The sequence below is a fragment of the Streptomyces sp. M2CJ-2 genome (assembly GCF_016757295.1).
Lineage (GTDB): Bacteria > Actinomycetota > Actinomycetes > Streptomycetales > Streptomycetaceae > Streptomyces.
Genome location: NZ_JAESIF010000049.1, coordinates 1 through 49,893, shown reverse-complemented (window position 1 = coordinate 49,893; position 49,893 = coordinate 1). Strand labels below are relative to the sequence as shown.

The 49,893-nt window shown below is 69.2% G+C and carries 52 protein-coding genes, 1 tRNA gene and 2 pseudogenes; 24 read left to right on the top strand and 31 right to left on the bottom strand.

The genetic code is table 11. From position 1 onward, the window contains the following. Positions 1 to 72: 72 nt before the first annotated feature. Positions 73 to 1,125 carry an AraC family transcriptional regulator gene (locus tag JL475_RS28295; RefSeq protein ID WP_202280792.1) on the bottom strand — a complete coding sequence of 351 codons (1,053 nt, stop codon included), beginning with the start codon at positions 1,123 to 1,125 and terminating at the stop codon, positions 73 to 75. 750 nt (positions 1,126 to 1,875) lie between these two features. Here JL475_RS28295 and JL475_RS28290 point away from each other — a divergent pair. From JL475_RS28290 to JL475_RS28255, 8 genes are all read left to right on the top strand, one after another. Then, the gene (locus JL475_RS28290; protein WP_202280791.1) at positions 1,876 to 3,060 is read left to right on the top strand and encodes an LLM class flavin-dependent oxidoreductase; all 1,185 of its coding nucleotides are present in this window, start codon (positions 1,876 to 1,878) and stop codon (positions 3,058 to 3,060) included. 31 nt (positions 3,061 to 3,091) lie between these two features. Next, positions 3,092 to 3,616: a cupin domain-containing protein gene (locus tag JL475_RS28285; protein WP_202280790.1), complete on the top strand. Its 525-nt coding sequence runs from the start codon at positions 3,092 to 3,094 to the stop codon at positions 3,614 to 3,616. Continuing rightward, positions 3,613 to 4,572 (top strand): oxaloacetate decarboxylase, encoded by a 960-nt coding sequence (locus JL475_RS28280; protein ID WP_202280789.1) that lies wholly within the window; start codon positions 3,613 to 3,615, stop codon positions 4,570 to 4,572. Before JL475_RS28285 ends, JL475_RS28280 begins: the two co-directional genes overlap by 4 nt. A 99-nt stretch (positions 4,573 to 4,671) precedes the next feature. Next, positions 4,672 to 5,442, top strand: a complete 771-nt coding sequence (locus tag JL475_RS28275; protein ID WP_307825181.1) for a glucose 1-dehydrogenase — start codon at positions 4,672 to 4,674, stop codon at positions 5,440 to 5,442. 70 nt (positions 5,443 to 5,512) lie between these two features. Continuing rightward, positions 5,513 to 6,445 carry an SDR family NAD(P)-dependent oxidoreductase gene (locus JL475_RS28270; RefSeq protein ID WP_202280788.1) on the top strand — a complete coding sequence of 311 codons (933 nt, stop codon included), beginning with the start codon at positions 5,513 to 5,515 and terminating at the stop codon, positions 6,443 to 6,445. 35 nt (positions 6,446 to 6,480) lie between these two features. Next, the gene (locus JL475_RS28265) at positions 6,481 to 6,999 is read left to right on the top strand and encodes a flavin reductase family protein (RefSeq protein WP_202280787.1); all 519 of its coding nucleotides are present in this window, start codon (positions 6,481 to 6,483) and stop codon (positions 6,997 to 6,999) included. Between the two features lie 101 nt (positions 7,000 to 7,100). Beyond that, positions 7,101 to 7,337: a hypothetical protein gene (locus JL475_RS41755; RefSeq protein WP_368860243.1), complete on the top strand. Its 237-nt coding sequence runs from the start codon at positions 7,101 to 7,103 to the stop codon at positions 7,335 to 7,337. A 41-nt stretch (positions 7,338 to 7,378) separates the two neighbouring features. After that, positions 7,379 to 7,858 (top strand): riboflavin kinase, encoded by a 480-nt coding sequence (locus JL475_RS28255; RefSeq protein WP_202280786.1) that lies wholly within the window; start codon positions 7,379 to 7,381, stop codon positions 7,856 to 7,858. A gap of 426 nt (positions 7,859 to 8,284) precedes the next feature. Here the strand turns inward: JL475_RS28255 and JL475_RS28250 are convergent, their stop codons facing one another. Beyond that, positions 8,285 to 8,548 (bottom strand): group II intron maturase-specific domain-containing protein, encoded by a 264-nt coding sequence (locus JL475_RS28250; protein ID WP_272932985.1) that lies wholly within the window; start codon positions 8,546 to 8,548, stop codon positions 8,285 to 8,287. 69 nt (positions 8,549 to 8,617) lie between these two features. On the opposite strand from JL475_RS28250, the gene JL475_RS40365 reads away from it, so the two are divergent. Together JL475_RS40365 and JL475_RS28240 are read left to right on the top strand one after the other, a co-directional pair. Further along, complete coding sequence (locus JL475_RS40365; RefSeq protein WP_272932984.1) at positions 8,618 to 9,124, top strand: helix-turn-helix domain-containing protein; 507 nt, start codon at positions 8,618 to 8,620, stop codon at positions 9,122 to 9,124. Continuing rightward, complete coding sequence (locus JL475_RS28240) at positions 9,121 to 9,687, top strand: Uma2 family endonuclease (RefSeq protein WP_055628263.1); 567 nt, start codon at positions 9,121 to 9,123, stop codon at positions 9,685 to 9,687. The genes JL475_RS40365 and JL475_RS28240 overlap by 4 nt, the downstream gene beginning before the upstream one ends. Before the next feature lie 513 nt (positions 9,688 to 10,200). Here the strand turns inward: JL475_RS28240 and xerC are convergent. The 5 genes from xerC to JL475_RS28215 all read right to left on the bottom strand — a co-directional run bounded on the left by xerC (position 10,201) and on the right by JL475_RS28215 (position 14,992). After that, complete coding sequence (gene xerC / locus JL475_RS28235; protein ID WP_202280784.1) at positions 10,201 to 11,406, bottom strand: tyrosine recombinase XerC; 1,206 nt, start codon at positions 11,404 to 11,406, stop codon at positions 10,201 to 10,203. A gap of 74 nt (positions 11,407 to 11,480) precedes the next feature. Continuing rightward, entirely contained in the window at positions 11,481 to 11,690 is a 210-nt protein-coding gene (locus JL475_RS28230) for a helix-turn-helix domain-containing protein (protein ID WP_108906899.1), read from the bottom strand. A gap of 226 nt (positions 11,691 to 11,916) precedes the next feature. Next, entirely contained in the window at positions 11,917 to 13,083 is a 1,167-nt protein-coding gene (locus JL475_RS28225; protein WP_202280783.1) for a DUF3631 domain-containing protein, read from the bottom strand. Between the two features lie 349 nt (positions 13,084 to 13,432). Next, complete coding sequence (locus JL475_RS28220; RefSeq protein ID WP_202280782.1) at positions 13,433 to 14,323, bottom strand: bifunctional DNA primase/polymerase; 891 nt, start codon at positions 14,321 to 14,323, stop codon at positions 13,433 to 13,435. A 159-nt stretch (positions 14,324 to 14,482) separates the two neighbouring features. Continuing rightward, positions 14,483 to 14,992 (bottom strand): hypothetical protein, encoded by a 510-nt coding sequence (locus tag JL475_RS28215; RefSeq protein WP_202280781.1) that lies wholly within the window; start codon positions 14,990 to 14,992, stop codon positions 14,483 to 14,485. Positions 14,993 to 15,025: 33 nt separating this feature from the next. Between JL475_RS28215 and JL475_RS28210 the strand changes: the two genes are divergently transcribed. Next, positions 15,026 to 15,274: a hypothetical protein gene (locus JL475_RS28210; protein ID WP_202280780.1), complete on the top strand. Its 249-nt coding sequence runs from the start codon at positions 15,026 to 15,028 to the stop codon at positions 15,272 to 15,274. A 268-nt stretch (positions 15,275 to 15,542) separates the two neighbouring features. Then, a complete protein-coding gene (locus JL475_RS28205) occupies positions 15,543 to 15,857 on the top strand; it encodes a hypothetical protein (protein WP_202280779.1) in 315 nt (104 codons plus the stop codon). Here JL475_RS28205 and JL475_RS28200 read toward each other — a convergent pair. The 7 genes from JL475_RS28200 to JL475_RS28170 form a co-directional block, all read right to left on the bottom strand. Further along, on the bottom strand, positions 15,854 to 16,315 hold the full coding sequence (locus JL475_RS28200; protein WP_202280778.1) for a hypothetical protein: 462 nt from the start codon (positions 16,313 to 16,315) through the stop codon (positions 15,854 to 15,856). The genes JL475_RS28205 and JL475_RS28200 overlap by 4 nt on opposite strands. 15 nt (positions 16,316 to 16,330) lie before the next feature. Continuing rightward, positions 16,331 to 16,522 (bottom strand): hypothetical protein, encoded by a 192-nt coding sequence (locus tag JL475_RS28195; RefSeq protein WP_202280777.1) that lies wholly within the window; start codon positions 16,520 to 16,522, stop codon positions 16,331 to 16,333. 14 nt (positions 16,523 to 16,536) lie between these two features. Further along, entirely contained in the window at positions 16,537 to 16,794 is a 258-nt protein-coding gene (locus JL475_RS28190) for a hypothetical protein (protein WP_202280776.1), read from the bottom strand. 140 nt (positions 16,795 to 16,934) lie between these two features. Next, positions 16,935 to 19,160 carry a cell division protein FtsK gene (locus JL475_RS28185; RefSeq protein ID WP_202280775.1) on the bottom strand — a complete coding sequence of 742 codons (2,226 nt, stop codon included), beginning with the start codon at positions 19,158 to 19,160 and terminating at the stop codon, positions 16,935 to 16,937. A 92-nt stretch (positions 19,161 to 19,252) separates the two neighbouring features. Then, on the bottom strand, positions 19,253 to 19,624 hold the full coding sequence (locus JL475_RS28180; RefSeq protein WP_202280774.1) for an RRQRL motif-containing zinc-binding protein: 372 nt from the start codon (positions 19,622 to 19,624) through the stop codon (positions 19,253 to 19,255). Beyond that, positions 19,624 to 20,613 carry a DUF2637 domain-containing protein gene (locus tag JL475_RS28175; protein ID WP_202280773.1) on the bottom strand — a complete coding sequence of 330 codons (990 nt, stop codon included), beginning with the start codon at positions 20,611 to 20,613 and terminating at the stop codon, positions 19,624 to 19,626. The genes JL475_RS28180 and JL475_RS28175 overlap by 1 nt, the downstream gene beginning before the upstream one ends. After that, positions 20,610 to 20,897, bottom strand: a complete 288-nt coding sequence (locus JL475_RS28170; RefSeq protein ID WP_202280772.1) for a hypothetical protein — start codon at positions 20,895 to 20,897, stop codon at positions 20,610 to 20,612. The genes JL475_RS28175 and JL475_RS28170 overlap by 4 nt, the downstream gene beginning before the upstream one ends. Positions 20,898 to 21,527: 630 nt before the next feature. Here JL475_RS28170 and JL475_RS28165 point away from each other — a divergent pair. The 3 genes from JL475_RS28165 (at position 21,528) to JL475_RS28155 (ending at position 24,437) form a co-directional block, all read left to right on the top strand. After that, complete coding sequence (locus JL475_RS28165) at positions 21,528 to 21,863, top strand: winged helix-turn-helix domain-containing protein (protein ID WP_237408517.1); 336 nt, start codon at positions 21,528 to 21,530, stop codon at positions 21,861 to 21,863. Between the two features lie 158 nt (positions 21,864 to 22,021). After that, complete coding sequence (locus JL475_RS28160; protein ID WP_202280771.1) at positions 22,022 to 23,269, top strand: XRE family transcriptional regulator; 1,248 nt, start codon at positions 22,022 to 22,024, stop codon at positions 23,267 to 23,269. Between the two features lie 19 nt (positions 23,270 to 23,288). Next, positions 23,289 to 24,437 carry a DUF4365 domain-containing protein gene (locus JL475_RS28155; RefSeq protein ID WP_202280770.1) on the top strand — a complete coding sequence of 383 codons (1,149 nt, stop codon included), beginning with the start codon at positions 23,289 to 23,291 and terminating at the stop codon, positions 24,435 to 24,437. Between the two features lie 79 nt (positions 24,438 to 24,516). Here JL475_RS28155 and JL475_RS28150 read toward each other — a convergent pair whose 3' ends face one another. The 3 genes and pseudogenes from JL475_RS28150 to JL475_RS28140 form a co-directional block, all read right to left on the bottom strand. After that, positions 24,517 to 25,683: an ImmA/IrrE family metallo-endopeptidase gene (locus JL475_RS28150; protein ID WP_202280769.1), complete on the bottom strand. Its 1,167-nt coding sequence runs from the start codon at positions 25,681 to 25,683 to the stop codon at positions 24,517 to 24,519. Beyond that, complete coding sequence (locus tag JL475_RS28145; protein WP_202280768.1) at positions 25,673 to 26,470, bottom strand: hypothetical protein; 798 nt, start codon at positions 26,468 to 26,470, stop codon at positions 25,673 to 25,675. Before JL475_RS28145 ends, JL475_RS28150 begins: the two co-directional genes overlap by 11 nt. 430 nt (positions 26,471 to 26,900) lie before the next feature. Beyond that, a pseudogene (locus JL475_RS28140) lies at positions 26,901 to 27,545 on the bottom strand (tyrosine-type recombinase/integrase); the annotation flags it as partial. Positions 27,546 to 27,832: 287 nt separating this feature from the next. On the opposite strand from JL475_RS28140, the gene JL475_RS28135 reads away from it, so the two are divergent. Both JL475_RS28135 and JL475_RS28130 read left to right on the top strand, forming a co-directional pair. Then, the gene (locus tag JL475_RS28135; RefSeq protein ID WP_202280767.1) at positions 27,833 to 29,524 is read left to right on the top strand and encodes an acetolactate synthase large subunit; all 1,692 of its coding nucleotides are present in this window, start codon (positions 27,833 to 27,835) and stop codon (positions 29,522 to 29,524) included. A gap of 175 nt (positions 29,525 to 29,699) precedes the next feature. Then, positions 29,700 to 29,780, top strand: a tRNA-Pro gene (locus JL475_RS28130). 119 nt (positions 29,781 to 29,899) lie between these two features. Here the strand turns inward: JL475_RS28130 and JL475_RS28125 are convergent. Then, positions 29,900 to 30,313, bottom strand: coding sequence for a YrdB family protein (locus JL475_RS28125; RefSeq protein WP_202280766.1), 414 nt, complete (start codon positions 30,311 to 30,313; stop codon positions 29,900 to 29,902). Between the two features lie 375 nt (positions 30,314 to 30,688). Between JL475_RS28125 and JL475_RS28120 the strand changes: the two genes are divergently transcribed. Then, positions 30,689 to 31,993 (top strand): sodium:proton antiporter, encoded by a 1,305-nt coding sequence (locus JL475_RS28120; RefSeq protein ID WP_202280765.1) that lies wholly within the window; start codon positions 30,689 to 30,691, stop codon positions 31,991 to 31,993. Between the two features lie 153 nt (positions 31,994 to 32,146). Here the strand turns inward: JL475_RS28120 and JL475_RS28115 are convergent, their stop codons facing one another. Next, positions 32,147 to 32,425, bottom strand: a complete 279-nt coding sequence (locus tag JL475_RS28115; RefSeq protein WP_202280764.1) for a hypothetical protein — start codon at positions 32,423 to 32,425, stop codon at positions 32,147 to 32,149. A gap of 189 nt (positions 32,426 to 32,614) precedes the next feature. Between JL475_RS28115 and JL475_RS28110 the strand changes: the two genes are divergently transcribed. Continuing rightward, entirely contained in the window at positions 32,615 to 33,073 is a 459-nt protein-coding gene (locus JL475_RS28110; protein ID WP_202280794.1) for a DUF4396 domain-containing protein, read from the top strand. Here JL475_RS28110 and JL475_RS28105 read toward each other — a convergent pair. Then, positions 33,067 to 33,363, bottom strand: a complete 297-nt coding sequence (locus JL475_RS28105; RefSeq protein WP_202280763.1) for a hypothetical protein — start codon at positions 33,361 to 33,363, stop codon at positions 33,067 to 33,069. The genes JL475_RS28110 and JL475_RS28105 overlap by 7 nt on opposite strands. Before the next feature lie 388 nt (positions 33,364 to 33,751). Between JL475_RS28105 and JL475_RS28100 the strand changes: the two genes are divergently transcribed. After that, entirely contained in the window at positions 33,752 to 34,054 is a 303-nt protein-coding gene (locus JL475_RS28100; protein WP_202280762.1) for a zinc-ribbon domain-containing protein, read from the top strand. A gap of 148 nt (positions 34,055 to 34,202) precedes the next feature. Here JL475_RS28100 and JL475_RS28095 read toward each other — a convergent pair whose 3' ends face one another. Together JL475_RS28095 and JL475_RS28090 are read right to left on the bottom strand one after the other, a co-directional pair. Next, positions 34,203 to 35,156 carry a M56 family metallopeptidase gene (locus JL475_RS28095; RefSeq protein ID WP_202280761.1) on the bottom strand — a complete coding sequence of 318 codons (954 nt, stop codon included), beginning with the start codon at positions 35,154 to 35,156 and terminating at the stop codon, positions 34,203 to 34,205. 6 nt (positions 35,157 to 35,162) lie between these two features. Then, positions 35,163 to 35,564: a BlaI/MecI/CopY family transcriptional regulator gene (locus JL475_RS28090; protein WP_202280760.1), complete on the bottom strand. Its 402-nt coding sequence runs from the start codon at positions 35,562 to 35,564 to the stop codon at positions 35,163 to 35,165. 135 nt (positions 35,565 to 35,699) lie between these two features. Here JL475_RS28090 and JL475_RS28085 point away from each other — a divergent pair, with 135 nt between their 5' ends. Continuing rightward, positions 35,700 to 35,960 carry a twin-arginine translocase TatA/TatE family subunit gene (locus JL475_RS28085; RefSeq protein WP_202280759.1) on the top strand — a complete coding sequence of 87 codons (261 nt, stop codon included), beginning with the start codon at positions 35,700 to 35,702 and terminating at the stop codon, positions 35,958 to 35,960. 186 nt (positions 35,961 to 36,146) lie between these two features. After that, entirely contained in the window at positions 36,147 to 38,141 is a 1,995-nt protein-coding gene (locus JL475_RS28080) for a TrkA family potassium uptake protein (protein WP_202280793.1), read from the top strand. A 91-nt stretch (positions 38,142 to 38,232) separates the two neighbouring features. Here JL475_RS28080 and JL475_RS28075 read toward each other — a convergent pair whose 3' ends face one another. Beyond that, positions 38,233 to 40,086, bottom strand: coding sequence for a prolyl oligopeptidase family serine peptidase (locus tag JL475_RS28075; protein WP_202280758.1), 1,854 nt, complete (start codon positions 40,084 to 40,086; stop codon positions 38,233 to 38,235). A gap of 208 nt (positions 40,087 to 40,294) precedes the next feature. Between JL475_RS28075 and JL475_RS28070 the strand changes: the two genes are divergently transcribed. Further along, the gene (locus JL475_RS28070; RefSeq protein ID WP_202280757.1) at positions 40,295 to 41,113 is read left to right on the top strand and encodes an SURF1 family protein; all 819 of its coding nucleotides are present in this window, start codon (positions 40,295 to 40,297) and stop codon (positions 41,111 to 41,113) included. A 32-nt stretch (positions 41,114 to 41,145) separates the two neighbouring features. Here JL475_RS28070 and JL475_RS28065 read toward each other — a convergent pair whose 3' ends face one another. From JL475_RS28065 to JL475_RS28035, 7 genes are all read right to left on the bottom strand, one after another. Next, entirely contained in the window at positions 41,146 to 42,576 is a 1,431-nt protein-coding gene (locus tag JL475_RS28065; protein ID WP_202280756.1) for a hypothetical protein, read from the bottom strand. After that, entirely contained in the window at positions 42,573 to 43,223 is a 651-nt protein-coding gene (locus JL475_RS28060; RefSeq protein ID WP_237408526.1) for a SigE family RNA polymerase sigma factor, read from the bottom strand. Before JL475_RS28060 ends, JL475_RS28065 begins: the two co-directional genes overlap by 4 nt. 416 nt (positions 43,224 to 43,639) lie before the next feature. Next, positions 43,640 to 44,695, bottom strand: a complete 1,056-nt coding sequence (locus JL475_RS28055) for an aspartate-semialdehyde dehydrogenase (RefSeq protein ID WP_202280754.1) — start codon at positions 44,693 to 44,695, stop codon at positions 43,640 to 43,642. Further along, positions 44,695 to 45,972, bottom strand: coding sequence for an aspartate kinase (locus JL475_RS28050; protein ID WP_202280753.1), 1,278 nt, complete (start codon positions 45,970 to 45,972; stop codon positions 44,695 to 44,697). The genes JL475_RS28055 and JL475_RS28050 overlap by 1 nt, the downstream gene beginning before the upstream one ends. Before the next feature lie 249 nt (positions 45,973 to 46,221). Then, a complete protein-coding gene (locus JL475_RS28045) occupies positions 46,222 to 46,881 on the bottom strand; it encodes a DUF5063 domain-containing protein (RefSeq protein ID WP_202280752.1) in 660 nt (219 codons plus the stop codon). Beyond that, on the bottom strand, positions 46,874 to 47,473 hold the full coding sequence (recR, locus tag JL475_RS28040; protein WP_109377195.1) for a recombination mediator RecR: 600 nt from the start codon (positions 47,471 to 47,473) through the stop codon (positions 46,874 to 46,876). The genes JL475_RS28045 and recR overlap by 8 nt, the downstream gene beginning before the upstream one ends. Positions 47,474 to 47,532: 59 nt before the next feature. Further along, positions 47,533 to 47,874: a YbaB/EbfC family nucleoid-associated protein gene (locus tag JL475_RS28035; RefSeq protein WP_109377194.1), complete on the bottom strand. Its 342-nt coding sequence runs from the start codon at positions 47,872 to 47,874 to the stop codon at positions 47,533 to 47,535. Positions 47,875 to 48,156: 282 nt separating this feature from the next. Here JL475_RS28035 and JL475_RS28030 point away from each other — a divergent pair, with 282 nt between their 5' ends. Next, the gene (locus JL475_RS28030; protein WP_202280751.1) at positions 48,157 to 48,903 is read left to right on the top strand and encodes an SLATT domain-containing protein; all 747 of its coding nucleotides are present in this window, start codon (positions 48,157 to 48,159) and stop codon (positions 48,901 to 48,903) included. A gap of 17 nt (positions 48,904 to 48,920) precedes the next feature. On the opposite strand, the pseudogene JL475_RS28025 reads toward JL475_RS28030, so the two are convergent. After that, positions 48,921 to 49,893, bottom strand: a pseudogene (locus tag JL475_RS28025) (hypothetical protein); the annotation flags it as partial.

Below are 49,893 nucleotides of genomic sequence, written 5' to 3'. Positions count from 1 at the left end.
TCGGACCCGCCTCCATCGCTGTCGACCAGCACCGCCGACACCGCAGGTAATCACCAGCAACCGCGGGGCCGTTCAGTGTGCTGATGTCCAGGATTCCTTGTCTTCGTAGCGAGAAGCCTCCCTGAACGCCGTCGGAGGCATCCCCCTCCACCGCTTGAAGGCCATCGTGAAGCTGGCCGGATCTGCGTAGCCCAGCTTGCGGGATATTTCCGATACAGAGTGATCTGTATGCGAGAGCAGATCGCAGGCCAGGTCACTCAAAGTCTCGTCTCGTACCCGGGCGAAGTCGTTTCCCGTGAGTTCAAGCTTGCGTTGCAGGGTGCGTGGGGAGACTCGCAGCGTCGCGGCCACATTTGCCAATGTGCGGTTGAGATTGGGTGCGGCCCTTATGGCTTTCGCGACAGTGTGGGGCCAGTCGCCAGTCGCCCGGAACGAGTCGATGATCTGGGCATCCGCCTTGACCCATGCCTCGTGCTGGAAGGCGTTGCCGAAGGGGAGCTCCTCTGTTGATATCGCAGGGTCCCACCACAGCCGCAACGCCTCGGCACAGCAGTCGATGGTGCAGGAGACGTACGTCAAGGCCTCGGGCGAGACTTCCGCGAGAGGGACTTCGATGCGGGTGAAGGGGAAAGTGCCGCCGTACAGCCACGCGAGAGATGGGGTGGTGGTACAGAGATCGCGGTAGACGCTGAACGGGATCAACTCCTCCGGGGCGTCCGGGTAGGTGAATTCGATTCCCGTCACCCTCCCATCCGGTGCCCGGAGAGGCGTGATCTCGAGGAGCCCAGGGGCGTTATCAGTCGCGCTGGCAACTTCTGCCCACGCCGCAACGGTCGGCGCGGTCGCGAGGGCCATTCCGCGAGCGCCGTAGGTGCTCGTCATGTAGGCGCGCGAGGCTCGCACCCAAAGATCGACGCGATCTCTTGTGAGAGCGACGAACTGAAGCTGGAAGGCCAGCTCCTTCCTTGCAGGAATAGTGCTTCCCGGTCGGTTCAGCGCGTTGAGGTCGATCTCCGCATTCGCGAGCGCAGTTCGCCAGTCGAGATCCGCTTCCTCGAGTATCTGGCGCAGATTGTGAACACTGAAGTTCGGCACGCGCAAGTTCTGATAAGAGCTCAGCTTCATCGCTGCGCTCTTTCGCCGCCGACGCATGGAGGCGGTCCGGCGTGTTCAGGAACCCTCTGAGGAAGCCGCGTCCACCTGCCGCGGTGGGGAGCCGGCCGGCCAAGGGGTCCCGGCGAAGCCGGCCCAGGTGTCGTTCCACCGCAAGGCATGTTCGCTCGGCTGCCGGGAGGAACGGTTGCAGAACGCATTTCTCTCCTCTTCGTCGAGGCGATGGGGTGCCGCTCCGGAAGCGCTGCGGTGGCTGGAGCACCGCCAGGCATCTGAAGTAACGCCAGCAGCTTTACATCTTGCGCCACCAATCGGCAAGGGGAGGCGCTGTGGCGCGCTTTCCCACGCTGATGGCGTCTCTTGCTATGACGGTCCGATGCTGCCCGCTCTTAGCGTCATGCGTCAACGGGGGTCGGCGGAGAAGCCGACGCACCGCCATCGAAGGAGATCCGGGGAGCACCCCCAACGTACGAGATCACCCTCAGCGGCAGGGTCATCATCGTTGCTCGTCATAGGCGACATCGCGCACGTCTGGAAAAACCACGACGACGCGGATCGCGTATACGCCGCCATCACAATTGGCTGCAACCAGCAGGCCAAGAACGCGGCTCGCCATACACCCAGTGGAGAGCGCAATCACAATCGGGCGCGTCCGGTCGGCACGCTGCCCGCGATCGCGACAACCGAACCCTTGTTCACGCGACCCGATCTGCCCCAGGTGCTCTTCGGTATCTCAGAGCCACAACGATATGGAGAAAACCAATGACGCAGAATGTCGCACCGCGTGATTTCGTCGCTGATCACACAGTCGAACGCTCTCAGCGGCCCATGATAGGTGGCCCGAACAAGTTCAAGGTCGCGATTTTCGGCGCAAATGTGACGACCGGCCAGGGCGGTCTCAACCTCGCCGAGAACACGATCAAGCTCGGCAACTGGGGCGAGATCCAAGGTCTCGCGCAGAAGGCCGACCGCTACGGTGTCGACGGGTTCATCCCCATCGCCCGCTGGCAGGGTCTCTCGGGCCCCGACCGCCCGTGGGGCCGGCAGTTCGAGACGTTCACGTGGGCCGCAGGTCTGGCAGCAGCCACGCAGAACATACAGATCTTCGCCACCTGCCTCGTCCCTTTCATCCACCCGGTGATGGCGGCGAAGATGATGGCCACCGTCGACCACATCAGCGGCGGCCGCATGGGCCTGAACGCCACAGCCGGCTACTTCAAGCCCGAATACCACATGTTCGGCGTCGAGGTGCCCGAGCACGACAAGCGCTATGCGCTCGCCGACGAGTGGATGACCATCGTCGAGCGGCTCTGGGCAGTCGAAGACGACTACCAGTTCGACTTCGACGGGGACTTCTTCCACCTCCAGGGTGCGCAGTCGTGGCCCAAGCCCGTTCAGACGCCCGGGCCGATGGTGATGAGCGCGGGCTCCAGCCCCGCCGGTCAGCAGTTCGCGTTCAAGCACGCCAACATCTTGTTCGCGGCGATCGGCAGCGTCGAGCACAGCCAGTCGGTGACGCCGAAGCTGCGCGAGAACGCCGACGCGGCCGGGCGTGAGGACCTCGGCCTGTGGGCCGGTGTGCACATCATCTGCAAGGACACGGAGAAGGAAGCGCGGGAGTACCTCGAGTACGTCGAGGAGAAGGGCGACTACGAGAGCGCCCTCCGCTACAAGCACATCATCCAGAACGGCGACTCCCGCGGGTGGAGCTGGGATCACTACAAGAAGTCCGAGGACCCGAAGCAGGACGAGAGCATCAAGACGTTCTTCCGGGCCGGTCTCGTTCCGCTCGTGGGCACGCCCGAGATGATCGTCGACGGGCTCCAGAAGCTGCAGGACTCGGGCATCACGGGCATCTGCACCGGCCTCGTCGACTACGACGAGGGCCTCGACCGGATGAACGAGCAGATCTTCCCGCTCATGCGCGACGCGGGCCTGCGCGCCTGACGTCCGACCGTTCACAAAGGAGTGAAGGCAGATGACGTTCCCTGACCCCAAGCAGTTTCGACTCGTCGTCGCGGGCCCGACCGAGTCCGGCGACGTCGACTTCCTCGACGTGGGCCCTGCCGCCGAGTTCGACTTCCCCGGCGTGTCCGCAGGTGCGTTCTACTGGGCCGTCGAAGGCGGCCACAGCAAGGAGAACTTCGGTGCCCCGCCGGCCAGGGTCGCTCTGGCAGGACCCAATGGATCCACCTTCGGCGTGAGCAGCTTCCCTGCGCACTCGTCGGGCGAGGTGGGGGCCGACGATCTCGGCGACAGCATGACCGTCACCGATGACGACGGCGACGCCGGGATGCACGCCAGCGACACCATCGACTACGAGGTCGTCATCTCCGGCAAGGTCGACCTGGTGCTCCCGGGCGGCAAGAAGCGCACCCTCGTGCCGGGCGACCTGCTCGTCATGGCCGGCGTGCCCCACGCCTGGAAGAACCCCTACGACGAGGACTGCGTCTACATCGTCGTCACCGTCGGCTTCAACACCGCCGAGGGGGCCGCAGCGTGAGCCTGACCTCTCCCGGCAAGGCGCTGCGCGCGGTCTTCGAGAGCGAGAAGACCGAGCTGCTGCCGCTCGGCTCGGTCCCGATCCACGCCCAGATGGCGCAGCACGCGGGCTTCGGCGCGTTCCAGCTCTCCGGCGGGGTGTCGGCCTGGTGGCAGGGCATCTCCGACGTCGGCTGGCTCGCCATGACCGAGGTCGTCGACCTCGCGCGCCGCACGGCGCGCGCTGCCGACATCCCGATCTACTGCGACGGCGACACCGGCTACGGTGCGCCCCTCAACGTGCAGCGCACGGTGCTCGAGTTCATCGACGCCGGTGTCGCCGGCATCCACATCGAGGACCAGCGCGAGCCGAAGAAGTCGGGCGGTGTCGCCGGCGTCGAGCTCGTCTCCGACGTCGAGGCGATCGGTCGGCTGAACGCCGCGTGCGACGCGCGTGACAAGCTCGACGAGGACTTCGTCATTGTCGCGCGCACCGACGGGTACGGGGCGGCCGGCGGCGGCCTCGAGGAGGCGATCCGCCGCGCGCAGCTCTACAAGGCCGAGACCGGCGCCGACGTCATCTTCTACGAGGGCTTCCACACGTGGGAGCAGGCCGAGATCGCCCTCAAGGAGACGCCTGGCCCCGCATACGTCGTCGGTGTCCCGTTGATCGGGACCAGGTCGGTCGCCGAGATGACGGCGATGGGGCAGGCGGTGCAGTCGCTGCCCGTCTTCCTGCCCGGGGTCCGCGAGGTCTACCACTTCATGGTCGACGCCGTCGAGAGCGGCGAGGCGACGGGTTTCCCCGAGTACCTCCAGAAGGTGAACGGCGACGCCGGGACGAAGTACGACATCGGCTGGGGCGCCATGTTCGGCCGTCCCTCCTCCGAGGAGGTGCGTCGCATCGAGGAGAAGTACCTCCCGAAGGACGCGCAGCGCGACTACGAGAGCAGCGCGCACGCAGGAGAGACGTACTGACGACCCACGGATCGCTCGGCCGGGACCCCTGACCCGGCCGAGCGGACCCTGGCGGCGCCCCCGCGTCGCCGCAGCCGATCTGACAAGGGAGTCTGATTCGTGGCGAGCTCGATGAGTGGCAAGGCCGGTCTGGTGACCGGCGCAGGGTCTGGCATCGGGCAGGCGGCCGCGGTCGCCCTGGCCCGGGCCCGGGCCTCCGTGATGGTCTCGGACATCGACGAGACGGCCGGTACCGAGACGGTCGCGAAGATCGAGGAGGAGGGCGGCACCGCGGCGTTCCTGCGCTGCGACGTCAGCGACGAGGCGCAGGTCGAGGCGCTCGTCGACGCGACGGTGTCCGCCTTCGGGAAGCTGGACTTCGCGTTCAACAACGCGGGCACCAACGGTGTCTTCGCGCCGATCGGCGACATGGACAGCGCGGTCTGGGACCGCGTGATGAAGGTCAGCCTCTACAGCGTCTTCTACTGCCTGAAGCACGAGGTGCGCGCGATGGAGGAGAACGGGGGCGGGTCGATCGTCAACACCGCCTCCGGCGCCGGGCTGATCGGCATCGCCTACAACGCGCCCTACACCGCAGCCAAGTTCGGCGTGGTCGGCATGACCCGGAACGTCGCCATGGACTACGCGCCCAAGGGCATCCGGGTCAACGCACTCGCCCCCGGCTCCACGGCCACCCCGATGATGATGAACGCCTTCGAGCAGAACCCCGGCCAGGAGTTCAGGAACAGCATCCTGGCGGGCATCCCGATGGGAGTGCTGGCCGAGCCGGAGGACCAGGCCGACGCCGTCGTGTGGCTCTGCTCCGACCAGGCGCGGATGGTCACGGGCGTGACGCTGCCGGTCGACGGCGGCTACCTCGCGGGCAAGTAGACGGCCCGCCCCGGGGCCGCAGGAGCAGCCCCGCACAGACACAGCAGAACTTCTCAGGAGAAGCACGGACATGACTGCACAGAACCTCGACTTCGGCGGCCGCGTCGCAATCGTCACCGGCGCAGGCCAGGGCATGGGTCGCGCGCACGCCAAGATGCTCGCCTCGCGCGGCGCGCGCGTCGTCGTGAACGACCTCAACGCGGACAACGCCGCCTCGGCCGTTGCCGAGATCATCGCTGACGGCGGTATCGCCGTGGTCGACATCAACAACGTCGTCACCGGCGCGGAGGCCATCGTGCAGACCGCGATCGACGCGTACGGCCGGCTCGACATCGTCGTGAACAACGCGGGCATCAACGCGTTCGGCACGTTCTGGGAGATGGACCGCGACACGTGGTGGCGCGTCTTCGACGTCACGGTCAAGGGCGTCGTCGAGGTGTCGCGCGCCGCGATGCCGCACCTCATCGCCTCGGGCACGGGTCGCCTGATCAACATCTCCTCGAACGGCCTCATGGGTGTGCCGCTCGACTCGGCCTACTCCGCCGCCAAGGCCGCGGTGTGGGGCCTGAGCATCGGTCTCGCGGCCGAGGCGCGCGAGGTCGGCGTGCAGGTCACGACGCTCATGCCCGTGGCCTGGACGCCGATGACGCAGGACGCGTTCCCGAACCCCGTCGTGCAGGAGGCCATGAAGGAGAACGTCCCGCCGGAGGCAGTGTCGGCCTTCGTGACCTACCTCGCCCACCAGGACACCACGACGTACGCCGACACGTTCGAGATCGCGGGTGTCGCGGCGGGCCGTGTGGTCATCGCGGGCATGGAGCGCGTCGATGCTGCGGCGGCCACGCCCGAGGCATGGGTCGAACAGGCCGAGGCCCTGACGAAGGACGGCGAGATGCGCGTGTTTCACAACGCGAGCGAGTCATTCCGCGACCAGATGGTGCACCTCGCTCCCGAGCTGGACTCGGTGCTGCCCGAGGACGCCGCGAACGTGGAGAGGGTGTGAGTCCAGTGACCGTCGTAGAGCAGGAGGTCGGGTCGGTGAGCAAGGTGCGCGAGATCGTCGGGGACCCTCGAGCCGTGCGCGACGCGTTCGCACAGTTCCCGTCGGGCGTGGCCGTGCTCGCGGCCGACATCGACGGCGAGAAGCACGCGCTCGTCGCATCGTCCTTCATGGTCGGCGTGTCCCTCGAACCGTGCCTCGTCGCCGTCGCGGTGCAGAAGGCGTCCGTGACGTGGGAGCAGATCTCGAAGGCGGGCCGTCTCGGCGTCTCGATCTTCGGAAAGGGGCAGGGCGGTCTCACCCGACAGCTCGCCCATAAGGATCGCGCTGCGCGATTCGAACAGGTCGCGATCGAAGTGAGCGATGACGGTGCGGTATTCATCGACAATGCGGCGTTGTGGCTCGACTGCTCCATCTCCGCCGTCTCGGAAGCCGGCGACCACTGGATGGTGCTGCTCGAAGCACACCGTCTCGGTGCCGGTGAGAACGAGCCGCTCGTCTGGCACGGTTCGACATTCCGCGAGCTCGCATCTCCTCCCGCAGTCGACGCCGCGTAACGGAGTCGAGCACACCGCCTCCGCGCCGCATCTCCGGCGCGGAGGCGACCGGGCGGCTGAATACGGCTGTTGACGCTCGCGACCGCCTGGATCCCGAATTCGTGATCGTCGCGCGCACCGGCGGATTCGGTGCTGCGGGTGGAGGTATCGACGAGGCGATTCGCCGTGCGAATCTCTACCGGGTCGAGACAGGAATCGATGTCATCTTCTACGAGGGCTTTCAGACGTGGGAGCAGGCCGAACTGGCGCTGAGAGAGAAGCCCGGGTCGAATGCTTCAGGACATCAAGAAAGCCGGCGAGGGTCCCTACAGGCGAGCCGCCGATCGGTTCATATGTGATGCCACTGATGTGGCCCCTGACCGCACCAAGGAGGATTCCATTGCTGCAGACAACTCGGCAGAGCCCGGCCGGGCGCCTGACAGCGAGCCGGCCGTTCGCGGTCGAAAGCCTTCAGTCGCACGACCAGGTCGTCACCGGCGTCGTCCAACACGGCGATGCCCGCGGACGACTGCTGGGTTTTCCCACCGCCAACCTCACCATGGCGACCAGCGCTCGCCTCGACGGTGTCTGGTCCGCCGTAGTTGTCACGGAGGATGACGGCCGACACTGGCCTGCTGCGGTCTCCATCGGACGGAGAACCACCTTCTACGGCCGCCACGGCCAACGACTCCTCGAAGCCCATCTCCTCGACGTGGAGATCGAGCTGTACGACCGGGAAATATCGGTCCATCTCGTGAACCGGCTCCGCTCGCAACGCCGGTTTCGTGACGTCGAGGACCTTGTGGGGCAGTTGGCGAGAGACATTGAGGATGTCCGCAACTGGGCGACGTCGATCTCGCTCGAAGCGGGCGCGCGATGACCCCGCGTCGACCGCCTCGGTGGGCAATTCTGCGCGTTGTGGCCGCTGTGGAGGCGCAGCGTCGCGCCGGGTGCGCACGGATCGACGTCGGCCTGCTCGCACGGCGAGTCGGACTCAGCCGAAGCATGACGTCCGCTTGCCTCTTCGCGGCAGATTCAGAGCGCTCCACGCCGGCGTCCCCGCATCGTGCGGTCGGCGTGTCGAAGCCGAGCTGACGACGCTTTTCGGGTCGGGTGCGGGGATCGGGAACGGTCGACAGACGGGTGACGGTGAAGGAGTGCGGCGGCATGATCTAGCAGGCGAGGATCGGCAATGGGTGTGTTGCCTGAGCCAGAAGATGCCGAGTAGCCGAGGGGAATCTCACCCCTCGGCTCTCATAGAAGCCGTGCGTAACAGTCTCCCGTTACACGGCTCTTGCCACTCTGATCAACAGGCCACGGACGCCACAGTGGTCCAACTCCAGTGCGCGAACATGCGGGGATACCGATCAGCGATCTCCCACATCTTCTGGAGCGCCTTGCGTAGCGCCGCGAGCTTCTTGTGTTTCTGGCGAATCCATCGCACCAAGTAGGCATTGATGCGCGTCAGGAGGGGCGTCAGCGCCAACCGGTAGAACCGGCCGAAATACTGCATCCACCCCCGCACGGTTGGATTACTGACTTCGGCGCTTTGAGGTCTGACCGGTGACAGCCCGCCTGGGTGGCGGTACGCGGCGACAGCGCTACACCGGAAGGTGTGAGGTGCACAGACAGCGGCGGGATGACCGCTCAGGAACGCGCGCGACGCGAGGCACTGCGGATGCGGGCCGCCGAGCTGTTCGCGGCCGGGGCCAGTGCGCCGGAGGTCGCCGGGCCGCTGCAGGTGACACCGAAGTCCGCCTACCAGTGGCGGCGCGCCTGGGCTGCCGGAGGGCCGGCGGCGCCGGCCTCCCGGGGCCCGGTGGGCGGCACTGCGAACTCCACCCGGCGCTGTGCGGGAAGCTGGCCGCGATGCTGGAGCAGGGGCCGGTCGCGCACAGCTGGGACGAGGACCAGTGGCGGGCTGGCGCAGGTCCACCGTGACGGCTCCCACTGCGGCGACCGCGGCGAGGCAGAGCACGCCGCCGCTGATCAGCGGCGCAGCTCCGGAGGGGCGTCGGCCACAAGGCCGGCACGCATGTCGCCGATGTCCGACAGCTCTGAGGCAGAGTGTCCGAGGGGCCGGAGACAGTACGCTGAACCGAGCGGGATCGGGCCCGCCGCACAGTGTCCGGGAGGTGCTTCATGACGGCCGAGATGGTGGCCCCGGCGTGGATGCACGAGCAGATCACGGCGGAGGAGTACGAGTCCTGGTCCGAGGAGCAGTGCGCCGGCATCGAGATCGTTGACGGGATGGTCGTCGTGAGCCCGAGTGCGTCCAAGCGGCACAACCGGCTGGCTCGGATTCTGGCGAACGCCCTGGATGCCGCCGCGGGGCCGGACTGGAACGCAGACACCGACTTCGACGTCCGGCTCCAAGACGTCCCGCTGACCAATCGCCGCCCGGACGTCGTGGTGTACCGCGCGGACACGATCGACGTCACGCCCACCCGGCCCGAGCACGTGCTGCTGGCGGCGGAGGTGGTGTCACCGGGCTCGGAGACCACCGACCGGATCGTGAAGGTCGACCAGTATGCCAAGGCAGGCATCGGCTTCTACTGGCGGATCGAGCAGGCTGCGACAGGCGTTCCTCTGGTGTACACGTACGTGCTCGACCCTGCGACGAAGACATACCGGGAGGGTGACGTGTTCACCGGCGTCGTCAAGGTCACGGCTCCGTTCCCGGTGGAGATCGACCTCGGGCAGATCTGACCCACATGCTGCTCAGCGGCCCGCTGTGCGTGAGCGGACGGTGCCGCACAGGGCATCACGGAGAAGACTGCGCGACACCTGTCACGGACTCTGACCAGGCAGATCCGGGCAGTGGAGCACCATCCGGAACCACCCGGCACACCCCACCAGCCCTCGTAATGTGTAGGTCTCATCTCTGTCGACCGCCCCAGTGCACGCACGCCAGAAGGCGGATCGCCAGTCCGTCGGCGCCGACCAGTCTGAGGTGGCGGATGGGGGTCCTCCTGGGAGCCATCGGGGAGCCGACTCGCTCTCCGAGCCCCTTCGAGACCACTCGAGACCACGACAGCCCGACGCTCTGACCAGGGAAAACGCCATCCGTCCTGGCGAGCTCAGCAACCGAACCTCATTCGGGACGAAGAGGTCGTGGGTTCAAATCCCGCCACCCCGACGCTGGACAGAGGGCCAATCGCATGATCGCGATTGGCCCTCTGTCGTGCTTGGGGGGCCAAACGGGGGGCCAAACGATTTTGATCAGGCGACCGCGTCGCCCTCTTCGTCGTCCTCCGCGGCCTCCCCTTCCTGATCTACGGCGAAGATGTCATCCATCGCTTCGGCGCCCTGCGTGATCACGGGCCGGAGCTGCTTGCGGTAGACCGCCTCTGTGGTCGCCTGACTGCTGTGACCGACCAAGAGCGCGATTCGCTCCAGGGGGATGCCGTGGTCGGAGAGCAGGGACACGAAGCTGTGCCGGAGCTCCCGCGGCGTCCACTCAGGCTTCAGTCCGGCCTTCTTCACGATGGCCTTGAAGTCTCGCCGGACGTTGGCTGCGTCCAGCGGCTCGCCGCTCCGAGTCGTGAAGACACGGCCGGTCGGGCTCCACTCCATCCCTCTCGATGCCCGCTCCTGCTTCTGCCATCGCAGGTGCTCTTCGAGGACGTCGACCACCTGTCTCGGCAGAGCTATGGTCCGGCGGCTCTTCCTGGTCTTGGTCTCACCGTGCTTGCGCACTGAACGCCACACCGCGACGTGAGGCGGGATGCCGTCCGTCGTCTCCAGGAAGACGTGATCCCAGGTGAGGGGCCGCGCCTCTTCCGTGCGCACACCGCTGAGGAGCGAGAGCACTAGGTAGGCGTACAGCCGTGACGGACGCGCGGCGGTGAGCACGGCTTTCGCCTGCTCCAAGTTCAGCGCCTTGCTCGGACGGCCCGGGCGTCCCTCCGGTGCGGTGACGAGTAGGGCGACGTTCCGCGCCGCCTTGTCCCTGCGCTGAGCGTGCGCGATGGAACGGCGCAGGATGGCCAGCAGGTCACGCAGGCTTCGCGTCGCGAGGAATTCGGCTCTGTCGTCCAACCAGTCGTCGACGTCGTCCGCGCTGAGTTCCTTCAGCTTGGCCTTGCCGATGAACGGGAGCAGGTGCTTGTTCGCCATCGAGCGGTTCTTGCCGATGGTGCCCTTCTCGTCGCGCCCCTTCAGTCCGCGCTCCAACCAGTCGTTCACCGCGTCGGCCACGGTGTAGTTGGCCGGCGCTTTGACGCCCGTCTGCACCTCCTTCTTCAAGTCCCGGATCTTCTGTCGCACTTCGGTCTTCGTTTTGCCGTACACCTTCGGCCGACGGCGTTTGCCGTTCGGGGCGTACCCCAGGGAGACGGCTCCGACGTAGCTCTTCTTGGCGGGGTCCCAATAGATCGTGTCCGCACCGTGCCCAGCCCTTTGGGCGCGTTTCGGGGTCTCGGTCATGTTCTGTTGTGCCTCCATAGGACAGGGCCGCGCCCTGTGGGGCGCGGCCCTGTGGAACTGGGGTGATGGGAAGTTCAGGCGGTGGCCTCTGCCTCGCGCTTCAGGAGTTCGACGTACTGCGCGATGTACTCCGGCGGCACGAGTCGGCGACGGCCGATGCGGACGGTCTGAAGGCGTCCGAGGCGTATCTCCTCGTAGACCATCGAGCGTCCGATCCTGAGAGCCTTGGCAGCCTCTTCCGGCCGGTAGAGGAGCTGTTCGGCGGGTTCAGCGACGGTGGTCATGCGGTGGTGCCTCCTCGGCAGGGTTCCGGGGGCGGTGGCCCCCTTCCTGTCAGGTCCGCTACTTCCGCTACCTCCGCTACCGCCCTGGTCAGGAGCATGATCGAGGTAGCGGATAAGGGTGCGGGTAGCGGATGGAGCCGCTACCGGCCCCGGGTTCGTAGCCGCGGGGCGGGTAGCGGATGGAGCGTCGCGGTAGCGGATGCGGAGTACACATCCGCTACCGATTTCAGGGCTCTGACCTGCCCGGTAGCGGAGGTAGCGGAAGTAGCGCACTTTCCGCGGGGGGTGGGCAGTACCGCTGCCACGCGTCGTGCAGATCCGTCGCGTAGTAGCCCTTCATCACGCTGCCGCCCGCCTTGATGTTGCGGGCCGCGATGGGGGTGTTGTCCGCGGTCATGTACTCCCGCAGCATCCGCGACAGCCCGCGGGCATCGAGCGGCTTGCCGCTCATGTCCGCCCACGGCGCCTCTTCGAGGCTGTGCAGCCTGTCGAGGATGGCGACGGTGGGCAGGCGGTCGATGCCGTTGAACACGTAGTCGCGCAGGTCCGTGAGCAGACGGATTCCGATGCTGCCCTTGTCGCTGGTCTTGGCCGCGTTGACCAACTCGATGCAGGCGGCGCGGGCCCGCTCTGGCCACGCGCCGCCCGCAGCGTCCGCGATGGCGAGCAGGGGCTCCCACACGTCCGCGGGTCGGTCGCTGATGCCCTCCGGGAGCTCCGGGAATACCCCGTCGACCAGATGGCGTACGGACTGTGCCCATTCTGCGAGCCGGTCGCGCAGCGCGTGCCCCTCCTTCTCGTGAATGCGCTGCCGGAACGGCTCCACACGCTCATTCGGCGCGCGGCGGCGCATGCGGACGATGATCGAGCGGGTCAGGATCGTGTCCGGCAGCGAACCGAGCCCGGCGACCGCGACCCCGCAGAACGACGGGAACTCCTGCACCTGCTGATTGGAGCCGTCCCCCACGCAGCGCCACATGACGCCGGAGCGGCGATGTCCGGCGTTCAGGAAGCCGCGGAGCTGTTCGTTCTCTCCGGCCTTGGGGCCGAAGACGGTATCGATCTCGTCGAACAGGATCGTTGGCCGTCCCTCCATCCCGGACACCGCGCGGAAGAGCGCGGAGGCGGAGGCATTGACCGCGACCATCGGTTGGGGCACGAGGGTTTCCACGATCTCCAGGGCGCGGGACTTGCCCGAACCCGGCTCCGGCGACAGGAACGCGAGCCGCGGGGTGGAGTCGAAGCAGTCGAGCAGGTGCGCGTGTGCGTCCCACAGCGTCACGGCGACGTACGCGGCATCGAGGGGGAAGATGTTGAAGCGGCGGTGGAAGGCTTCCACCTCATCGAGCAGTGCGGCGCCATCGGTGGCGGGTGCCGGCGGATTGGTGCTCATGCCGCCTGCCTCCCTTCCTGGTTGGTGCGGAGCGGGCATGCGTCGCGGTGGGCGGTGTGGTCGTCGATCAGAGCCAGCACCTTCGTGTGGCCGACGGCGCTGCGATCCCTGCCGCACAGGCACTTCGAGGTGGCGGTAGGCACGGCGCCGCGCGGCGCAGAGATGCACAACCACGCGACGGAGTACCGTCCGTCGCCCCGACGCGGGTCAGAACGAAGAGCAGAGGGGACGCCCTTACGGGCGGCGCCTTTCGGCTCGCCCACGGCCGGACCGGGCGCGGCTTGTGCGGCGGCGCGCAGGCTGGTCGGGGTGAGGGGGAGGCTCTTCAGTGGGGGGCGGGGCGAGGTGCTCATGCCGCCCTCCGCTGACCGTTGCGGGCAATCGACCAGTTCAGACCGCTGCGAATGGTCGCCTCACACGACCGCGGCGACAGACCGGCCTGCTCCCCCGCCCACTGAAGAGCCTCCTCAACCTGCTCCCTGGGAAGGTCGCCCCACGCGATGAACCGCCCCAGGGCTCGCGCCGCCCGGAGCAACGTGGCGTTGCGCTCGCCCTGTGGAGCCTGCCGCACGGACGCGGTTTCCGCGTTCAAGCCCGCTGCGGCGTAGTGAGAGGCTCGAACGGCCGACGGTGCAGCCATCAGTGCCCGCGAAGCCTGACGATGCGTCAGGCGGGTGCATAGCCACTCCGGCAGAGGCTCGGGGGGCGCGTCGTTGACGACCGCGTAGGCGCCCGCGTTGGTGAGGCTGCCGGGGGCGACGACGTAGCCGCCCCACGCGCGGGTGTCGATGCGCTTGCCGAGCCGTCCGGCCGTGTTGCCGAGCCGGACGCCGGGCGGGGCGGTGAAGTACAGGTGGACCCCGCCGCTCGCGGTCCGCACCGTGCGAGTGACAGGGACGGCCTGCCCGGCGCGCTCGCAGAGCGCCTTGAAGGTCGTCACGCCGTTAGGCGTGTCCGTACTGCTCTTGCGCTTGGGCATGTCGAGGTCGACGACGACCAGCCCGGACGGGCCGGTCGCGATGCCGACGTTGAACGGCAGGTCGCCCCACGCGCGCCGGATGCGGTCCGGGTCGATGGTGGCGCGCTCTTCCCACTTGCGGTGACCGCCCGCGCAGTCCCCGATGCCGGGGCAGACGTCCTCACCGTGCAGGGCCGGACGCTTGTCGCCAGGGCGAAGCGGGAGGACCGCCCACCCTCGCTCTGCAGCGTCCAAGGCGGCGAACAGGAGGTGACGGTTCATGCCGTCACCCCCGTCCCGCTCGATGGGGTGGCATGGGCCGGACGGCCCTCGCCGAATGACGCTCGTTGGGTCATGCTGGATGTCTCCTGCTCTCTTGGAGGGACTGGAGAACCGGGGCGGGCGCAGGCTTTGGAGAGACGGCGCCCGCCTCGGGCGTAGCTAGTGGTTCTTGGCCCAGTGGGCGTATTCCTGGCGGACGTAGCCGCGCGGGTCGGCGGCCGTCGCCGGGTGCTCCGGCCAGTACGGGGCGCCGTGGTAGTCGCCCTCACCGTCCCGGTCGTACGCGATGAACCGACGGGCCGCTTCCGTGGCCACCTCGGCCGCGTCGCCGCGGAGGCCGTCCTCTTCGTCGCGCAGCGCAATGCGGTCCAGCAACGCGGCCTTACGGAGCCAGTACTCCCGGTCCAGGTCCTCACCGAACGGCTTGTCGGCGGCCGTCTGAGCGGTCCATCCGATCTCGCGGACAATGCTCGGGGCGAGCGCGTACGCCTCTTCCGCCATGGGCCACGGCCCCGGCTCCGGTCGGTGGTCGGCGGTGACGTACAGGCGGGTGCGCTCGCCGTCGCGGGTGGCGTAGGTACGTACGGCGCCGGTGGTGAACGTGTCGTTGAGCGCGGTGGTGATGTGTTCGGTGTCGACGGGGTCGCAGATGACGCGGATCTCGAACACGAGAAGTCCCTTCGAGGGGGGTAGGTGTTGGGCATGGCGGAGCGTCAGCAGGTAGGCGATGAGTTGTCCAAGCCACGGCGTCGGCGCCGGTTGCTGCGCTGGCTGGTGGCACTGGCCGTCACGGGTGCCGTGTACGGGCTGGGCGCCGTGTTCTGGCGTGTGGTGATGGGCAGGTCGTGGGACGACTCGCTGTCGTCCGCGCTGACGCTGACGCTGACTGTGGTGGGCATCCAGTGGGTGGCTCCCGTCATCCGACGCAGGGCCGGTCGAGACGACGGCTGACCGTCAGCCGTGGAAGTGGTGGCGCGCTGCTCCCACTTGCCGTGGCCGCCGGCGCACGGCCCGGTGCCGGTGCACGTCAGTTCTGTTGAAGGTGCTGGGAGACAAGGGCGGCCCCGCGTTCTTGGCGGAAGGGGGCCGCCCTTGGCGTAGCTGGGACTGTCCGGCCCATCAGGAGGGCCGGGGGCTACGGAAGCGCGTGGACGCGGGGTACGGTGAGTGTCATGATCACGACGGCGTCCGGCGTGGGTCCGGCGCGTAGGGAGGGGCCATGGAGCTCTATATCGCCATACCTTCTGTTCTGGTGGCGTTGCTCTTCACTGCCTCGGGAGTAGCGGCGGTCACCCGGGGCTGGGTGCTCCCCATGACCCGGCGTCGGGTTCGCCGCGTTCGCCTCCACGGCTGGGGTCAGTTGGTGGTTGCCTTCGCCCTGTGCTGGCAGGTGGTCTTCGGGCTGGTGATCAGCAATCCCGGCATCCGGTCGTTGGGGACCCTGTTCGGCGGCGGGCTTCTGCTGACCGGCATCATCGTGATGATGGTGAGCAATCAAGCGGGTGGTACTCGACAGGGCAGCGGCACGCCCTAGCCGTGGAAGTGGTTGCGCTTGAAGGTGGCCTTGCGGATGTTCACCGTCGTGCCGCCCTTGCCGCTCGGACCGAGGACCTGGGCGGCGATCCAGCCGCCGAAGACGACGGCGGCCAGGATGATGAGCTGGGTGATGAACGCGGTCAGCGCGGCGATGAACGAGGTGAGCAGCAGCAGCCCGCCGCACACCGCGAGGAAGCCGACGCCCCCGAGGGCGACGTTCACCGCCGCGCGGGAGACGGCCGGCTTGGCCGTGACCGGTGCGGGCTGGGGGTGCTCGATGGCGTAGCCGGTGACGATCCGGCCGTCCGGCAGGACGACGCTCGTCACCGACGGGATCGTGTCCGGCTGCACCGGTACGACCGGCGCCGACGGTACCGGGGTGAGCAGCGTAGGCCGGTGGACTTCCACGGTCACCTCGCGACGGCTGGGTACGAGGGGCTTGGTGGGCTCGTTCATGGTTGCGGTCTCCTGTCAGCCGAGGTCGTTGAGGGCGTCGGCGCCTGCCTGCACGAGGTTGCGGATGGGCTCGTACGCGCCGGTCCCGGCGGCGAAGAACCCGAACAGGAACAGGACGATGGCCGCGCCGCCTCCGGCGGACTTGGTCTTGACGGCGAGGACGGACGCGGCGCCGAACAGCAGCACGGCGGAGATGTTCAGGATCATCGGAAGCCTTCCGGTCAGAGGGTGTCGGTGCCCGCGCGGTAGATGCGGGCCCAGCGGTTGTAGAGCCAGCGGCCGACGCGTATGCGCTTGCCGGTGGCCTTGCAGCGGCGGCAGTCCTTGCCGCGCTTCATGCGGCCCTTGCGGTCGGTCTTCATGGCGAAGCCCCAGCCGTTGCACTTGCGGCAGTTGCCGAAGGGCGAGGCGGCACACACGGCGACGTAACACAGCGTTACGCCAAGAATCAGGGTGATAGCGAGCAGGACAGGGGTCATGACGGGCCCTTCCAGGCGGTTTCAAGGGTTTCCGCAGGTGGGCCGCTATCCGCTAGCGGCCTGATCAGGCGTGGTTTGGGGCGCTAGCGGAGCCGCTAACGTTAGCGGTGTGTGCCGCTAGCGCTAGCGGCCCCGGACGGTCAGCCCGTGTCCCGCTTTCCGTCACGCTCCGCAATCGCAGCGACGATGTGGGAGCGGTCGATGCCACGCCGGTTGACGACCTTGCCCTTCACGCGGCGGCCCACCTGGATGGTGGAGACACCGTGCGGCTTCAGGGCCGCGGCCAGTCCCTCGGGGTCCCAGCCGTCGTAGACCTCCTCGCGCAGCTCGGCGAGCCGGGCGACGACGGTCTCGGACCACACCTTGGGCTCATCGGCCGGCACAACGGCGAGGATGTCGCGCAGCAGGTCATACGCGCTGGTGACCGGCTCGGGTGCCTCCCCGAGCGCGTGCCCGGACAGGGTGCCCGCCTCCTCACGCAGGCGGCGAGCGCGGGCGCCGATGGCGTCGGCGTCGCGGCCGTCGACGTAGATGGCGCGCACGATCCGCGCGTCCGAGCCTTCACCGACGAAGTAGTGAATGCCCTTGTCGCCCCAGGCGAACATGGTCGCCCGCACCCCGCGCTTGTAGGCGGACGTGCCGAGGACCATGTCGTTTTCGAGCTGGCCCATGACCTTCAGGCACCAGCGGGCCGACGCGTTCGCGGAGATGCCGGTGGGCAGCGCCTTGGCGTCCGGGCGCTGCGTGGCGAGCAGCAGCACGATGCCGGTGGCCGGACCGCGCTTGACCAGGTCGGTGGCGATCTCCTCGAACTCCTTGGCGTGCTCGGGGTGCTCGAACAGCACCTGGCACTCATCCACCCCGATCACGATCGGGTGCAGCCCAAGGGAGCGCTTGTCGGCGAGGGCGCTGGTCACCTTCGACTCCGGGCAGACATCCCGCGGCAGGGAGCGGATCACCTTGGTGCGGCGCCGCAGTTCTTCGCGCAGGGCCCGGAAGTCGTTCAGGCAGTAGGTGATGGACTCGTCGTCGTCACCCGCGGCGTGGCGGTGTGAGACGGCGTCGCCGACCGGGTCCAGGTCGCCCGTGCCCTTCATGTCGTAGGTGTGCAGCTCCGCCCGTGGGTCCAGTGCGGCGATGAGCAGCAGCAGACGGAGCAGGAAGGTCTTGCCCATCCGCGGGATGGCGCCGATGACACCCGCGATGTACATGAGCGTGGCTTCGACCCAGCGTCCGCGCTGGTCGGTGCCGTAGGCGACCGGCTTGAACAGGTCCACCGAGCCCGACTTGAGCAGCGGCCATTTGGGCTGTTTGGCGCGGGACATGTCCTGGTCACCGACCCAGAGCACGAGGTGTCCGGTGTGCTCATCCGGTACCGCCTCGGGCCACACACACCCGAGCGGGCGGCGTAGGCCGGAAGCGAGCCGGTCGCGACGCTCGATGACGTCGGTCACCGTGACGCCATACGGGAGGTTGCCCTCCGCACGCCAACCGGGGCCGTCACGGGTGATCGGGGCGGTGAACTCGAACCCGTCCCGCCCCTTGGCCTGCGCCTGATTGATGGCGGGGATGCCCAGCGCCCCGAGCGCACGCATCACAATGTCACTGGTGAGCTTGGTGGCCTTGGGCAGTTCCACCGCGCGGTGGATAACCGGGTCATCCGCGCGGCGGCCGGCGAACCCAAGCGCCATCACGACCGCGCTTACCGACACCGCCTGAAGCCAGTCGGGGGCGAGCACGTACATGGCGAGCGCGGCGCCGAGCCCGACGAACATCGCGAGCACCGCCACGAGGGTGCGCAGTCGGACCCGTCCGTCGCGCTGCCGCGACAGCTTCAGGTACTCCGCGGCATCCTCGCGGCGGACCGCGGCGAGTCGGACCGGCTCGCCCTCGCGGTCGGCCATCCACCGCATGGTGCCGCCCACGAACTTGGCGACGCCGGAAGGGGCTTGGAGGGTGAGGCGGGCGGCGTAGACCGGGGTCCGAAGCGCGTGGTAGCCGATCGAGTGGGCGTAGTGGCGGGCCACCCACGCCGTGGCAGTCCGCAGCTCCGCCATCGACCGCAGCCACTCGGGAACGACCGCACGGCGCTGGGCACCGAGCAGCCGACCGAGGTAGCCCGGACCGGTCGCGGTTGGGGTCGGTTGGTCGACCATCACGCGGACGGTCGGGTCGTCCGACTCGGCACCCGACCGCGCGGTGTCGGAGTCGGCCGACGGGTCGGAGTCGAGTCGGACAGTCGGGTCGGCCGACCCGGTACGGGCCGACCGAGCCTTATCGAGGTCGACTACCTCGCCCCCGGAGTCGGCGCTCATCTCGGCTTCGAGTCGGCTGAACAGTTCGTTGTCGTCGTCGGGGTGCTTCACTGAAGGTCCCTTCCAGTGGGAGGAAAGGCGGGGCCGGTCCGTCGCTGTAGGAGGTGAGCGGACGGGCCCCGCCGGATCGTGGTGCGAGGTGTTCAGGCGGCGCGCTGTTCCTCGGGGTAGGCGCAGGGCACACACATGCCGAGCGAGGTAGGGATGACGTATCCGGCGTCCTGTCGGCAGACGGGGCAGATGCGGCGGGCCCGGTTCGCCTTGGCGAGTGCGGCCCACTTGCCCGGTGTCATCGGCCGGACGGGCTTGGCTCGGTCGACGCGGTAGAGGTAGGCGACCAGCGGACCGCGCCGGTAGCGCGGGCGCATGATCTGCGCCGCGATGGACTGCCCACCGGGCCGTAAGCCGCGGGCCCGTAACTGCCGTTTGGTGGCGAGTCCGTCAGGGGCGCAGCGCCACGGGTAGGTGGGCAGTCCGTGCCTTGTGCCGGTCGGGTCGAAGCACCTGGCGAACATCAGGCAGCCTCAGCCGTCGTGTCGTCGCCCTCCGGGTCGTCCACGGAGTGCAGCGGACGGCCGTCGACGCGCTCTGCCTTCAACTGCTCCCGCAGCTTGCGAGCGTTGGCCTGTGAGACGTGCACGGCGGTGCGGATGCGGTCCGCGGTCAACTCCGCCTCGGTCCACTCGGCAGTGAGCACGCGCGCCTCGGTCAGCAGCTCCTCGAAGCTGCGCTGCGTCTTGGCCTTGCCCTTGGCGGGGGTCCGGCGGCGCGGGCGCGGCTTGGGGTCGACCGGGGGTGCCGGCGGATTCTCTACCGGGGGCGGTTCGGGCGCCTCCTGCTCGACAGCGGGTGCCAGGTCGCCCATGCGCAGCATCACGCGCTCGCGCCGCGGGGTCTTCGAGCGCCACTTGCGGCCGTAGCGCTCGCGCAGGTCCGCGCGGGCCAACTGCCGTTCCCTCTCTCGTGCCAGCGCCTCGGAGTAGGAGGTGACCTCCCACAGCGTCATGCGGCGCCACAGCGCGAAGGTGGAGGGGAAGGCGAGCAGCCAGCGGGAGAACCGGATCTTCTCCATGCGGCGACCGGTGGCGGCGCCGATCCGCACGGCGTAGATGTGCGCGCCGATCTCGGAGAACACCACCCACAGCAGCGGCATCGTGCCGTGCGCCACCTTGGCCGACAGGGAGTGTCCGGCCGCGATGTTCAGCCCGCACGTAATCAGCGTGAGGGCCCAGGGCACGAACCGCACCCACGCGAGCGCCATATCCATGCGGATCAGCAGCAGGTTGGCGACGGTGAACACGGGGATGGCCACGTCGATCCCGACCGGCAGCATCCACGGCTCGCCGAAGCCCCAGCGGGCCGCAGCAGCGGATACCGCGTCGAAGGAGGAGATCAGACCGAGCGCGCCGACGCCGGCAGCGGCGAGCGCTCCGAGTCCGGCGAGTCCCATTTCCGGGCGGGTCAGCGGCGGCACGGCCGGACGCTCGATGGTCTGCGTCGTCATGCTGCCACCCCCTTGCGCATCGCGCCCCGCCGAGCGGGGCGCGGCAGCGGGATGACGTCGAACAGCTCCGGGTGCGTGTCGATGACCTCGGCAGCGATCCGGGCCACATCGTCGGCAAGGCTCGGGGTGTCGGCGAGGATGTCGCGGGCCGCGTCCAGGCGGGCCGCGCGCTCCTGCTCGTTCTCGCCCTCGACCCCGAGCCACAGCTCAACCGGGGTACCAAGGGCCAGTTCGATGAAGTCGTTCGCGGAGACGGCCTGATGACCGCCGATGTACGCACGCATGACAGGGCTCCTGATGGTGGAGGGACAGGAAGACCGCCGGGACGGGCGCAGGCTTTGGAGAGACGGCGCCCGCCCTGCGGCGGAAGGGAAAGTCAGACCCGGACCCGGCGGGCCCGGTTGAACCGGCTCCGGCTCCCCTCTGCTCCGTCCGTACGCGACGCTCCGCAGAGCTCCCGCACGGACGGAGGAGGCAACCGGCCGCAGCGCTAGCCGCCGCGGTGCGGTGAGAGATGACCGGTTGCCCGCAGCGCCCTGCGGCGCCCACGGACCAGGGATAGAACGGCGCCGCCGTGCCGGTCGATCACGGCCGCGCCCATCGCTTTCGTCGACTCATTGCCACTCCTTCAGGTCGTTGAACAGGGGATTCGCACTGCAAGGGGGACCTCGTCCCCACCCTCCGGCCGTTGCTCGCGGTCACCGGGCCACCTCGCCAGTACGGGCCGAAACCCTGTTCCACCTGGCCTTTAGCGGGATTGCAGCGTCCCCGCCCTGTGCATTCGTGCAGGTCAAGCGGCCGTTTCCCGAGGATTCGGGCGGGCCACTCATTGACTAGCGTGCACTAGTCTGCTGTGGTTCACAACCCCCGTGAGGTGCTGCGCTCTAGTTCGCTGTGGTGGGTACGCTCAGAGCATGACTGCCACAGGAGGGCCGAAGCCGAAAGCCGTGCAGGTCGCGGACGCACTTCGCGACGACATCAAGAAGATGAAGCCGGGGGACAAGCTCCCGTCACAGCGCGAGTTGATCGACCGCTTCGGATTCGCGAGCCAGACCATCCAGAACGGCTTGGCCGCGCTCCGGGCCGAAGGATTGATCGTGTCGGCCGGAAACCTCGGCAACTTCGTCAGCGACGGGGCTTCCCCCAGCAGCGACGTGCGCGACGACATCAAGGAAATTCGCTCCCAGATTCAGGCGTTGGCTGAACGGGTCGCAGCGCTCGAAAAGCGTTCCGCCCCGGGTGGTGCGTGATCTGCAACCAGCATGCGGGGAACGGGAGTTGTGAGGTAGGTGACACCCAGGGGACGGCTCGACGGAGGTGGGGACATGCCCAGTGACACCCCTCTGTCCCCTTCCCTGTCCCCCTGGCTCGCGGGTGAGACTCGGAGTAGGCACTCGAAGGAGGGCACATGACCGACGACAGGCCCGCATGGGCGCGGCGCATCGCTGCCGAACGGGCGGCCCGTGACTGGTCGCAGCGTGACGCCGTAAGGGCACTGCGGGCGCACGCTCCCACGGAGCTGCCCGCGGAAGACAGCATGATTCGCCAGTGGAAGCGCTGGGAGTCAGGCCAGATGCCGAACGACTTCTACCAACCGATCATCGCGGCCCTCTTCGGCACCGTGACGCACGCGCTCTTCCCGGCACCCTCACGGCGAGACGGGGATAGGGAGATCCTGGCTGCGTCCGGCATGGAGACGCTGGAGATCGTGAGTCGTCTCAACCGGTCTGATGTCGACAACGCCACGCTCGATGCTCTGCGGATCACGACGGACCGACTTGCCTCGGAGTACCCGTTCATGCCGAGCGAGCAGCTTCTCATCGAGGGGCGGCAGTGGCTTCGCCGTGTCGTCGAGCTTCACACGAAGAGCCTCACGCTTGCGCAGCACCGTGAGGTTCTCGCACTGTCCGGCTGGCTCGCGCTCCTGGTCGGCTGTGTCGAGTACGACACGGGCGCACGCCACGCTGCAGAGTCGACGCGGCAGGCGGCGCTCTCACTCGCGACCGAGGCTGACCAGGCGGAGGTCGCCGGGTGGGCGCACGAGATGCGGGCATGGTTCGCACTCACAACCGGCGACTACCGCGGCGTCATTGCGGCGGCGCAAGCCGGAGCCGAGAAGGCGCAGCACCACAGCGTGGCCGTGCAGCTCGCAGCCCAGGAGGCCAAGGCTTGGGCTCGGATCGGGGACCGCCGGCAGGTCGAGGTGGCCTTGGACAAGGGGCGGCGGTTGCTCGAAGGGATGCCTTACCCCGAGAACCTGGACAATCACTTCGTGGTTGACCCTGCCAAGTTCGACTTCTACGCGATGGACTGCTATCGCCTGGTCGGCGAAGACAAGCTTGCGCGCACGCTCGCCGAAGAGGTGCTGAGGGCGGGGACAGACTTCGACGGCTCCGAGCGCTCGCCGATGCGCAACGCGGAAGCACGGGTCACGCTCGGAGTCACGGCAGCGCGTGAGGGCGACTTGGAGCAGGCACTCATCATGGGCGAGCGGGCTCTCGAAGGGGACCGTCAGTCGGTGCCGTCGCTCATCATGACCAGCCGTGAACTTGCCGCCGAGATGAAGCGCCGTTACGGCTCAGAACCTGCGGCACAGGACTACCTTGCTCGACTGCAAGCGCTGGGACAGGAGAAGCCAGGTTTCCTGCCTCAGTGAGCGCTATCAGGAGATATTTGTGAGCGATCCGATCGGACCAAAGATCCAGCCGCAACATCTGACTGGCAACGCAGGGGAATCTCTTGTCCGCCTAACGTTCCTCGAAGCCGGCGTGCCGATGATCAGCGTGGACCAAGGGGATGATTACGGAACTGACCTAATCGCACAGGTTCCCCACAGCGGAACGAATCAACTGTCCGGCGCCCTGGTGAGAATCCAAGTAAAATGCGGAAGGTCCAAATATCATAAAAGCGATGGAACCGGCCGATGCCAGCTTGACGTCGAACATCGAGCCTACTATGCGGACGGCCCTATTCCATCGGTTCTCATCACAGTGGACCCAGACAGCAAACGAATGCATTGGGGGAACATTACCGAACAATTGCAGCGAAACCGCGACTTGACGGCGCTAAGCGCGCCTCACCCCTTCAGCACAGAGACCGTCCCTCAGATTTTAAGAGTTGCCAGACAAGCAGGTCCCGGCGACTGGGTTTTGGCTCTCTCAAACAGCGACCCAGTAGCAAGAAGAATCGCAATCGAGGGCTGCCTGTTGATGGCACATCAAGACAGCAGAGTCCTCGACCTTCTCAGGGCCTACACCACTCGAATGGAAATCGAGGATATCTCCTTCCTGGCAGCCAGGATCAGCGAAGAGGAGAGGAAACACTTCGGACAGCAAACCCTCATTGATTTCAGGCACCACTGGGGTAATGAGCTCGAAGAACTACTCCCCGCACAGCGCTCACACTGGCAGCGCCCGCCGTACCCCAGGGACCTGATGGACCAACTTGTCAACCTATTTGAATTCAGCAAGAATGACATGCTCGAGATAATCGAGAGAAACGAGGAGAGAGTTGATATCAATCTCCTCGAAAGCTCAACGCTAAAAAGCGCTGCTTCCATCCTGGATCTACGCCCAGCAGAGCACGCCGAGAGATTGATGGAAATAGTCTTCGATGGCGACAGGGGCTGGACGGCAGCAGACGGAAGGGTGCGCTATAGCGACGCCGCCACCCCTATATTCTTTATGAAAGCTCTTGAGCTAGACGCATCTAAGGTGGAGCTTACATGTGAGCGGAGAGGAATTCGCGTGATGGACGTCATCATCGCGATCTACCACGAGAAGCCGCAGCTGGCAGCCGCAATGTGGGCACTGTGGAGTGAATAAACTAGAAGTGAGCCATGAACCGGTTCGAAAGAAAGCGAGGAGGCCGGTCTCGTCACCGGCCCCCTCGCAGTCGTCGCACTCACACCAGGCGTAGAACCGGACGGCTGTCGGGCATGCCGAGCAGTTCTCTCACGCGGGCCGGCTTCCAGGCAAGCTCACGGGCTAGATCGCGAATAGTCAATTCTTGATCACGCTCCGCGAGTTCGAACGCTTGCCGCAGCATCACCGGCTGCTCTCCCGGGAATCCGCTGACCGGTTCGGCAGAGAAACCAGGCTGGCCAGCCAGCACATTCAAGCGCTGGTACGCCCGGCTTGCCGTGGCATCCGAGGCCAACCCCAATTCTCGACACCGGTAGATCAGAGACTTGACTGACACACCCCACGTCCGCGATAGGTCGGCTAGCTGCGCTAGATCCATCCTCCGTGGCAGCAGCGGGAGAATGCTGGTCCGAGGCGTGAGGAACTCGGCGGCAAACGCGTCAGCCTCGCGCTCTTGGCGAGCATCTCCGGTAGACGCCGCGTGCAGCACCAAGTGACCAAGCTCGTGAGCTGCGCTAAATCGATGCCGATACACATCGTCTGCCCGGTTCGGCGTCAAGACGACAAGGGGCCGCGGAAGGCCCCCGCTCGCGAAGGCATCGATCTTCACCGTTGCCTGGTCTGCCTCTGGCGGAGAGACGACCACAACTCCGTGAGCTTCCATTTGTCGGACCAGATGGCGGAGGGGGCCCTTCCCCAACCGCCAGCGTCTCCGGAGCTCCCGCGCAGCCCCGACGGGGTCGGCTGGAACCTCTGTCCCGGGGTGAATCTCGCCGCCAGCAAAGCCTGGCAGATCCACCAGGGGCAACCGTACGCGCTTCTCAAGCGCGTAAGTGAGCTCCCACGTCTGCCCGGCGAAGCCGAGAGCCTTGTTGCGCTGTGCCCCACTGGTCGAGCGCAACGCCCGGAAGTGAGCCATAGACGTGTCCAGCTTGCCCATCGGGCGACCCGCCAGGAAGAACTGAATGGGCACGTCTAGAACCTCGGCCAGGCGCGGAATCAACCCGACACGGGGCTTGCTGCTGCCAGTCTCATACTGTCCGATGGCCGCAGGCGACACACCGATCCCTTGCGCCACCTCCTTCTTTGTCAGTCCTGCAAGGTGGCGTGCTTGAGTCAGCCTGGGCGGGTGGAAGCCATCCCAGACGGCTTTCAGTGTTGTGTCGTCCAGGCCCAGCCCGGGGATCGTTGGATGGTCAGTCCTCATCGCTCTCAGCAGAGTCGTCCTCAGTCTCTTCCGCCGCTTCGGTCGTCGGCGGAAGCCCGAGCTTCCGCTCTTCGTCGCTACGACCAGCCATCGGCACCTCCGGCAGGTCACCGGAGTCGAAGCGATCATCATCCGCGTTCAGGTCAGACACAGCGAACAGGGGGGTCCTCTCCGGGGCGGTGAGCAGGGATCGCTCAGTCAGCCAACCGAGGGTGCCCATCTCATCCAGCAACTCAACCATGCCCCACCAGGCACGCTTGAGGCCGGAACGATCCATCTCGTAGACCACGAGGACAAGGTGCGGGCGCGGGTCCCGCTCTGCAAGTTCCGCGAGGGAAGGGCGCAGGACCAGCTCCGACGCTTCCAGATCAGGTAACGGATCCGCGACCCAGAGCTTGGTGGTAGGGCTGGTGGCCGCAAAGATCTCCTTCACGAGCCCCGACAGCTCCCTGTTCCGCGGCCAATGACTGGGCGGCTCCGTGCCATCCACCTCAGTGCAGACAGGGAACAGCAAGGTGTTGTGAACGAGTGGAAGCTTGTACCAGGTACCGGTCTTCACGATCTCGGTGCCTTCAACCCTCAGATCGAGGATGCGCTCAACAAGCCTCTCGAACTGATTGGTCATGCGCGCGCCGCCAGGCGCGAACCCATACCTCGATCGAGCTGCGGCGCGCACGTCGAGCGTCGCCTCTTGAGTGTCTTCCAGAGACCACCAGACGGCGGCGCGTATCGCATCCGCATCATCGCCGTACTGCTCTCGAGCCCACTGCGGGACCGAACTACCCACGTACCACTCCTATCTGACCGTCCGAAACTAGCGGTTAGCCAAGAACCATACACCCGACGCTTCAGTTGATCACGCGATCCTTGCATTTATGGTTCAGGATCACCTCTGATGCTCGCTCTGTCTGCGCGCATGTCCGCCACTGACGGGCGATCAGGGCATGCGGCTCTGGGGGCCAAACAGGGGGCCAAACAGAGCAGCCGAACGACGACCGTCTCGGACTGAAGTGGACGCTGTTGGACGGCGAACGCGTAGGTCAGCGGTCCCGGATCAGGGACATGCGGGCTCGGATCGCGTTCGGGACGAAGAGGTCGTGGGTTCAAATCCCGCCACCCCGACAGAGAAACACCAGGTGAGGCACCTACTCATATGAGTAGGTGCCTCACCTGTTTCGTCTGCGTGTCTATCTGCGTGACTACCGGTTCCCGAGTGTCTACGGCTGCTGCGGATCAGCGCCGAAGATCCCGTCCATGATCACAGCGCCGGTCTGGATCACGGGCCGAATCTGCTTCCGGTAGACCTCCTCGGTCACGGCCGTCCCAGAGTGCCCGACGAGCCGGGAAATCACTTCCAGCGGAACGCCACGGTCGGACAGCAGGGACACAAAGCTGTGCCGGAGCTCTCGGGGCGTCCACTCGTCGGCGTTGATCCCGTCGACATCCTTGAGCGCCTGGCGGAAGGCACGGCGGACGTTGGCCGCGTCCAACGGCTTGCCCACGGCCGAGGAGAAGACGAGCCCGTGTTCCTCCCACTTGTCGTCGGCGGCGAGCCGATCCCAGCCCTGATCTTCGAACTGCTGCCAGAGGGCTTCGACGCAACGCGCCGGCAGGGCGAGCGTGCGCCGCGACTTGCGGGTCTTGGTGTCTCCGCTCCGCCGGACCGAGCGCCACACCGCGATGTGCGGAGGCTGCGGCGGGTCGGCGTCCGGCTTGCCCTTGAGGAAGACGTGGTCCCAGGTGAGCGCCCGCAGCTCCTCGGTACGGGCACCGGTCAGCAGGGCGACGACGATGTACGCGTGCATCGAGGTCCCCACGGCACCCTTGAGCACGGCCTCAGCCTGGGCGAAGGTGAGCGCCTTTAAAACGTGCAGTTGAACACCAGGGCCTGCAGGGCGTCGTACCGGGCCGGCGGTGCGTCGGTGGCGGGCGGCGAAGCGGTCACACAGTCCTCCCAGAGCCCTTTGCGCAGCACGGTGATCGGCGGCGCACGTCCACATCCGGCTCCAGCCTGTGGGCCGACCTCGGCAACCGCCACCACAGCGCCGCCGAATGGCCCCGGCATGCTCGAGGCGCCGGAGTCCACACGGCCGCCTCGGTCGGCGGCGGACGAGTGGCCGGGGCAGACGGGCATGCCTACGTTCGGCTCATGGGCACAGGAAGCGAGATCGAGTCGCGGAACACGGCAGCAGCGGAGGACGTCGCGCACCTGTTGGTGCGTTGTCTGCGGGCCGAGGGCGTGGAGTACGTCTTCGGGATCCCCGGTGAGGAGAACATCCGGTTCGTCGACGCGCTGGACGGCTCGGGGATCCGGTACATCCTGGTGCGGCACGAGCAGGCCGCCTCGTTCATGGCGGAGATCTACGGGCGGCTGGCCGGCCGGGCCGGAGTGTGTTCGGCGACGCTGGGGCCCGGCGCGATCAATCTGCTGTTGGGCACGGCGGACGCCATGACCAACAGCGCGCCGATGGTGGCCCTGGCGGCTCAGGGGTCGCTGCGGCGTATCCACAAGGAGTCGCACCAGGTCATCGACCTCGTGTCGATGTTCGCTCCGGTGACCCAGTGGTCAGCCCGTATCGAGTGTTCGGAAGCGGTGCCGGAGATGACCCGCAAGGCGTTCAAGACCGCGCAGAGCGAGCGGCCCGGTGCCGTGTTCCTGGCCGTGCCGGAGGACATCGAAGCGGAGCGTCCCGCCGGGCCGCTCGCGCCCTTGCAGATCGACGCGGTGCGTGCCGATGCGCCCTCTCCCTCCCAGATCGCGCGGGCGGTCGAGGTGCTCGCCGCCGCACGGCACCCCGTCGTGCTGGCGGGCCACGGCGCCGCCAGATCCGGGGCCTCGGCCGCCCTGGCGCGGTTCGCCGAGCGACTGGACATCCCGGTCGCGACCACATTCCACGGCAAGGGCGTCTTCCCCGACGACCACCCGAACGCCCTCGGCGCGGTCGGCTTCATGCGCCACGACTACGGCAACTTCGGCTTCGACACCGCCGACGTGCTGGTCTGCGTGGGCTACGAGATCCAGGAGTTCGACCCCGCCAAGATCAACCCGAACGGCGACAAACGAATCGTTCACGTGCACCATTTCCCCGCCGAGGTCGACGCCCACTATCCGGTCGCCGTGGGCGTCGAAGGAGACCCCTCTCAGGCACTGGACGCACTCACGGCAGCACTGCCCGAAGGGCTCACCTACGACTCGGGAAGCGGCGCGAAGATCCGTACGCTGCTCGACGAAGAACTCCAGTACGGACGCGACAACGACGCGTTCCCCGTAGTGCCGCAGCGCGTGGTGCACGATGTCCGCACCGCTCTGGACCGCCACGACATCGTCCTCGCCGACACCGGCGCCGGAAAGATGTGGATGTCCCGTCTCTACCCGACCTACGAACCGGACACCTGCCTGGTCTCCAACGGCCTGTCCACCATGGGTTTTGCGCTGCCGGGCGCCATCGCCGCCAAGCTCGCCCGGCCGGACCGACGAGTCCTGGCGATGATGGGCGACGGCTCCTTCCTGATGAACTCCCAGGAACTGGAGACCGCCGTCCGTGAGCGCATCCCGCTCGTCGTCCTCGTCCTGGTGGACCAGGAATACGGCCTGATCACCTGGAAGATGGAACTCGAACTCGGCCGCCACAGCCACACCCGGTTCACCAACCCCGACTTGGTCACCTACGCCGAAAGCTTCGGTGCACGCGGCTACGCCGTCGAAGCCGCCGACCAACTGCTGCCCACACTGCGCCGCGCCCTCGACGACGACACGGTCTCCGTGATCGCCTGTCCCGTCGACTACTCCGAGAACCTGCGCCTGACCGACAGACTGGGCAGCCTCCACGGCCCGTTCTGACACCCGATCAGCCACCCTGAAACGAAGCACCCATTCACATCCGCAACGTGGGTGCCTCAGATGCCACCACCTCGCCGCTTCTCCGTCTGGGGGAAATCTGGGAGAAGCTCCTCTCCCAGAGCCCGTCGAAGAACACCCCAGACCGACGGAGACCGACGCCCTGACCTGTGCAAACGTCGAGGACGGCAGCTACGGCGCGTGCATGTCTTTCGTTCGGGACAAAAAGGCCGTGGGTTCAAATCCCGCCGCCCCGACAGTGCAGTACCAGGTCATAGGCCTGATCCGTAGCGCGGTTCAGGCCTATGAGCGGTATCGGGGGACGTTACGGGCGCCGTTCGGGAGCCGGGTTCATATCCCGGCACCCGAACGGCCCCGTCACCCCGTCGCAGCCGGTTCGGCGCCACGGTCGGCGGGGAGGGCGCGGAAGGTCTCGGCCACCGTGGTGTTGGCGATCGTCACGACCGCCATGGCGCCTGCCGCGACGGGGTGTCCCACTCCGTACAGAGCGGCGGCGCCACCGCCGAGCACCAGCGCCTTCACCACCAGGACGAGCGGAAGCCGCGGCCGCCACCGCGCCCGGGGTGCGGCGAACAGCGCCCAGACCACGACGGCCAGCAGAGGTGCTCCCACACCGAGCAGGATTCGGAAGACGCCCTCGGGACCCGTGTGGGATCCCCACCAGCCCAGGCAGACCAACGCGGCAAGCTCCAACAGGAACGCCAGGGCTTCATTCGCGGCATACCAGGGCCGTGCATCAAGCCCCGCCACACCACCACTGCTCCCCGCCATCTGCCTCTCCCGCTGCTCCGGTGCACCCGGCACGACACCGCCCAGAGCGTAAACGCCGCGTTCACGGGACTGCGGACAGGGTCGGCTTCAGACAGCGCCCGCACCATCCACCGGTCCCGCCGTCCAGGTCGGTGCCGAACCGGCCGATGCCACACACGATCCGGTGGGCGAAAAAGGTTGCGGTCGGTGACTGAAGTCCCCTTCCCGGCTCTGCGTGCCAGGGCCGAGGGTTCCCGATCCGACCGGATTGACACGTAGAGTGAGCAGTCGTGTCACTGCGTGACCGCGGTGGGTGGCGTGGTCGGGCACGTGGTGCGTCACCCCGGCACAGCTGCCCGGGCGGTCACCCTGGTCCCGGGCGGGTGAGGAGTACGGATGAGCCAGTGGGGTGTGGTGGTGGCCGGTGGCGTGGTCGTCGGCTACGGGGCGCTCTCGCGGCGGCTGTCGACGACGGTGCTGTCCGGGCCCCTGGTGTTCGTCGTATGCGGGCTGGCGATCGGGCCCCTGGGCCTGGACCTGCTGAACGCGGACCGGGATCCGGAGGTCATCCGGACGCTGTTGGAGAGCGCGCTCGTCCTCGTGCTGTTCACGGACGCGGCGGCGATCAGGATCGGGGACCTGCGCAGGGAGGGGTTCCTGCCGTTACGGCTGCTCGTGGTCGGGCTGCCCGTCACGATGGCGCTGGGGTGGCTGGTGGCCTGGCCCCTCCTGCCCGGTCTGGGTGTGTGGGAGCTGGCGCTGGTCGGCGTCATCCTGGCTCCGACGGACGCCGCGCTCGGACAGCAGGCTTTCTCCAACAAGCGGGTCCCGGCGCTGGTCCGAGGCGGTTTGGGCGTCGAATCGGGTCTGAACGACGGTCTGGTGCTCCCGTTCTTCGTGCTGGCGCTGGCGGCGGCGGGCGAGGCGGAGGGGCATCCGGGCGTCGTCGTGACGTTCCTGCGTGCGCTGCTGCTGAGCGGTGCGATCGGACTCGCCGCCGGTTGGATCGGGGCGGGCGTGTTGCGTCGGTCGGTTGCCCAGGACGGGAGCACCCCTGCGTGGCGGCAGTTCCTGACGTTCGCCGTTCCCGTGATCACCTACGCGCTGTGTGACGCGGGCGAAGGCAGCGGCTTCATCGGCGCCTGGGCCGCCGGTCTGGCCTTCGGAAGCCGGCTGCGTGGCGCGCCGTCAGGACGTGTCGCTTACGCCGAAGGCCCGAGTCCCACACAGAGCGCGAAGTTCAGCGAGCGGCTCGGGCTCCTGCTCTCCTCGGTGAGCTTCCTGGTCTTCGGCGCGGTCATCCTGGGGCCGGTCCTTCAGCACCTGACGTGGCGGACGGTGGTCTACGCGCTGATCAGCCTGACCGCGGTCCGGATGCTGCCGGTCGCTCTGGCCCTGGCCGGCACCGGTCTGCGGGCCGCATCCGTCGCCTACATCGGGTGGTTCGGTCCGCGCGGGCTCGCCTCGCTGGTCTTCGGTCTGCTGGCCTTCGGGGAGCACCTGCCCGGAGCGACGCTGCTGAACGGCGTCATCGCCGTGACCGTGGGCCTGAGCGTTCTCCTCCACGGTGCCACGGCCCCGTTTCTGGGAAACCGCTACGGCGACTGGTTCACCAGGACGCTCCGTACCGAACCGGGCCTGCGGGAGAACGCGCTCAGCGCCGACAACGCCCCGGGCGCACGAGGCCCCGACGACCCTTGACGAACACGGCGACTGTGCCACCCGTGGCGTTCGAACTCGCCGATGACGAACCCCGGGTTGTGCTGGACGGCCCCGCGCCGAGTGCTTCCGCAGGCGTCGGCGGTCGCAGCAGCTCTCCTTCCGCACCTCGTCCAGCCATGGGCTGGGCCTGGGCTAGGGAGCGAGCGACCCGTGCTGGTTGCCTGAAGCGGAATGCCAGGCCTGCATGCCCGCTCGGGACGCCTCCTTGGCCTGCCGCCATTTCATGGCCGCCTGCTGGGACGGAGGCACGTCCATGGCGCGGACCATGCGCCGGCCTGCGGCGAACACGGCGATGGCCATGATGCCCATGCCGGTGCACGCCACCACGGCACCGGCCGCGGTGAGCACGGCACCGGCCGTGACGAGCCGGGTGTCGATGTCGATCGAGCGCAGGGACTGGTGATGGTTCATGACTCCACCTTCCAACAGCAGGCGACCACCTCGCATCCCGGGCAACGGCACAAGAGGCCGGAGCACCCCCGTACTGGTGGGTGCGGCCCGGCGGCAGGCGAGGTGCCGGCCGGAAGCGCTCGGGGTACCCAGTGGATCGTTGGAGCCACCAGGGCCCTCGTGGCACACGACACGAATGGGGTGAAGTTCATGGGCCACGGCGGCCACGCGAGCGCCGCGCCCTGGTCGACGGCGGTGAGGGCGACGCTGCACTGCCTGACCGGATGCGCCATCGGCGAGATCCTCGGCATGGTCGTCGGCACCGCCCTGTTGTGGGGCAACGTGCCGACCATGACCCTTGCCATCGCCCTGGCCTTCGTCTTCGGCTACTCCCTCACCCTCTTCGCGGTGATACGCGCCGGGCTGTCCCTCAAGGCCGCGGTCAAGGTGGCGCTGGCCGCCGACACCGTCTCCATCGCAATCATGGAACTGGTCGACAACGCCATCGTCGCGCTGGCGCCGGGAGCGATGGAGGCACAGCTGTCGGACGGGCTGTTCTGGTACGCGCTGCTCGGTGGCTTCGCCGTGGCGTTCGTGATCACCACACCGGTCAACAAGTGGATGATCGGCCGCGGCAAGGGCCACGCCGTCGTCCACGCCCATCACTGACCTGCGGCGGACGCGGTGACGATCCACACGTGCCCGGGTATGCGGACCCCTTCGGTGGTCTCGAACTCCACAAGGGCGTCGCGTACTTCGGAGCGGATGCGAGCGGTGGTCTCCGGCTCGACCTCGCGCAGGTTGTGGCGCACCGGGCCCATGGCGAGGATGAAGTCGGTGGCCTCGCCCGCGTCGGCGCCGAAGGTCATGGGGGCTTCGGCCGGGGCCACCTCGATGTCGGCGAATCCGGCGGCGGTGAGCACCCGGCGGATACGCGCGGGGTCGAGGAGGGATCCCATGCCCCTGGCGGCGGGGGACGCCTCACGCAGGAACGGGGAGAGTGCGGCGGTCGCACGGGCGTAGGCGCTGTCCGGGCTCTGACCGAGAAGCCCGGCGCCCGCCCCGGCCTGTCCGCGGCGGAAACGGCGGACGTCCTCTACGCCCTGCTCAGTCCGGAGCTCTTCCTCGCCCTGACCCGCGACCGCGCGTGGCCGGCGGACAAGTGGGAGCGATGGGCGTACGACACCCTCCGCTCCCACCTGCTGGTCAGCGGGGCGGAGCCCGGCAGTTTTCCGGCGTGACACATTGCCGATCGCTCACCGGGGCAGCCGGTGACATGGTGGCAGCAGAAGCTGCGGAAACAGCGGCGGCAGCGGCGGCGAACACCGTTCACGGAAGGGGCACCACATGATCATCTTCGGTACCAAGGGATATCTGTACCAGCTCGCGATACTGACCCTGGTGTGTACCCGGTGCGGGAATCCCTCCGCGCACGCGCTCAGGAAGCGGGTCACGAAGTTCACCCTGTTCTTCGTGCCGCTGTTCCCGGTCTCGACGAAGTACTCGACCCAGTGCACCTTCTGCGGCGCGGAGTCGAAGCTCTCCCAGGAGCAGGCCGAGCAGTTGCAGGCGCAGGACGCGGGCGGTCCCGGCGGCGGGCAGCCGCACGGGCAGCCGCCCCAGCAGCACCAGCAGCCGCACCAGCCGTGAGGAAGTCGGAGAGCGTCAGAGGTACGGGCCCGCCGGGACGGCCCATGGGGCGGCCACGGCGACCGGGGTCAGGGCCGGTGGTCGGGGCTGGTGGTCGGGGCTGGTGGTCGGGGGCGGGGCCCGGTCGGCCGGACCCCGGCCGCCGCGCTCACAGCGCTGTCGCCGTGTGGAGGATCCAGAACAGGGTCACGGCCGCGTTGGCCGAGGACATCGCCGACACGGCCGTACCGGCGGCCGCTCCCCAGGCGGCCAGGCCCACCGAGGTGAACACCGTCGGCCAGGGCCCCGTCGCCGGAGCCGGGGCGAGCAGCGCGGCCACCCGGCGGGGAACCGGTCCCGGCGCCGCGAACGGCGCTCCGGACGCCGCGAACGCCGGCGGGGGCGGGCCGGACCGGGAGGCGAGCGCCGCCTTGCCGATGGCGGTGGCGACGGTACGGCGGTCACCGACCGTACGGGCCGCCTCCTCGTCCGCCCAGCGTTCCGCCGCGTACGACACCGCCGTACGCAGCGGGCGCAGGAACGGGTTGGCGTGCGCGGCCAGCCGGACGGCCAGCAGGAAGCGGTGATGGCGCGCGGTCAGGTGGGCGCGCTCGTGGGCGAACAGGGCACGGCGTTCGCCGGAATCCAGCCGGTCGAGGAGAGCGGTGGTGACCACGACCCGGTCCCGGCCCGACCCGCCGCCCGGGAGCGCGTACGCGTACGGGGTGCCGTCGGGCAGGACCGCCACCTCCGTGTCCGGCAGGCCGGCCAGGGCACGGTGGGCGCGTCGGCGGGCCCGGCCGTGCCGCCGCAGCGTGCGCGCACAGACCAGCAGGACCGCGCACAGGGCCGGGATGGCCGCCTTGCCCACGACCTCGTCGTAGGGGACCGCCGCCCGCACCTCCGGGTCCGACCAGCCGTCGGGCAGCGGATTGCCGGGCAGGGTGGCGGTGCCGACCACCATCACCAGGCACAGGCACACCGTGCTGCACACCGCCATCACCGCCGCGACCCAGGTCAGCATCCGGGTCGCGGTCCGCGGGTGCAGATGCTGTTCGGCGAGCCGGGCGATCGGCCATGCGGTCAGCGGCAGAACGAGCGGAAGGAAGACGAACACCCCCATGAGGTTTCAGTCTTCCCCGTCGCCCCGGGGCTGACCCAGCAGTTCCCGCAGCAGCCGTTCGTCGTCCGGGCCGAGACCGGTGACGAAGCTGGCCAGGACCGCCTCCCGGTCGCTCTCGGCGTCCAGCACCCTGCGCATCCGGTGCGCCGCGAGGCCGGCGTGGTCGGAGGCGGGCGTCCAGGCGAAGGAGCGGCCCGCGCGTTCACGGGTGACCGCGCCCTTGGCCAGCAGCCTGGTCAGGATCGTGATGACCGTCGTGTAGGCGAGGTCCTGGCCCAGACGGTCCTGCACCCAGCCGGCCGTCGCCGGGCCGTCCGCCTCCCGGAGCGCCGACAGCACGAGTGCCTCCAACTCGCCCTGCCCCCGCCGCCGGTGGCGCTGACCGCGCCCCTGATCGCCCTCGACCACGGCCCGTCTCCCTTCCGCCGCCCTCCCGTTCCCGGGCGGTCATCGTATAGACACGTGCACGCCGTCAAATTCTCTACATTGCTGTAGATTCTACGGGCGGCATCCGGCAACGGCTCACGAGAAGGACGGACCCCCATGTTCGGGTTGAGCGAACTCGCGATCATCCTCATCGTCGTCATCGCCGTTCTCGGTGCGAAGAAGCTGCCCGAGCTGGCCCGCTCGGCCGGCAAGTCCGCCCGCATCCTCAAGGCCGAGGCCCGCGCGGCCAAGGAGGACGAGCGGGAGGAGCAGGCACGGGAGCAGGGCCGGCAGCCGGACGCCCCTCGCGTCATCCAGGGCGAGACCGTCACCCGGGACACGGCCGCCGACGGCCGCACCCGGCAGCACCGGCCCTGAGCCGGAGCCCGGAGCCGGAGCCCGGAGCCCGGAGCCGGGACCGCCTGCGAGTTCGGAGCAGCGAAGTACGGCCCTGTTCGACGCCGTTCACCGAGTGCTCCTGGAACCGTCTGCGTGTATACGGCAGTCTTTCCTCTCGTGGTGATCCTTCCGAATCAGACCCCGCCGGACGATCTCCCCGCACACATGGTGGTGTGCGGGGACGACGGGCTCGCGCATCGGCTCGCCGCCGAACTGCGGGGCGTGTACGGCGAACAGGTCACCCTCGTCGTGCCGCCGTCCGGACTCCGGGTGCGGGAACCCGTGGTCGGGCGGGCCCGCGCGGCCTCCGCCGCCCTGCTCGACCGGTTCGTGAACGCCACCGTCAACCGCGGCAACGGCGGTTTTGACGGCGTGTCCGACCAGCGGCTGGTGGAGGCCGCCGAGCCGACCGACGCCGTACTCGCCGAGGTGGGCGTGGCGCGGGCCGCCGCACTGGCCCTGGTGTACGACGACGACGAGACCAACATCCGCGCCGCCCTCACCGCCCGCCGGATCAACCCCCGGCTGCGCCTCGTGCTGCGCCTCTACAACCGCCGCCTGGGCCGGCACATAGAGGAACTGCTCGACCAGGCAGCCGGGTTGGCCGGCGGTGACCCGCACGGGCGCGGGGACCCCGTCGTCGACACGTCCACCACCGTGCTGTCCGACGCCGACACGGCCGCGCCCGCCCTGGTCGCCACCGCGCTCGTCGGCACCAGCAAGATCGTCGACACCGACGGGCTGATGCTGCGCGCGGTGGAACGGCGCCCGCCGCGCCCCGGCGAGGTGGCCGATCCCGGGCTGTGCACCCTGGCGTTGCTGTCCGCGACGAGCAACGACCCCGGCGGGGCGGAGGGTTCGGAGGACAGCGGCGACCAGGGGCCGCAGATGCTGCCCGACGCGGACGCCGTCGCGGCGGCGACCGGACGCGGCACGATGGTGCTGGAGCAGGTGTCGTACTCCGGACCGCCGTTGCCGGTGGTGCGGGCCCAGGTGCCGCCCTTCGCCTCCCTGTTCTCGCGGCGGCTGCGGTGGTCGCTGGCGGGGCTGGCGGCGGCCGTGGTGGCGCTGACGGTGACCCTGACCCTGGTCACGAAGGACAATCCGCTGCACGCCACCTACGTCACCCTGCTCGACCTCTTCTCGATCAACGATCCCGCGCACAACGCGTCCAGGAGCGAGCAGATACTGCAACTGCTGTCGGGGATAGTCGGGTTGCTGATGCTGCCGGTGATGGTGGCGGCGGTGCTGGAGGCGCTGGGGACGTTCCGCACCGCCTCGGCGCTGCGGAAACCGCCGCGCGGGCTGAGCGGGCACCTGGTGCTGCTGGGGCTCGGCAAGATCGGCACCCGGGTGCTGACGCGGCTGCACGAGTTGCACATCCCCGTGGTGTGCGTCGAGGCCGACCCGGAGGCACGGGGCATGGCCACGGCGCGGCGGCTGGGCGTGCCGGTGGTCCTCGGGGACGTCACGCAGGAGGGCGTGCTGGAGGCCGCGAAGATCCAACGGGCCGACGCGCTGCTCGCGCTGACCAGCGCCGACACCACGAACCTGGAGGCCGTGCTGTACGCGCGGTCCGTGCGGTCCGATCTGCGGGTCGTCCTGCGGCTGTACGACGACGATTTCGCGACGGCCGTGTACCGCACCCTGCGGGCCGCGCACCCCGACGCGCTGACCCGGAGCCGCAGCGTCTCCCACCTGGCCGCGCCCGCGTTCGCGGGGGCGATGATGGGTCGGCAGATCCTGGGGGCGATCCCGGTCGAGCGGCGGGTGCTGGTGTTCGCGGCGCTGACCGTGGGCGGGCATCCGCAGCTGGAGGGCAGGACGGTCGGTGAGGCGTTCCGGGCCGGGGCGTGGCGGGTGCTGGCCCTGGACACGGCGGCCACGGCGGTCCGCCCGCCGGGCACGGGCGGGGACGGAAGCCGCGACGGAACCGGGCCCGGGGGCCCCGGGAACCCCGGAACCCCCGGGCCCCCCGGAAACAGGGGCAGGGGCGCGAACGGCAACGCCGGTCCGGCGGAGGCGGGACCGTCGGGGCTGATCTGGGACCTGCCCGACACGTACGTCCTGCGCAGCGAGGACCGGGTGGTGCTGGGCGCCACCCGGCGGGGGCTGGCGGAACTGCTCCGGCGCAGGGGAAGGGAGCGGACCGGAGCGTGACGTGCCGGGTGCCGTCGCTCCCCCGGGCCGCGGCCCGGGAAGCGCCTCTCCCCCGGCCGCCCCAGCCCTCCCCGGCCCGCTCCCTACCTGCTCAGCTCTGCTTCCCCAGGTACCGCTCCGCGAAGTCCAGCTCCAGGCGTACCTGCTTGATCCGCTCGTCGACCACCAGGGAGCCGTGGCCCGCGTCGTAGCGGTAGACCTCGTGGGGGGCGTCGCGGGACTGGAGGCGGTGGACGTAGTTCTCGATCTGGCGGATCGGACAGCGCGGGTCGTTCACCCCGGCCGAGATGTAGACCGGTGCCTTCACCCGGTCGACGTAGGTGATCGGGGAGGACGCCTCGAACCGCTCGGGAACCTCCTCGGGGGTGCCGCCGAGGAGCGTACGGTCCATGGCCTTCAGCGCCTCCATCTCGTCGTGGTACGCGGTGACGTAGTCGGCGACCGGGACCACCGCGATGCCCAGGGTCCACGCGTCGGGCTGGGTGCCCAGGCCCAGGAGGGTGAGGTAGCCGCCCCAGGAACCGCCGGTGAGGACGAGACGGTCCGGGTCCGCGAGGCCCGAGTCGATCGCCCACTCACGGACCGCGGCGATGTCCTCCAGCTCGATCAGACCGACCCGGTGCTTCAGCGCGTCGGTCCAGGCGCGGCCGTACCCCGTGGAACCGCGGTAGTTGACGCGGACCACCGCGTAGCCGTGGTCGACCCAGGCGGCCGGGCCCGCGGCGAAGGAGTCGCTGTCGTGCCAGGTGGGACCGCCGTGGATGTCGAAGACCGTGGGCAGCGGGCCGCTCGCGCCCGCGGGCTTCTGGACCAGGGCGTGGATCCGGCCGCCGGGGCCCTCCACCCACACGTCCTCCACCGGCACCGAACCGGGCGACTTCATGCCCGGCGGGTCCAGGACGACCCCGCCGGTCGTGGAGCGGACCGCCGACGGCTCCGCCGACGACGACCACAGGTACTCCACGCTGCCGTCCGGGCGGGCCGTCGCGCCCGAGACCGTGCCGGGCGGGGTGTCGATCTCCAGCAGCTCGGGGCCCGCCAGGTCGTAGCGGAACAGTTCGCTGCGGGCCTCGAAACTGTGCGCGATCAGCAGGCCCGTGCCGTCCGGGAACCACTCGGCGCTCACGTCACCCGGCAGCTCCAGGGCGAGGTCCGTCTCCTCGCCCGTCGCCACGTCCCACACCAGGGGCTCCCAGCGACCGCGCCGCTGGTGACCAATGAGCAGACGCGTGTCACCGTCGAGCGGAGCGAAGCCCAGCACCTCCAGGCCCAGCTCCTCGGTGCCGCCCCTGGTGTCGTCCAGCTCGGCGACCGGCGTGCCGTCGGGGCGCAGCACACGCAGCGCGGAGTGCATCGCGTCGCCGTGCTCCGTGTGCTCGACGGCGATGAGCGAGCCGTCGTGGGAGAGGTCGCCGACGCCCGCCGACTCGCGGTGCCGGTAGATCTCCACGGGCTCCTCGCCGGTGCGCACGAGGTGGATCGTCGTACCGTCCTCGTCCGTGGAACGGCCCACGACCGCCGTGCGCCCGTCCCGGGCGAGGGCGAGACCGGCCGGGTACGAGGCGTTCAGGCCCTCGGCGGCGGGTTCGTCGGGGCCGCCCGCGAACCGCTGCCGGCGCCAGACGCCGAACTCGTCGCCGTCCTTGTCGTCGAACCACCAGATCCACTCGCCGTCCGGCGAGAGCACGCCGTCCGTGGTGCCGTTGGGCCGGTCCGTCACCTGGCGCTGCTCGCCCGTCGACCGGTCCCAGGCATACAGCTCGTACGTCCCCGTCGCGTTCGACACGAACAGGGAACGGTCGGGGGCGTCCTCCGCCCAGTCGGGCAGGGAGACCCGGGGCGCCCGGAAGCGCTTCTCCCAGTCGGGCATCCGCTCGCCCTGTTGTACTCGCTCGGTCCGGTCCGTCCGCCGCGCCGGTGCGCCGGACTCGTTGCTCTCAGTCATGGCCCCATACTGCCCGCCCCGGAGGGTGTCGCGCCGCCGAGGCCCCCAGCCTGTGGACAACCCGCACCGGATCTCCCACCGGGGCCGACACCACCGCTACCGTCACGTGTCACCCGGGCCTCCTCCGCCCCGGTGACCACGGGGCCACGGGGACCGCGAGGGCCGCCCCGCGAACCGGTCTTTCCACGCGGCCCCGTACCGTGGGAGCGTGTACCGGTTTCTGCTGACGCCCCGATGGTGGGGGATCAACGTCTTCGTGCTGCTCGCCATCCCCTTCTGCATCTTCATGGGTTCCTGGCAGCTGAGCCGCTTCGAGGACCGCGTCGACAACCACCGCGGCGCCGAGGAACAGGCCGCCTCCTCCCAGCAGGAGAAGGCCCGGCCGCTGGACGCGCTGCTGCCGGTGACCAAGGCGACCTCCGGCAAGCAGGCCACCACGAGCGGCCGCTACGAGGAACAGCTCCTCGTGCCCGACCGGGACCTCGACGGCGCACCCGGCCACTACGTCCTGACCCTGCTGCACACCGACGACGGCAGGGTACTGCCCGTCGTCCGCGGCTGGCTGCCCGGTGAGCCCGACCCGGCCGGGGCGCCCGCGCCGCCGGCCGGCGAGGTCACCGTCACCGGGGCGCTCCAGGCGTCCGAGACCCCCGGCAGCCACGGCGTCAGCACCCGCAGCGGCCTGCCGGAGGGGCAGATCGCCGCGATCAGCGCGGCGTCGCTGGTGAACCTGGTGCCCCACGACGTGTACGAAGCGTGGATCACCCTCAACGAGGGCGACTCGGGGATGCGGGCGGTGCCCGCGGTCGCGGCCGGCGGTACCGGGCTGGACCTCAAGGCGTTCCAGAACCTCGGCTACACCGCCGAGTGGTTCGCCTTCGTGGGCTTCGTCGTCTTCATGTGGTTCCGCCTGCTGCGTCGCGAGGTGGAGCTCGCCCGGGACGCGGAACTGGGCCTGGTCCCGGAGGACCTGCGGGAGCGCGAGCCGGAACCGGACGAGAAGCGGTCCAGCCCTTCAGGGGTGTGACCGGGACCTCCGTCCCGGTCGGCCCGTCGGCGTCAGCTCGTCAGCGTCGGCAGCAGTCCCGTCCAGTAGACGGTGCCCGCGCAGGCGTTGGCCACCGTGACGGTCGCCGTGCCCCCCGTCACCGCGGTGTACGTCACGGTCACACTTCCCTCGGCCGAGCCGTCCGTCCTGAGGAGTTGGGCCGCCGTTCCGGTGTCGCCGCCCGTGGACGTGCCGCTGCTGGCCGTGGGGTCCTGCTGCGAGGGGCTCGGGTCGGGTGAGGGCTCCTCGGTGCCGCCTCCCGTCTCGCCGCCGGTCCCGCCGTCCGCGGGACAGGTCTCGGAAGGCACCCAGGCGAACTTCACGTCGTACGTCTCACCCGGCTCGAGCACCAGCGGCGCGGACTCCAGCGACGGGTCGGGCAGGCCTGCCGCCGCGTCCCCCGCCACATGCCGGGCCGAGCCCACCTCGGCGGGGTCGGCCGCACCCAGCGCAGTCACGCTCACGCCTCCGGGCCCGCCGACGCTACAGCTCGCCGTGGACACGTTGCCGACCCGGAAGGTGCCGTAGACCGCTCCGGTCGAGTCGGGGGCGACGCTGCTCGCGACGGCCGGTCCGAGCTGTGCGGCCGTGCAGGCGGCCACCCCGGCCGCCGCGCTCGACGAGGGGCCCGCCTTCTCCGGCTCGCCCGTGCTCGAGCCGGGCCCCGCACCCTGCTCCTTGTCCTTCTTGCCGTTCTTGTCGGTTCCCTCGACCTGGTCCGAGGTACCGCCCGCGGTGGTCTCGCCGCCGCCGGTCTTCTTGCCCTCGCCGGTGCTGCCCTCCGTCTCCGAGGCGTGGCCGATGGCGAACGGGTTGGCGTCCGAACCGGTGACGTTCGAGACGTGCACGAGGGCCGGAACGGCCGTGCCGAGGAAGAGGGCCGCGGCCGCCGCGCCGACGAGGATCTGCCGCTTGCGCGCCCGGCGGGCGGGGACCGCGCGCTGCAGGTACTCCAGCGAGCCCTCGCGCGGCTCCATCCCGCCCACCGAGCGGTGCAGCAGGCTCCGTACGTCCAGCTCGGCCGGCTCGGCGGGCTCGACCGACCGGTCCGACTCGGCGGGCTCGGTCGACTCGGCCGACCGGCCCGACCGGCCCGACCGGTCCGAGTCCGTCAGCCGCTCCGAGCCGGCCGACTCAGCAGAGTCGAGCCGCTCCGTGCCCTGGTCGGGCCCCTGGTCGTCCAGGCCGTCGTTCACAGTTCCGTTCCCAGCGTGCGATTGCTTCGACTGCTGCCCGGTCGGGGACACCAACCCACGCAGTACGCGCAGGCCGTCACCGTCGGACGGACCCGGGCCGTCGGCCCCGGACACCCGTTCGTCGGGCTCACGTTCCTCAGCCTCGGCCGCGCTCTCCTCGGCCACCTGCTCCCCGGCCGCGCGCTTCTCGGGCCCCTCCTCCTCCGGCCCGCGCTCCTCGCCGCGCGTGTCCCTGCCGCCGCTCATACCGGCGCCTCCATGGCCACCCGCAGCGCCGCGATCCCGCGCGAACCGTACGCCTTCACCGAGCCCAGCGAGATGCCGAGCGTCGCCGCCACCTGCGCCTCGGTCATGTCCGCGAAGTACCGCAGCACCAGCACCTCGCGCTGACGGCGCTGCAGCCCTTTCATCGCCTTGATGAGGGAGTCGCGCTCCAGCTGGTCGTAGGCCCCCTCCTCCGCGCTCGCCATGTCGGGCATGGGCTTGGAGAGCAGCTTCAGGCCGAGGATGCGGCGGCGCAGCGCGGAACGGGAGAGGTTGACGACCGTCTGACGCAGATACGCCAGGGTCTTCTCCGGGTCCCGGACGCGTTTACGGGCGGAGTGGACGCGGATGAACGCCTCCTGGACGACGTCCTCGCAGGAGGCGGTGTCGTCGAGGAGCAGCGCCGCGAGGCCCAGCAGCGAGCGGTAGTGCGCGCGGTAGGTCTCGGTGAGATGGTCGACGGTCGTGCCGGCTGCCACGATGTCGTCGGCACCGCCGTCACGCTGGCTCGGTATGCGGGCGGGCCGCGCTGCTGGCATCGGCGCGATCACCGGCATGCCACCGGACGCACCGGCCTTGCGGGGTCGGAGAGCCTGGCGGGGCGGGCATAGAGCCGTGCCACGCGGCATTGCGAAGTCGAGTACCTCAGCCACGCCAGTTGGACACGCTTCCCCCCATGAGGGTTGTACGTGTCGCGCGTCACGTTTGCCGCGCCCGGCGCCGGCCGACCGCCGTCCGTGCCGGGCAGCACTCTCGACAGCACACCGAATGCCCTCATGTGTCCGCTCTTCCCCTATGCCTCATATGAACGGACGTCCCCACGTCCGGTTCCGGATGTCCCCACGTCCGGAAAGACCACCGCGTCCCCACGCGCCCAACAACAGGGGTGACCGCAAAGACGCTTCTCGCCCCACGCTCGGTTGCGTGGGGCGGGAAAGTAAATCTTCGGCTGTCGGCCGGGCAGGATCAAGAGATCCGAGCTTTCCTGGCCGGATCGCCTGGCGCACGAAGATCCTACAAACTCATCCCCGTGACCAAGGATTATTTACGCCTCGGCCACCACCAGTTCGGCTGTCTGCGCGCTGTTGAGCGCGGCGCCCTTGCGCAAGTTGTCACCGCAGACGAAGAGTTCGAGCGCCGTCGGGTCGTCCAGCGCCCGCCGTACCCGTCCCACCCACGTCGGATCGGTACCGACGACATCGGCGGGCGTGGGGAACTCGCCCGCGGCGGGGTTGTCGTACAGCACGACGCCGGGTGCCGTGGCGAGGATCTCGCGGGCCGCGTCGACGGTGACCTCGTCCTCGAAGCGGGCGTGCACGGTGAGCGAGTGCGTGGTGATCACCGGCACCCGTACGCAGGTCACGGCGACCGGGAGCCGCGCCAGGCCGAGGATCTTGCGGGACTCGTCGCGGACCTTCATCTCCTCCGAGGACCAGCCGTCCTCGCGCAGCGTCCCGGCCCACGGCACGACGTTCAGCGCGACCGGCTCCGCGAAGGGGCCCGTGTTGTCCCCCACCGCCCGCCGTACGTCACCGGGACCGGTCCCCAGCTCCGTACCCGCGACCAGGGACAACTGCTCCCGCAGGGTGCGCACGCCCTCGTGTCCGGCGCCGCTGACCGCCTGGTACGAGGAGACGACCAGCTCGCGCAGCCCGAACTCGGCGTGCAGCGCGCCCACCGCGACGATCATCGACAGGGTGGTGCAGTTCGGGTTGGCGACGATCCCGCGCGGGCGCGTCCGCACGGCGTGCGAGTTGACCTCGGGGACGACGAGCGGCACCTGAGGGTCCATCCGGAAGGCGCCGGAGTTGTCGACCACCACCGCGCCCCGTGCGACGGCGACGGGCGCCCACCGCTCGGCGACCTCGTCGGGGACGTCGAACAGCGCGACGTCGATCCCGTCGAAGGCCTCCTCGGTGAGCGCCACGACCTCGACCTGCTCACCGCGCACGGCCAGCTTGCGGCCGACCGAGCGCGGGGAGGCGATCAGTCGGATCTCGCCCCAGATGTCCGCCCGCTGGGACAGGATCTGGAGCATGACCGTGCCGACGGCCCCGGTCGCTCCCACGACCGCGAGTGCCGGCCGTCCGGACCGCCCCATCAGCGGCCGGTGCCCCCGTAGACGACGGCCTCGTCGCTGTCGGAGTCCAGTCCGAAAGCGGTGTGCACGGCGCGGACGGCACCGTCCACGTCGTCCTTGCGGGTGACGACCGAGATGCGGATCTCGGAGGTCGAGATCAGCTCGATGTTCACACCCGCGTCGGACAGGGCGGTGAAGAAGTCGGCGGTGACCCCGGGGTTGGTCTTCATACCGGCGCCGACCAGCGAGATCTTGCCGATCTGGTCGTCGTAGCGCAGGGACTCGAAGCCGATGGCGCCCTTGCTCTTCTCCAGGGCGTCGATGGCCTTGCGGCCCTCGGTCTTCGGCAGCGTGAACGAGATGTCCGTCAGGCCCGTGGAGGCCGCCGACACGTTCTGCACGACCATGTCGATGTTGATCTCGGCGTCGGCGATCGCGCGGAAGATCGAGGCCGCCTCGCCCGGCTTGTCCGGCACACCGACGACCGTGACCTTGGCCTCGGAGGTGTCGTGCGCGACACCGGAGATGAGCGCCTGCTCCACCTTCTTGTCCCCTCGCTGAATCGGCTCGCTGCTGACCCACGTGCCCGGCAGTCCACTGAAGGACGAGCGGACGTGGATCGGGATGTTGTACCGGCGGGCGTACTCCACACAGCGGTGGAGCAGCACCTTCGACCCGGAGGCCGCCAGTTCGAGCATGTCGCCGGTGGAGATCCAGTCGATCTTCCGGGCCTTCGGCACCACGCGCGGGTCGGCGGTGAACACGCCGTCGACGTCGGTGTAGATCTCGCACACCTCGGCCTCGAGGGCGGCCGCCAGGGCCACCGCGGTGGTGTCGGAGCCGCCGCGGCCGAGCGTGGTGATGTTCTTGCCCTGCTGGCTGACGCCCTGGAAACCGGCGACGATGGCGATGTTGCCCTCGTCCACCGAGGCACGGATCCGGCCGGGTGTGACGTCGATGATGCGGGCTTTGTTGTGGACCGAGTCGGTGATGACACCCGCCTGGCTGCCGGTGAAGCTCTGGGCGTTGTGGCCCAGGTTCTTGATCGCCATGGCCAGCAGGGCCATGGAGATCCGCTCTCCCGCGGTCAGCAGCATGTCGAGCTCGCGCCCGGCAGGCATCGGGGAGACCTGCTCGGCGAGATCGATCAACTCGTCCGTCGTGTCGCCCATCGCGGAAACCACGACGACCACCTGGTGGCCGTTCTGCTTGGCTTCCACGACCCTCTTGGCGACACGCTTGATGCCTTCGGCATCGGCTACGGAGGAGCCTCCGTACTTCTGCACGACAAGGCCCACGTGCGCTCCTCGCTCAATCCGTCGTTGTCCCACGTTTTGCGCACATGTGTGCACACCGTGGTCGGCTCATTCTATCGGGCACCCGAAAAACGCCTCGTCGATACCGCATCGTGAGATTCCTGGGCACCCGTGCAGAAGGGCTCATGCCCAGCCCGAGGCCGACCACTCGGAAAAGCGACCTGCGTCACACCCTCACGGCCGCTCGGCGCGCACGCCTTCCCGCCGCACACCACGGGAGCACCGGTGCCGTCACCTGACCGGACGCATTCCCAGGGGGGTGCCGATTTCTTCCGCCATGACCTTGCCCGCCTCGAATTCGAGGGTGTCGTCGCCCATGCCCTGGTCGGTGTCGAGACCGTCGAGGGCGGGCAGGGGCTGGTTGAGGCGGACGTGGGCGACGACGGACTGGAGGGCGCGCAGGGTCGCCGACGCGGTGGGGCCCCAGTTGGAGAAGTAGGAGAACTGCCACCACCACAGCGCTTCCGTGGTGCGGCCGGCCCGGTAGTGGGCCATGCCGTGGCGGAGGTCGGTGATGACGTCGGTGAGGTCGTCGGAGATCCGGGCCGGGACGGGCGCCGTGCGGGGCTCGTAGGGGTCGAAGACCTCGGAGTAGACGTCGATCGGCTCCAGCAGCCGGGCGAGGTTCTCGCGGAGTTCGTCCACGTCGGCCTCCGGGCCCCCGTCGGGCTCGTACCGCTCCTCGGGGACGATGTCCTCGTGGGCGCCCAGCCGGCCGCCGGCCAGCATGAGCTGGGAGACCTCCAGCAGGAGGAAGGGAACCGTCGAGTCGGGCTCGTCGCCCTTGGCGACCTCCGTGACGGCGACCAGGAAGCTCTCGATCTGATCCGCGATCTGGACCGAGAAGTCGTCCGGGTTTCTGTTGGTCGCGTGCAGCGTGGCATCAGACATCTAGGAGTCGTCTCCCCTCGAAGGCGCGCCCGAGGGTGACCTCGTCCGCGTACTCCAGGTCGCCGCCCACCGGGAGGCCGCTGGCCAGACGGGTGACCTTCAGACCCATGGGCTTGATCATGCGGGCGAGGTACGTGGCCGTGGCCTCGCCCTCCAGATTCGGGTCCGTGGCCAGGATCAGCTCGGTGACCGTGCCGTCGGCCAGCCGGGCCAGCAGTTCCCGGATGCGCAGATCGTCGGGGCCCACCCCGTCGATCGGGCTGATCGCGCCACCCAGGACGTGGTAGCGGCCCCGGAACTCGCGGGTGCGCTCGATGGCCACGACGTCCTTGGGCTCCTCCACGACACAGATCACCGCGCGGTCGCGGCGGGTGTCACGGCAGATGTTGCAGAACTCCTCCTGCGCCACGTTGCCGCAGGTCGCGCAGAAGCGGACCTTCGCCTTCACTTCCATCAGGGCGTGGGCGAGACGCCGTACGTCCGTCGGCTCCGCCTGGAGGATGTGGAAGGCGATCCGCTGGGCGCTCTTCGGACCGACGCCGGGCAGCCGCCCGAGTTCGTCGATGAGATCCTGCACCACGCCTTCGTACAACGGACTGCCGTCCTTCCTGGGTTTTCTTCAGTACGTACCGTAGAGGCCCGCGCCCCGTCTTAGAAGGGCAGACCGGGAATGCCGCCGCCGCCCAGGCCCTGGGCCAGCGGGCCGAGCTTCTGCTGCTGGAGGGTCTGAGCGTTCTCGTTGGCCGCCTGGACGGCCGCGACGATCAGGTCCGCGAGGGTCTCGGTGTCCTCGGGGTCCACCGCCTTCGGGTCGATCTTCAGCGCCCGGAGCTCGCCACCGCCGGTGACGGTCGCCGTGACCAGGCCGCCGCCCGCCTTGCCGTCGACCTCCGTCTGCGCGAGTTCCTCCTGCGCCTTGGCCAGGTCCTGCTGCATCTTCTGGGCCTGCTGGAGCAACTGCTGCATGTTGGGCTGGCCACCACCGGGGATCACGATTCAGCTCCTTGGTCGGTCCGTCCGTACGGGATTTTCCCGTTCGGCACGAGCCTACGTGGTCCGGGCGGCCGTCGCCCCAGCACTCTTTCGAGTGAGTCCCGGTCGGGCCCTGCACCTGATCACGGCCCTCTTTCGGGCGGAAGAGCGGCCGAAACCCCGACGCGCCCCACCCGTCGGGCGGTAGGAAAGGGGCCGGGCACGTCCGCGCCGACCGTCGAGCAGCTGCCGCGCAGACGTCGAGCAGGAGTCGGCAGGGGTCAGGTCAGGAGGGAGCACGGGGTGGGTCAGCCGGAGATGCAGCCCGAGGGCCGTCCGCAGGACGGTCCCGGCGAGGGGGCGGCCGGGCTGCGGCCGGGCGATCTGACCGGGCGGGTGTTTCCGCTCGGGGACTGGGGCGAGCCCGCGCTCCGGCTGGACGAGCTGTACCGGTGGGTGGAGCGGGGGGCGTTGGACACCGCCGCCTGGTACCTCGCGGACCGGGTGTGGAAGCGGCGCTGCGCGCGGGCCCTGCGCGCCGGGACCGCGGCGGGGACGGTCATCGGGGCGGCGCTGCTGCTGCTGGATCTGACCCGGGTGGCCGTCGGGGCCACCCCCTGGGGCTACCTGGCGCTGCTGCTGGCGGTGGCGTGTGCGGTCGCCGACCGGTTCTTCGGGGTGACGTCCGGCTGGACGCGGGACGTGGCGACCGCGCAGGCGGTGCAGCGGCGGCTCCAGGCGTTCCAGTTCGACTGGGCGTCGGAGTGCGTCCGCGAGGTGCTGGGCCCGGCCGAGGGCACCGCGAGCGAGGCGGCCGAGCGGTGCCTGTCGGTGCTGCGGCGGTTCTCGGAGGACGTGAGCGAGCTGGTGCGGGGTGAGACGGAGGACTGGGTGACGGACTTCCGCGGCGGGATCGTGCCGCTGGGCGTCCGGGGGTCCGTGGCGGGCACGGGCCGCCCCGATGCGGCCGCGCCGCACGGCCGCTTCCCCACTCCTCCGGGCGCCGCCCGGCCGAACATGCCCCGGCAGCGCCCGCCGGAGCCGAGGTAGGGGGACGGCCGGGTGTCTCAGTCCCGGGTGTAGACGAGTTGCTCGCCGTTGCTGGTGTTCACGCGCTGGAGGGAACCGTCGGGGCGGAGGGTGATCTCGGTGGCGGACCCCGGGGTGCAGGCGCTGCGCGGCTGGCCGACCGTCACGCTGGACGGGCCGATCCGCAGCCGGTCGCCGGAGCCCGGGGTGTCGGAGAGGCTGCCCTCGAACACGCAGTGGTAGGTGCCGTTGCCGGTGGGCCCGTCGGCGACGAGGGACATGACCGTGTCCCCCACCTCGCCCTGCTGGATGGTCAGCGTGCGGGTGTGCACGCCGCTCGCGTTGTCGATGGTCGTGGACCAGCTGCCCAGGTAGCCGGTCGGGATCACCCCGTCCGTCGGCGTGGGGGTGCCGGACCGGGTCGGGTCGCCCGTGCCTCCTGCACCACCCGCACCGCCTGATCCGTCCGGCCCGGTCGAGGCCTCGCCGTCGGCGGTCGGGTCGGTGCCCCGGGACGTGTCGCCGGTCGCCGTGGCGGTGGGATCGCCGCCGGCGCTGTCGCCGCCGTTGCTGCTCATCAGCGCGTACACCGTGCCGCCGGCGGCGATCGCGACGACCAGGGCGATGACGACGAGCAGCGCGGTGGAGCGGTCGCTCCGCGGTGTCCGCGCCGGGCCGTACGGGGGCGGGTTCGGGCCGTAGGGCGGGGTGGAGCCGGCGGCCCCGTAGGCGTTGTACGGGTAGCCGTAGCCGGGGGGCTGGGGGTGCGGCTGGGCGTGCTGCTGGGGGTGGCCGTATGCGACGGGGGCCTGCCCGGCCGCCGGGCTGCCCGGGGTGGGGCCCGGGGGCGGTGTGGTGTTCTGGCCGGCGACCAGGGTGGGCAGGTGGTTCACCGGCGCACCGTCACCGGGCGTGCCCGGCGCGGGCGGGGCGGATGTGCGGGCCAGGGCGAGGGCTCGGTGGAGGCGGAGGATGCGGGTCAGGGTCTTGGGGCCGTAGCCGAACGCGGTG

Bases quoted from the DNA above. Each gene is read 5' to 3' on its own strand.
- JL475_RS28225 (WP_202280783.1), bottom strand. From the start codon at position 13,083: ATGAGCACCAATCCGCCGGCACCCGCCACCGATGGCGCCGCACTGCTC.
- JL475_RS28190 (WP_202280776.1), bottom strand. From the start codon at position 16,794: ATGACCCCTGTCCTGCTCGCTATCACCCTGATTCTTGGCGTAACGCTG.
- JL475_RS28200 (WP_202280778.1), bottom strand. From the start codon at position 16,315: ATGAACGAGCCCACCAAGCCCCTCGTACCCAGCCGTCGCGAGGTGACC.
- JL475_RS28205 (WP_202280779.1), top strand. From the start codon at position 15,543: ATGGAGCTCTATATCGCCATACCTTCTGTTCTGGTGGCGTTGCTCTTC.
- JL475_RS28220 (WP_202280782.1), bottom strand. From the start codon at position 14,323: ATGAACCGTCACCTCCTGTTCGCCGCCTTGGACGCTGCAGAGCGAGGG.
- JL475_RS28100 (WP_202280762.1), top strand. From the start codon at position 33,752: ATGATCATCTTCGGTACCAAGGGATATCTGTACCAGCTCGCGATACTG.
- xerC (WP_202280784.1), bottom strand. From the start codon at position 11,406: ATGACCGAGACCCCGAAACGCGCCCAAAGGGCTGGGCACGGTGCGGAC.
- JL475_RS28055 (WP_202280754.1), bottom strand. From the start codon at position 44,695: ATGGGGCGGTCCGGACGGCCGGCACTCGCGGTCGTGGGAGCGACCGGG.
- JL475_RS28295 (WP_202280792.1), bottom strand. From the start codon at position 1,125: ATGAAGCTGAGCTCTTATCAGAACTTGCGCGTGCCGAACTTCAGTGTT.
- JL475_RS28060 (WP_237408526.1), bottom strand. From the start codon at position 43,223: ATGCCGCGTGGCACGGCTCTATGCCCGCCCCGCCAGGCTCTCCGACCC.
- JL475_RS28120 (WP_202280765.1), top strand. From the start codon at position 30,689: ATGAGCCAGTGGGGTGTGGTGGTGGCCGGTGGCGTGGTCGTCGGCTAC.
- JL475_RS28085 (WP_202280759.1), top strand. From the start codon at position 35,700: ATGTTCGGGTTGAGCGAACTCGCGATCATCCTCATCGTCGTCATCGCC.
- JL475_RS28165 (WP_237408517.1), top strand. From the start codon at position 21,528: ATGACTGCCACAGGAGGGCCGAAGCCGAAAGCCGTGCAGGTCGCGGAC.
- JL475_RS28095 (WP_202280761.1), bottom strand. From the start codon at position 35,156: ATGGGGGTGTTCGTCTTCCTTCCGCTCGTTCTGCCGCTGACCGCATGG.
- JL475_RS28210 (WP_202280780.1), top strand. From the start codon at position 15,026: ATGGCGGAGCGTCAGCAGGTAGGCGATGAGTTGTCCAAGCCACGGCGT.
- JL475_RS28115 (WP_202280764.1), bottom strand. From the start codon at position 32,425: ATGAACCATCACCAGTCCCTGCGCTCGATCGACATCGACACCCGGCTC.
- JL475_RS28065 (WP_202280756.1), bottom strand. From the start codon at position 42,576: ATGAGCGGCGGCAGGGACACGCGCGGCGAGGAGCGCGGGCCGGAGGAG.
- JL475_RS28285 (WP_202280790.1), top strand. From the start codon at position 3,092: ATGACGTTCCCTGACCCCAAGCAGTTTCGACTCGTCGTCGCGGGCCCG.
- JL475_RS28180 (WP_202280774.1), bottom strand. From the start codon at position 19,624: ATGTTCGCCAGGTGCTTCGACCCGACCGGCACAAGGCACGGACTGCCC.
- JL475_RS28075 (WP_202280758.1), bottom strand. From the start codon at position 40,086: ATGACTGAGAGCAACGAGTCCGGCGCACCGGCGCGGCGGACGGACCGG.
- JL475_RS28125 (WP_202280766.1), bottom strand. From the start codon at position 30,313: ATGGCGGGGAGCAGTGGTGGTGTGGCGGGGCTTGATGCACGGCCCTGG.
- JL475_RS28175 (WP_202280773.1), bottom strand. From the start codon at position 20,613: ATGACGACGCAGACCATCGAGCGTCCGGCCGTGCCGCCGCTGACCCGC.
- JL475_RS28240 (WP_055628263.1), top strand. From the start codon at position 9,121: ATGACGGCCGAGATGGTGGCCCCGGCGTGGATGCACGAGCAGATCACG.
- JL475_RS28170 (WP_202280772.1), bottom strand. From the start codon at position 20,897: ATGCGTGCGTACATCGGCGGTCATCAGGCCGTCTCCGCGAACGACTTC.
- JL475_RS40365 (WP_272932984.1), top strand. From the start codon at position 8,618: ATGACCGCTCAGGAACGCGCGCGACGCGAGGCACTGCGGATGCGGGCC.
- JL475_RS28150 (WP_202280769.1), bottom strand. From the start codon at position 25,683: ATGAGGACTGACCATCCAACGATCCCCGGGCTGGGCCTGGACGACACA.
- JL475_RS28135 (WP_202280767.1), top strand. From the start codon at position 27,833: ATGGGCACAGGAAGCGAGATCGAGTCGCGGAACACGGCAGCAGCGGAG.
- JL475_RS28230 (WP_108906899.1), bottom strand. From the start codon at position 11,690: ATGACCACCGTCGCTGAACCCGCCGAACAGCTCCTCTACCGGCCGGAA.
- JL475_RS28160 (WP_202280771.1), top strand. From the start codon at position 22,022: ATGACCGACGACAGGCCCGCATGGGCGCGGCGCATCGCTGCCGAACGG.
- JL475_RS28105 (WP_202280763.1), bottom strand. From the start codon at position 33,363: ATGGGATCCCTCCTCGACCCCGCGCGTATCCGCCGGGTGCTCACCGCC.
- JL475_RS28195 (WP_202280777.1), bottom strand. From the start codon at position 16,522: ATGATCCTGAACATCTCCGCCGTGCTGCTGTTCGGCGCCGCGTCCGTC.
- JL475_RS28045 (WP_202280752.1), bottom strand. From the start codon at position 46,881: ATGTCTGATGCCACGCTGCACGCGACCAACAGAAACCCGGACGACTTC.
- JL475_RS28270 (WP_202280788.1), top strand. From the start codon at position 5,513: ATGACTGCACAGAACCTCGACTTCGGCGGCCGCGTCGCAATCGTCACC.
- JL475_RS28080 (WP_202280793.1), top strand. From the start codon at position 36,147: ATGGTGGTGTGCGGGGACGACGGGCTCGCGCATCGGCTCGCCGCCGAA.
- JL475_RS28110 (WP_202280794.1), top strand. From the start codon at position 32,615: ATGGGCCACGGCGGCCACGCGAGCGCCGCGCCCTGGTCGACGGCGGTG.
- JL475_RS28290 (WP_202280791.1), top strand. From the start codon at position 1,876: ATGACGCAGAATGTCGCACCGCGTGATTTCGTCGCTGATCACACAGTC.